The sequence below is a fragment of the Anabaenopsis tanganyikae CS-531 genome, from assembly GCF_029891675.1.
In the GTDB taxonomy this organism is placed as follows: Bacteria; Cyanobacteriota; Cyanobacteriia; order Cyanobacteriales; family Nostocaceae; genus Anabaenopsis; species Anabaenopsis arnoldii.
In genome coordinates this window covers 1-53,462 of sequence record NZ_JANQDF010000173.1, presented here as the reverse complement: position 1 = coordinate 53,462, position 53,462 = coordinate 1, and the positions used below count along the sequence as shown (strand labels likewise).

The window sequence follows — 53,462 nt, the reverse complement described above, 5'->3', positions numbered from 1 at the left end:
AAATCAAGCATAATTTGCTGTCTAATTATTTAATACAGCAACTCAAACGCCCAAGTATTCCTATGTGCTTGGTTTAATTGAAATTGTCCCGTGGCGCGGCTCCCTCCGCTCCCTATTTGTGCCAGTTGCGTAAGTCCTGATGACTATCGACGTTGCTTAGATCACATTGATGTGTTGAAATTTAGTGTTCGTGGATGAAGCCGGAATAAATTTATCAATGTCACGCTTGTTTGCCAGATCCGTAAATGGTGAACGCGCTGTTGGTAGTATTCCTGGAAACAAGGGTGGAAATGTGTCTTTGATTGGTGCTTTGAACCTCGATGGGCTGATTGCATCGATGACTGTACCAGGAAGTACAAATACTGATGTGTTTCTCACTTATGTTACCCAGGTCTTACTTCCTCAGTTGTGGAAAGGGGCAATTGTAGTCATGGATAATCTTAAGGTTCATCATGCCGAGCGTGTCAGAGTTGCTATCGAGTCCGTCGGTGCCAAAGTCAAGTTTTTGCCCCCTTATTCTCCTGATTTATCACCTATCGAACTTTGTTGGTCAAAACTGAAGCAATTTCTTCCGTCTTGTGAGGCTCGTACCCCGGAATCACTCGATAAAGCAATGGCTGAAGCTGTAAATTATGTTACCGAAGATCATGCCTTCGCTTGGTTCAACCACTGTGGTCTATTTAACTGAAAATCGCTGTAAATCTATCTAAAGATAGATGCAAAAGTTTTTAAAGTAAACATTATTGCCAGAATACAAAGATGTCAGTAAAATGTAAAATTTAAAATTATGACAAAAAAATCTCAGATAATTTCCGAAAATCATTCATATTCTTGGCAAAAAACTTACTTGTGTTATCACGGCTATTACTGGTATTATTAATACAACAGTATGATTTACTGATTTTTAAAGATCTTACTTTTGCCGTACTATCTGTTATTTCCTTTAGCTGTGCTAGTCTAGTAGAGCGTTGTGATGATGCGTGGGGTAAACTTGATTCTTTAAACCCTTTTTTCTTCAGCCGAATTAAAAACTCATAGTGGTTAACCTAGTTCGGTGTTCTAAATATTAACAGTTGGGCAATGTGGACAAATAATTTGGCAGGGATAAATTTATGCTTATGCACTCTACTAAATGTGTAATTCCTATTATCAAGTCTCCGAAAGATTATCAAACATATCGGATTAGTCCAGATGATTCTAATCGGTTGGCGATTATTTTTGATTCGATGAATGCTAATACTTCCCTCACTTGCTGCGTAGAAATTTTTGACGCGGGGGGTCAAACACCACCGAATCGTCATCAATGGGCGGTAGAAATGTTTTTTGTGCTCAAGGGGGAAGCCCTAGCAATATGTGATGGTAAGACTGTGGAAATTAAATCCGGGGATAGTTTGTTAGTACCGCCTACTGGAACTCATTTGATTAAGAACACAGGTAAGACTCGGTTGTATACTTTAACTGTGATGGTTCCCAATGAAGATTTTTCCGAATTAATTCGTAGTGGTATTCCCGTTGAGTTAGATGGGGAGGATATGGCGGTGTTAGGGAGAGTAGATGGGTTGATGGGTTATTAAAAAACTGTAGAGATGCTTTTGGGTGAATAAATTTTGCTACCCTTAAGAGTGAGAGAAGCTCAAAGAAGAACAGTTCTATTAGTCAAATCAATAGCAGCGAGTCAAGCAGCCTGTGGTGACAATTGGTTTACTATGGAATAAAGAGGAATAGAGATGGAAACTAAATCAACCGAACCATCTGTAGCACCGACAGAAATTCCCCCGGGGTATCTGAACATCATGGGTTATGTGGATGAGTCAGAGGTTAACGGTCCTGGTCGTCGTGCTGTTGTGTGGGTACAAGGTTGTCCCCGTGAATGCTCTGGTTGTTTTAATCCTGAGTCTTGGTCATTTGAGATTAATCAATTAATTGCTGTTGACACTCTGGCTGAAAACATCCTCAGCAAACCTCAGAATACAGGTGTGACATTTTCTGGTGGAGAACCATTTTGGCAAGCCACCGCATTAACTGCATTAGCCCGTAAGCTCAAAGCAGGGGGATTAAATATCATGTCTTTTACTGGGTTCACCCTTAAACAATTACAGTCGGAATCTGCTCCCCCAGATTCTCAGGCCTTATTAGCAGAACTAGATATCTTGATTGATGGGCCTTTTGTGGAGTCTCTAGCTATCAATTCTCCCACGTCTCTGGTTTCTTCTAGTAATCAAGGGGTTCATGTTTTTAACCCAGAGTTAGCAAACCAGATGACTTGGGCTAGCGACCAGATAGAAATACATATTCTCAAGGATGGTAGCCGGATTGTGACTGGTTATCAAGGCGGTTTGAGCAAATAATTATCATCAAGACGGAGACGTTCATGGGAACGTCTCCACAAGGAGTAGTTAATTTTGTATTAACCGGTAACTTGAGATTCTACAACACCGATGGGACAAGTAACATTTGTCCCCCCTAGACCACAATAACCATTGGGGTTTTTGGCGAGATACTGTTGATGATAGGCTTCTGCGTAGTAAAATTCAGGGGCATCTAAGATTTCTGTGGTAATCGTACCATAACCTGCTTTGTTGAGAGCTTGTTGATAAGCTTCCCTGGATGTTTCTGCTAGTTGCTTCTGCTGTGGGGAATAAACGTAAATTCCCGAACGGTATTGAGTACCAGTGTCGTTACCTTGGCGCATTCCTTGGGTGGGGTTATGGCTTTCCCAAAAGACTTTGAGTAATTGAGTGTAACTAATCACCTTGGGGTCAAAGACAACCAATACGACCTCGTTGTGACCAGTCATTCCTGTGCACACTTCATGATAAGTGGGGTTAGGGGTGCTACCCGCAGCATAACCCACGGCGGTTGTGTAGACTCCTGGAAGTTGCCAAAATTTGCGTTCTGCACCCCAAAAACAGCCTAAGCCAAAGATTGCTGTTTCCAATCCGGCGGGAAAAGGAGGTTTGAGGGGATTGTGATTCACATAATGTTCATTAGGTACTGGCATTAATGAGCTTCTTCCTGGTAAAGCTTCTTCTGGAGAGGGGATAGTTAGTTTTTTTCCAAATCCAAATAGTCCCATAGCTTTTAAGTTTGATTTGTCTTAAATTTATTTACGTTACTTAATATTGTGACATACTCCTACACTGACGTAGGGTGACCCGGAAAAAACTCATGGATGATTCGCATTTTGATCACTGCCATAACTTTTACCCAATAGAATGTACTAAATATAACATACGTCCTAATTGTTCTTGCCCATTTATAGCCAAGTCGCTGTGACATAAATAGAGTTGATCGCTGACTCGAGAGAGTAAATCTGCCAAAATATGCGGTAATCTTCTTTCTTCTAGCAGATTTTCATCTTCTGCTGTCCAAGGTTCCCCTAACCTCTGTTGTAAGAATAATTGTGACCCAAATAGCATAGACGCACCACCTTTTACCCATAACGGGGAACCAACATCTAACCAGAAATGCCAAGGGTGAAATGTTCTGCTAGAACGATATTGGAAAATAGTTGTGAGGGTAACAGCTTTGCTACCTGGTCCAATAGGACGCAAGGGGTAGGGATTGGCGGTAATAGTCCCACGTCGGAGTAGTTGTATAAATTCAGCAATGGTTGTGCTGGAATTCCCCTGCTGTAATCGGCTATGAATTTCCCAATAGTGTTGAGCAGTTTCTAGCAATTCGCGCAATGCTGCCATTTGGTCGTAGGGAAGATGAGAATTTGTCAATAAAAAGTCTTGAATCGCTAGGAATAAAACAGAAATGGGATTGGAAATTAAACGCATCTGTGATAGCGTAGCGCTGCTGCAAGGTGATCGCTGTTTTTCTAACCACTGTAAAATCTGATGATAAGCTGTAGTAGCGGCATAGCCGATGCGATCCCAGCGATCAAATGCGGTAACTGGTAGCAAGTGGGGATGGTCGGGATGAGGTACAAAACAGTAATCTGCAATCAATCCGGCGCGTACTGGGTCGATGCGGGGGGAAAATGAGGAAGAATGATCAACAACTGCTGTTTTTCTACTCAAGATAACTAACATTTCGGCTACCGCATCTCGATGTACTAGGCGACCTAGACCCGGATAGATTAGTGTTAGCATGGTCAGTAATGCACGAATCACAGATGAAGTAATCAGGGGTCGTTGGTGGTTGAGTGATTGGACTGGTATATTTTGCTTGGTGAGGATTTCTACTAAAGTATAACGAGCGATCGCATCTAGACCAGGGGCGATAATTGCTACTTCCTCTGGTTTAACTTGTCCAGTTTTGATAGCTTGAGTAATTTCCTTTGCTATATTTCTTAATAATTCAGCCCGAGAGGTGGTTTTAATTAGCCGTGCTGGTGGTGGTAAGCTAGATAACATCATCGAGGGGGTGATTAAGTCTAGCATGGGGGTCAAAAGTTTATCTGATAAACTTGGTAAAGGTGATGTAGTTAATGTCTGAATCTGACAACGCTGTGCTAAACCCTGCAAATAATCGGGGTCAGCCCCCAATCCCAGACGTGATGCACCATCTGGGTTATAGCTAAATGCACCCACTGCACCTTGATCCAACAAAAAATCAAACAGTTGTCGCGCTACTCCTGGGTAATCATCAACATCATCTGCCACTACAGCTTGATAGCGTTGATTTAAGTGCTGTTGGTAGTTGGGATGGCTGAATAATTTCTGACTATAAACTTCAGTAATTATCCCATAACTAAGCAATCCCCTTTCTAAACACCAGTTGCGCCAACCTAGCAATAAAGATGCCACAAAATCCGGATCTAAATCCATGGCATTTTCTTGTAAGCCTGTTTGCAAAATCTCACCAATATCTTCACAGCGCGTACCACTGTAAGCGGCTAATTGTAATAAATCGAGGAGGCGGCGTACTAAACGGTACTCGTTCACTCCTGCACGACGCACAGTAGCTGCATCCAACTGGGAACCCCACAATTTTGTAGCCAATTCTTGTTCAGTCTCGGGGCGTAATACTATGGGGAATTGTGCTTTGAGATTTAAAGATTCAATTAATAAAGGCCAAAATAAAATAACTTCATCTTGAAAAAAACCCATCATCGTTTTGACTCGAAGTGGATATTTTCCCTGAGTAGCTGTAGCGATTTGATCAGCCAAAGTACGACGATTATCACTATTTGCAGCTAAAACCAAAACCCCCGGATGTGTTTTTTGCAGATGTAAGAGTGGTTGTATGGACTGGGCTGGTTGCTTTCCTAGTTTATCGGTGTCAGATAATGGGGAATTATAATTTTCAGTTTGCAGCCAATTAGACAAATTCTCTACCAAGCGCGTCGTCTTACCACTGCGACTAGGACCCACAACCCAAATAGAATGAGAAATCACAAATACTCCCCTTGTAGATTTGCTATTATACTTCGTATTTCAACTTAATGATCATAATCAATCATCAATGATGAATAATTACTGACGATGAAAATACCGATTTTGAGCCAGAAAGTTTACCCGTTTTTATTGTCTGCCTACAGATGGTACTTACTCACGCCTGAGCGTTCACTGGATGCAGCTTATAAGGCAGCATTAGAGATTAAATTAGTAGAAAATGAGCATTTCGCTGGTAACAAAATAGAGATAAATTCAGACATCTACAGTAACAGTGTGATGGATTATTTTGAGTCAGTTTTAAAGCAACAATTAAAAATTGCTCGGATGCGACTGACAGAGTTTCGAGCCAGTCGTTGGTTTTCTAATGAATCTCATCACAGGGCTGCGAGGAAAACCGGTATAGAATATCCTACTCCGTCTGCCATTTTAGAGAAATTAAATTTCATTGATCAAGTTATCTGTAAGTATCATAACTTGGATTCTGAGGTCAATTACCCGGAGTTAGTAAATCCGCCTCAAATAGTCAAAGTTACTCCGCCTAACTCTCAACCATCTGCACCAAAACTACCAAGTCAAAATCAAGAACAGAATCAAAAAAAGCGCGGTAAATCTGACACAGTTGGAATATTACCCCGTTCGCTTTTAGGTACAATCAGTCGTCTGCAAGTTGAATTAGATCCCAATGCTGAAGAAGATGTTATTAAAAACTTTCGTCATAATCAAAGAAGAACCATAATAGCCATTAGATTGATTTTATTATTAATAATAGTTCCTCTCTTAACCCATCAAATATCTAAGGTATTAGTAGTAAGTCCGCTGGTTAATCATTTCAGAAGTGAGGAAACAGTACCAATATTTCTCAACTTGGAAATGGAGGAAGAAGCATTATTAGAAATGCAAAGATTTGAAGAAAAAATCAAGTTTAAAAATTTGATTAGTGGCGCACCGCGACTATCTGGGGAAGAGATGGAAATGGAGATGGAGGAAAAAGCCCATGAAATTGCCGAACAATTTCGTCGGGAAAGTGCTAACGCCATTAAAAATGTTTTTTCAGATATTTTTTCTGTTGGTGCTTTTATTTATTTGCTGCTGATTAGCAAGCCTTCGATTATGGTGTTAAAAGATTTCTTTGATAATATTGTTTATGGTTTAAGTGATAGTGCTAAGGCATTTATTATTATTTTATTTACTGATGTCTTTGTCGGTTTCCACTCTCCCCATGGCTGGGAAATAATTTTAGAGAGTGTATCACGTCATTGGGGCTTACCAGCTAACCGAGATTTTATTTTCTTATTTATTGCTACATTCCCGGTGATTTTGGATACCATCTTTAAGTACTGGATTTTCCGTTATTTAAACCGCATATCACCTTCTGCTGTGGCTACATATCGGAATATGAATGAGTAAAAAATCATCAATGTTGCGGTAATAAATTCGGGAAATCTAGATGCAAGAGCTAGGCTTTATACCGAGTCATTACCGCACCGGGGTGTTTCTCAGCTTTAACTCAAGTGGTGTACTCGGCGTTAATTTTTACATAGTCGTAACTCAAATCACACCCCCAAGCTTTACCAGAACCATGTCCATTACCAACCTTAACTGCAATAATGACCGGATTATCTATTCTTTGTCCTGGGAGATGGTCGTGATACACAGAAGAGTCAGCCGCAGTTTGTTTTAAATATGCACTGGCTGCTGCACGGTTAAATGATACTGGTTGACCATTTTCTAATAATAGGAAATCGCCTAATTTAATTTGTAAGTTGTCTTGCTCAAAGGGTACGCCAGCACGTCCGGCGGCGGCGGCGATACGTCCCCAGTTGGGATCACGTCCAAAGATGGCAGATTTAACCAGAGATGAACCTACAATGGTTTTAGCAATTTGACGGGCGGAAGCTTGATCATGAGCACCTGTGACTTGAACTTCAATTAAGCAGGTTGCACCTTCACCATCACGGGCGATCGCTTTTGCTAAATGCTGACAGACTGCTGTCAACATGGCCTGTAATTTTTCAGCTTCTGGACCGATTTCGGTAATTGCTGGTGTGCGAGATTGACCATTAGCCAAAGCAATTAAACTATCGTTGGTGCTGGTATCACCATCTACGGTAATGGAATTAAAACTTTGATCGGCAGCCCTACTTAACATTTGTTGCCACAAATGAGATGAAACGGCTGCATCACAAGTCACAAATGCTAACATAGTAGCCATGTTGGGATGAATCATCCCGGAACCTTTGGCAATACCACCAATTCGCACTGGGCGATCGCCGATAGTTGTTTCTAAAGCAATAGATTTTGTTACCAAGTCTGTAGTGACAATTGCCTTGGCTGCTGCATCCGAACCTGTTTGGGAGAGTGCTGCTACTAGCTGAGGAATACCACCACGTAGGGCATCCATTTTCATGCGTTGACCAATCACACCGGTGGAAGCTAGCAAAATCGATTCCGGGGGGATATTTAATTCCCGCGCTAATATTTCGGCACTTTCTACAGCATCATGCATACCTTGCATACCTGTGGAAGCATTGGCTTGACCAGCATTGCAGAGGATTGCACGGGCGCTATGTTTGGCTTGTAGGCGTTGGCGACAATAGTCTACACAGGCGGCTTTAACTTGGCTAGTGGTGAATACACCAGCTGCGATCGCCTCTACATCGGACCAGATTAAAGCTAAATCTGGCAATCCCGAAGGCTTTAGTCCCGCCGTGATCCCCGCAGCCTGATAACCTCTTGGAGCTGTAACACCGCCACTAATTTCCTGCCAATCTGCCATTTTTTTCTCCCGCCACTCTTAGCTGATTAACTGGCGATGATTATACCAATTCTTCACAACCACCAGATATTTGCCGGGTATGAAATAAGGAGAGCCGCATGGGCAGCTCTCCAGATCATCAGGGTGCATCCACATAGCACAGTATAGCATTTTAGATATGAGGTGTCATACACTTTATTTATCTTTTGTATCAATATTCTTGAACGGCGAAGGTATGTAGGTCTGAATATATGGCTAAAACTGCTTATTACCAGGTGATTGCAATTATTTTGTTAATATTTTCTTAAACGACATATAATTTTCTTAATTCCAGATTAGGAATAAACACCATCAAGTGGTAACGGTATTATTGGTTACTATTCATAAAGGAGAATATACAAATACAATTTTTTAACTAATGTTAATATACAATCATTTAACTCAGTATTTGATTTTGAATTATGACATTGGTAGTAAAACCCACAGTGAAAAGTATCAAGGAATATGCTTACCAGGCAATTCAACAACACCTGAAAAAAACTGTGAAATGGGAGACAGCAGTAAAAAAAGATGAGGATCCAGAAGGATTGCATCAAATGCGAGTCGGGATGCGTCGCCTACGTACTGCAATCAGTAGGTTGGATTTGGTACTGAATTTACCGGAGTCAGCTAGTGACAAAAAAATCAGTAAAATTGCCAGTAATTTAGGTAATCTCAGGGATATAGATGTACTTAAAGAAACTTTAGAAACCCTTTACCAACCATATTTACCTCCCAAGGAACAAAAAGTACTGGCAACAGCTTTAAATGTTTTAGGTAAACAACGCCAAAAGGCATTATCGCGGACGCGGAAAACATTACAAGGGGAAGCTTACAATTCTCTCAAACAAGGATTGTTACTTTGGTTAGATCAACCTATTTATAAACCTTTAGCATCTCTAAGCATTGAACAAGTGTTACCGGATTTACTTTTACCTGAAGTGAGTAGTTTTTTACTACATCCGGGGTGGCTAGTGGGGACTGATATTATAGATGCAGATGTAGAAGTTTGTACAAACTGGCCAGCAGAAAACATAGAACAGGAATTGACAACTAAAGGCGCGAGCATTCACAATTTACGTAAACAAGCCAAACGCCTGCGTTACCAAATGGAGTTATTTAGTGATTTATATGGTGAATCTTACGCAGGTTATGTTGCGGAAGTCAAAAGTATCCAAGACATATTAGGAAAGATGCAAGATAGTGTGGTGATGGGTGAGTGGCTGGAGGATGTATTCCAGTCACTTGATGCCCAACTACCGACCCTCACCAGTTTATTAAAAGAAAATCGTTATCAAATGTGGCAGCAATGGCAACCTTTGCAAGAGCGCTATTTGCAAACTCAACATCGCCACAGTTTTCATTTAACAGTACTCAACCTTATGGCTACACAAGATTGAGAATTTGCTTGCCCCATGACATGTACAATTGTATTTGCCCCCAGTGGAGGAAGCCCCCACTGATTGCTTGCTGGTAAGTCTAGTGAAGCTAACCAATTAATTTTTGCCAGGTCATTTGTCCAACAATACCATCGGTAAGTAAACCATTTTGTCTTTGATATGCCCTAATGGCTGTTCTTGTCTGGGGTCCATAGATACCATCCACACCAGCACCGACACGGTGTTGTAGATATCTGACAACTTCACCGCCAGCGTGGTTAGGTCTGACTATTCGTTTAGCTAAAATCAGATTAATCGCATTCCAGGTACTTGTGTCTGCAACTCCAGTGGGTGATAGTCCGACAATATTCTGAAAATTGACTGTTGCCGAGCTTGTGGCCTGTCCCATGATGTTATCTTCTACCAAAGGCCTACCATTACTATCGGTAATTTGTAATTGGTTTAAGGTTCTCTGCAGTCTGATAACTGTAGTGTCTATATTCAACTCTTCATCTGGCACCGGATTAACAGGGGTGCTAGGCAGTTCACCCGTCAAGCCTTTGACGATGGCATTAGCAGTTGCCTCCGATTCAAAGATATTCATATCTCTTGGTGAATCAATAAAGCAGCATTCTATAAGAATGGCAGGCATCCTAGTATTTTTCAGGACATATAAGTGAGACCCACTTTTAACCCCACGATTAAAAAATCCTAATTTGACAATTTCATTTAACACCGGTTGAGCAATTTTCCTTCCAGCATCACTAGTTGCAAATACTTCTGTACCATTAGCCCGACCATTAAAAGCGTTAAAATGTATTGAGACAAAAACTCCAACTTTGTTAGTATTGGCGGTATTAATTCTTTGGAACAGTGAATTCGAGACGGAAGTAGACCTATCTGGTTTACAGACTATGACTTCATGTCCCAAAGCCCTTAACTTTGAGATAACTCTATTCCCCACATCTGTATTTAAAACATCCTCAGATTTGATCCCAACAGCACCTGTGTCTGGAGGCGAATTATGACCAATATCAATGCCAAATTTCATGTGTTGAACCTCTAGTTTTGCTTCTAAGTTCTAATTTATTCTGGTTATACTAGGCCAATTATCAGGTTGTGAACTACCTACACTGACCTGACGCTACACTGTAGGCTTCTGGTTTGATTGACAGATACCCACAGCAAAGTCTTTCAATCCCAAATCAACACCCAGGATTTTATCTCCAAGGAGTTCACTAAAGTCACCCTCTACCTCACAGAAGATGGAAGCAAAATATTTATCTGTAGGGGTCTTGCTCAGGGTAACGGTTTTGAATTTACCCTCAATTGGTCTATGAAAGACTGCCTTAATCAAACCAATTTTGGGAACTTCTAAACAATCCCCTGCAATCTTAACATTTTGGCGATATTGAATTGATTGCTTATGCTGCTTTCATTGAAATCTGGGAAACTTAGCACACCCGTCAAAAAAGTTAGCCTGAGAGGATGTTTGTCAAGTCATGATTAGTGTATCAACTATTGTTTGACCCCCCCCTCACCTTTCCCTTTATAAGGGAAAGGTGACTGGATTTTATTGTTTTTTGTGTGTTCGGTGTGTTCCCCATTCCCTGTTCGGTGTGTTCGGTGTGTTCGGTGTTCCCTAAGATAAAAATTACCTGTTGAAAACTTATCAAACATCCTCTTAGCCTTGTTTAAACTGTCTCGGATTAACCTCTCAAGCAATACAACTTGTTTCCCCGCCACCCTAGAATCTGTCAAGATTTAGCTGCGGGTGATTAAAATTGCGCTAAATTTCCTGGTTTGCTACCATACTAGGCATAAATTTGAGTTAGCATAACCTTGGGTGTTTGGAGAAAGGCGATGAGGAAAAAAAAATTGAGTCAAGCTGGGAACTCCCAAGGTAGTTCAACTCTGGGAAGATTTGAGAGTAAAAGGATGCATTTGACAACGCCAGTTTTGGCTATAGCTGGATTTTTGGCGGTGATGATCCCCAATCCCAGTGTGGCTGTTTCTAACGCTAATGATTACCGTGTCTGTACAGCTCGACTGTTGGATTTGGGACTAACTGAACAAGCTGTATCACAAGGATGTGCAAAAGCACTGCGTCCGAGAGACTTATCGGCTTGCGTGGTGAGAATTAATCAGCAAACTCAAATTAGTGCCGTAGATGCTCTCTCTTCCTGTGAGCAATCCCGGCGACCCCAAGATTTATCTACTTGTGTTGTTGATGTCAGTATTAATACCGAAAAAACCGTAGACACAAGAGTTTTAAATTACTGTATGCGTAGTTTGTTACCTGAGCGTTTCGCTCAGTGTGTGGTGGGTTTACGTAGTGTGATGGATATTGCACCTACCCAAGCAATGGATACTTGTATTGATGCCAGTGACAGTGTGAGTGGCTTTTCACCTCCATCTGCACCGCCTAGAGTTCCCACAAAATTTAGTCCTTCTTTTGAGGTCACTCCCATTGTAGATTATTGAGTAATCGAATAAATTAGCTGTATGAAGTACCCCGCCCCATGGTGGATGGGGTTCCCCTCCCCATGAAGAAAGTCAGATAATGGCATCATACAAATGCCATGAGATCAGGGATCTGTCAGTAACAAACTATCTTAATTATATCAGACATTGGTGATAAATTCACTTACCTCTAGATTAGGCGCGGGTATGCTCCCTAGCACGGAGGACTAAAAGTTAAAAGCTCTTGCTTGTGAGTTTTTTAAGTGTTTTATCCCGGTTTGATCCCGCACTGCCAAGAGTTGATACTCTCCAGTCCCCAGAGGTGGAGATTCCTGGTTTCAGGGAAGCACTTAAAACTATTTGTTCTCCCCTAGATGCCATCGCCCCCTCTAGGTGCATAAAAGCGCAGTCACTTCAGCAGCGTTGCAGCGAAAGAGCAGCCCCTACCTTTAGAGTATAGTATTCATATTTACATCCCACTGTCATAGTAAAAGGTGTTAATGCTATAACACCTCGACTATCAGTCTTCTTTTCTCCCAAAAACCATCTGCAAAATCATAGGAATCCCACCGCTTTGGTGATATTTATCCCCCCAAGCACGAATGATTTCATCCAATTCTGCCATGGCCTGATCCCATTTTTCGGATGGTATATCAAGTTCTTCTAAGGCTCGCATGGTATTTGGCCGCTGTTCTGACCAATCTTTCATCATCCGGAAATACCGGGCTGTATCTTCCACCATGATGTATGTGCGCTCTTGATCGTCTACTGGCGCATAAAAAGGACGGGTAAGAGCGTAAAAGGGCATTCCCCAAGGAGAATCAATGCGCGTGACTGTACCCGAGTATAGTAGCCGACGCTTGATATGCTCTGCTAAGGCTTCGCTCAAGGGCATTTGATGCTCCGGTGGCAATACCTCTTGCGATCGCCTGTGTAGAAATTCAATCAGATCCAAAAACTCAAGAGATGTAGTCAATTGAGCATCAGGCAGATTACTCGGTAGTTTCTGCTCAATTTGTCTTTTTTCTTCACCGGTCAAACTCGTCCCAGGTACACGAGACATCCCTGGTTGCCAGGGAAACTTTTCCATCCAAACATAAGGCAATTGAATCAGATAGCGAGGTTCTTGAGAACCTAACATCTTTAATAATTTCCCTTCTGTTAGCGCTTGTCTGACTTCCTCCACAATGATTTTTACCCTTTTCGGCTCTAGATGATGCAAGTGACCGGTCATCCGCAGATTTTGTCCTTGCTCTAGATAGGTCATGTATATCGCACATTTAGCCGCCGTTGCTGCTGCATCTAAAAATGCTCCATGCCTATGCCCACTCGTCCGCATGGCACTAAAAGCCAGATAAAGCATGATCTGATCCATGGCACTAGGGCTAAGACGCTTAATCAGATCTATGTCGTTATTCATATTACAGACAGTTGAATAGCAAGTTTACAGATTTGTTAGTCACACAGTAATAACTATTATACATCCAATTGCCGCCAGTGTCTTCAGTTTCCAGCTAATTATCCTTATTATCCTTGAATTCCCAATTTTTCGGGAGTCGCACATGATAATCGAGTGGGTATATCTGACTACAATAACTCTCGCATGGATTCAATAAGCTTCCAGCATCCGTTGGTTGTTTACAGATTTCCATTCGTGGTTGGGACTTATTTAGCCATAAGGTGAACCTGATGCCATTAGGTTCACAGGCAGCTTTGCCAAGATGTTGTAACCCTGTTGGTTAAAACTTTCAGCATTTTTTGGGAGTATAGGCAGTTGCTCTAAGGTAAAGTTATCTACCTAAAATTTAGCAGATAATTCTCAGTTCAACATACATTTTATTTTCTTAGAATATGATATTCTTTTTTGGCTTGGTTTTGTATTAATTTTATATAAAGTAATTTATTTTCAATACCCACCTCAATAGCATTAAAATGCTTAATATGCAATTATTTGTCAAGCTTCCCTGATATTTACCCAAAGATGATCATTTATAGCCTCATTAGCTCTTCGGGCTGGACATGAGCCCGAATAAATCTCTGATTCTCAGAAAGTACTATGCTAAAAAACATAAGTAAATATTAATACATATACTATATAAGTAACATCAATATATTCACTGAAGAATTCATCTGAAAATGAAAAAAGGACGACACAAGTAAGCTACGTTGGGGCATCGGGGATGTAGGCTAAAGGAGTCGTGACAGCTAGTGTGGTTTTCCCCTGGTAGTCTTGTGTCAGGTCTGGACTTTGTGTCATTTTGCCAACTAGAAAAAGTTCTAAGGGGAGGGGAGCATTTTCTCCAAACTGTAAGCTGCTACGCCAATTGTTACAAATAACACTCCCATAACTTGCACAACTGCCAAGCTTTCCTCAAGTATTAAAGCAGCAAAAACTAAAGTTAAAATTGGCACACCCGCTCCAATAATCGCTGATCGTAAAGCACCTAATTTGCGAATACCAACATTGTTGAGGACATAACCTACTAGAGTTAGAACGCCCAAAATAAAAGCAATCAAAATAAGTTCCAGCAAATTAGAAGGCTCAACACTAATATTCAAGTTTCTTGGTAAAGGTAGCATCAAACAGATAAAGGTCAACAGGAACATGGTGCTAAAATTAACTAACGTAAAAGACACTGGATGCAGTTTACTAGCACATATCCTTGTCAAAATCACGTAGCATGCAAAAGCTAAACCAGCTAAAATACCCGTGGTGCTTCCCAGATTAAAAATACTCGTACCCATGGTACTAGAACCGCCTAAAACCATTAATTCACCGCATAAAATAGCAACCATAGCAGCAAATCGGAATCCATGAGGGCGATCGCCGAACAGTAACCATGAGAGAAATCCGCTGATCATGGGGTAGACAAAGAACAAAGCGATCGCCATTCCAGTAGCTACCTGACCAATAGCAAGGTAGATCAGCACCTGAGATACAAACAGAAAACAACCACTGGCGATCGACATCTGTAAAATTCTTTGTTTCTTCAGACTACGATTCGGAGTAGAGTTACCACCTAATGATTCCACCAGAGTTTGTATATCTTGCCATACTTGTGGATGCATCATGGGAGCCAAGAGCAACATTAGTGGCACAACTACCAGCAGACGTAGCATTAAAATTAAAAATATATTTCCCAGTGTTGGCGAAATAACTCCCTGTATCTCCAAAACTCCCAAATTGTCCTGAGGTTTAAAAAACATCCACTTGATGACTATGTTGTATAGCGATGATACGACTGTTGACAACACAACCAGCAAGAAACCGACCTGGACTGGCGAAAACCTGCGGGAGCTAAGTGACCGTCGTGATGGGGGTTTTACTTCTGGACTAGTTGCTGGTTCAGAACTAAGGGTTTTAGTCTTGGGTTCAGATAAAGTACTAGTTAATAAACTCGATTCCGTCACCTCTGGTGGTGATGGGGTTTCAGGTTCAGACACATCTCTATCGGGTAGAGAATTTGGTTTAGTCCCTAGAGATGATATTGTGTTCGACGATAAACCTAGTGTAGAAAGATCAATATTGTTACTTTCTGATAAATCTCCAGTAGAACTGGGGTCGCTGCTGCTAGTCTCGATTACTCCTGACTGTAAATGTGTCTGAGAAGAACGGGGTAGCTGTGACTCCGATGGGTGTAAAATGGCAGGAGGTGATGCTTTGACTGCTGATATAGAGATTTCCTCCATGGTTTTGACCAGTTCAGCACGCAGATGATTAATCAACTCCTGTGCCATCACTTCCCCTTGCTGCTGTTGGCTCTGCACTTGAGACAACTGTTGAGAAAGATGATTTTGATAACTTTTCAGATCCTGTTGTAAGGAGTTAAGGCTAATAATCAGGGTATCATTCAAAGTAGCAAGCATCTGTTCAACATTCTGACTGTTGTTCCCTGCTGACTGAATAGCAGGTGTTTCCTGAGAATCACCTTCTACTGATTTGCGAGCTAAACTGGCCAGTGATAATTGCAGTTGCGAAGATATATGTTTTGCTAAGGCTTCTGATAACTGACGGATTAACACTTGCTGTTCGGTGATTTGCCGTACCTTTTGTAAGTGTTCTTTTTCCTCTAATAACTGCTGAATTTCGTCAGATAAACGACTTTTATCCGCCTGAAGCCGTTTTATTTGTTCCTGTAAGGATCTGAGCACATTTTGCTGGAGACTTTCTAAGTCCTCCACTACAGCCCATAAAGCTGTCTCTGCTGCTCTGGATAGATCACCTCTAACTCGCTGGTTGTCTGGTCGCTTCTCAAATCGCCCCATTAGCTTCTCACCTCTAACACCTGGAAGATAAAGCTCCTTTTTGTCAACTGGCTTGGTACTCATACTCAGTTTCTGGATTTTGTCAGACTGGCTGAAAACTTTCGTAGAAACTGTAGACCTAAAGGTAATTTTGTCATGCTGAGTGCCCGGTTGGCAAAGTATCTAAATTTATTTATTTACATAACAGCCATACTATACTCTGTTATCTTCACTATCACAGAACTGCTTTTCATGACAGACTTATCTAAATTAACGGTTCTCTACGGAGAATTGATGACAGAAAAACATCATACCGCATATAAATACTGTTTTTTTAGCAGTAACAGTAATTCCTAACAACTTATGAGTAAGTATATTAAGACCACAGTATGAAAAAAGTTATGGGCTTGTATGTTAATTTTGTCTGAATGTATCTTGTGTGATAAGTCACATTATTAATATCTATTAAACTCGTAATCACCAGAAATTCCCAGTATAATTATCCTCTATAAACTATTTTAATCAATTAACTGTTATTCTGCAAAAACACATTCTGCTTTTGGCGTTGTAGCAACATGAGTTTGAGGTAGAAGGTAGATAAGTATCATTTGATGAACATAAATAAAGAATAATATATAGGACTCCTATTTGATTTTTGAACAAGACTCAGTACAAACGGCAATTCTTCTTACCTGTTACCTGTTCCCTATTCCCTGTTCCCTGTTCCCTACCTAGACAAATCAATTCAGAAATCAAAACGGATTTCTATTTTGATTTTTGAACAAGACTCAGTACAAACGGCAATTCTTCTTACCTGTTACCTGTTCCCTATTCCCTGTTCCCTGTTCCCTACCTAGACAAATCAATTCAGAAATCAAAACGGATTTCTATATATTATAGGAATACTATATATTATAGGAATACAATCCTGGCTGTACTAAAGATGACAGCGCTCAGGATTGCAGTCACTGGAATTGTAATTATCCATGCAACTGCGATATCTTGTAAAGTGCGAAATTTAATTGATTTGGTATTTTGCACCATTCCAATACCAATCACACCGCCAACAAGAGCATGGGAGGTGGATACAGGTAAGCCTAACCGAGAGGCTAGCAGGATGGTAGTAGCGGTTGCAAGTTCGGCACAAAATCCACTACTAGGTTGTAAAGAAATTATATTTTCGCCAATGGTAGCAATTACCTTTTCACCCCACACAGCTAAACCGGCGACAATACCAGCACCACCAAGGATTAGAATCCAGATGGGGATGGTGATGCCATTAATAGGTACGCTACCAGTGAGATTAATATACACGATAGTAGCTAAAGGAGCTATGGCATTACCCACATCATTAGAACCATGAGCAAAGGCGACAAAGCAAGCACTGAGAACTTGAAAGCGAGCGAATAGGCGTTCTACTTCTGCTCCCTGTGCTGCTAACTGTCGCCAACTAATCACCGTGAGTGCAACAGCTGCAACAGCACCTGTAAATAAGGGAATGTCATAACTGGGTAGGTTTAAACCTACTTGCTGATTTAAGTAGTTGGTCAGGGGTTCCGTTAAGGAAGGGAGAACAATTACACCGAATATACTGAGTATAATTACACTCAACCAGGGAATCCACTGTTTTAGCCGTGCTATTGAATTTGGTTGTTGTAAAATCCAGTGCTTAATTTGACTGTAGAATAAAGCCGCAATGGCACTACTAATAATTGGTGTGCAAATCCAGCCTATGCTGACTAAGCCAATGGATGACCAATTAATTGCACTTCCTCCCCCAGCTACCCAACTAAATCCGGCGATCGCACCGACCACTGCATGAGATGAAGCTACAGGTAGACCGCGAGAGGTAGCAATTTGCAGCCACAAACCACAGGTAATTAAGACTGTGACCATACCAGTTATGTAAATTTCTGGTGTAGCAGTGAATAAAGCAGGATGAGCAATTTTCGTGGCTAAGGTTTGGGATACTTCATGCCCAAATAATACAGCGCCCGTAAACTCTAAAATTCCAGCAATAATTATTGCTTGTTTTAGGGTGATAGCTTTGGATCCTACAGAGGTTCCCATGGAGTTGGCGACATCATTAGCGCCGAGATTCCAGGCGACGTAAAAGGCTAGTAGGGCGATGAAAATTAAGGTAATGGACATTTAGGTAGGGGGTAGATGGAAAGAACACAGCGATTGTGTGATCAATCAATAGCAAGGGACTATCCTCAAATCACGAGCAGCGCTATAAATATTTTCTGCTGTTATCTTGTTTGCCCGGATTACGGATAAATTAAAATTTTGTATGTTTCTGGTGTAGGTGCGATCGCTTGTGCTACGGCTGCTGATAAATCTTGTAATGGATAGCGATCGCTAATCAAGGCTTGGACATCGATACGCCGATTAAACACAATATCCGCTGATAAACCCTGAAGCCGATAGGATGAACTGTAACTACCCATCAAGTCAATTTCCCGACGGTAAAGAATATTCGGGTTAATGGGAATTTCTACTTGATCGGGAAATTCGGCGAAGAATAGGATTTTACCACCTTTGCGGGTACATTCCAAGGCTTGAAAGAAAGCCTTATCACTGGGAACCGCTAAGAGAGTCACATCAACGCCCATCCCCCCAGTCAAGGCGTGAATTTTCCCTGGTAAATCAGGATCCCGCGCATCAAAAGCCGCATCTGCACCCACATTCAGGGCTTTCTCAATTCTCGATGGTAATAAATCAGTGGCGATCGCTTTCGCCCCAAAATACTTAACCAACATGACAAACATTAACCCAATCGGTCCTGCACCTGTTACTAGAACAGTTTGTCCCGGAGCAATTTGGGCTTTTTTCACAGCTTTGAGACAGCAGTTAGTCGGTTCTACAAAACTCGCCTCTTCAAAGCTGATCTCATCGGGAATGGGAATTAACCCCCCATTTTGGACAATATGTCCTGGAACCTTGACATACTCAGCAAAACCGCCACCGCTAGGATTAAATCCGGCTGTGGTAGAGATATTTTTATAGACATCGCACATAGAGAAATTATCATTGAGGCAGTAGGAGCAACGCATACAGGGGATATGGTGCATCACCGCTACCCGTTGTCCTACTTGCCAAGATTGTACCTGAGAACCTACAGCGGCAATAGTTCCGGCTGTTTCATGACCAAATATCCGCGGTGGTGCATACAAAGGATAACGAATTTTTTTAATATCTGACTGACACAACCCCACAACTCTCACCTGTACCAGCACCTCATCCGGTTCTAGGTTCGGGACTGGGATTTCTTCGTATGATAGTTGATTGACACCTCTAAATACTTGTGCTTTCACCTTTGTTTTTTCCCACTCATCTTTATTAGATTTAACATTTAGTCGAGCTGAAATAATCAACTGTCATCCTCCCTTTTAAGATTAAATTTTCCCAATGAAATAAAATCATGAAAAATTGACCGAGGTGGAGTGATGGTTCATCAGACATATACAGCTGATGTCTTAGTTGTAGGCGGAGGAACTGGGGGAACTGCGGCGGCCATTCAAGCAGCAAGAAGGGGAGCAAAAACCATTTTAGTCAGTGAGTTTCCTTGGTTAGGGGGAATGCTCACATCCGCAGGGGTATCTGCACCCGATGGGAATGAGTTAATGGCTTTTCAAACTGGCTTATGGGGCGCATTTTTACAAGAATTACGGCGGCGACAGCCGGGGGGATTAGATAATAGTTGGGTGAGCTTTTTTAGCTATGATCCCGGCATTGGAGCCAAGATTTTTACTGATTGGGTGGAAGAATTAGAGAATCTGCATTGGATTTCTGGACAGGTACCAAAAGAAGTATTGCAGCTGGGGAATTGTATAACTGGTGCGCGGTTTGCCGACTTCACAGTTACTGCCAAGATAATTCTTGACGGTACAGAATTGGGGGATTTATTGGCTTTAGCAGAAATACCTCACCGTTGGGGCTGGGAATTACAATCTCAGTGGGGAGAAAGCAGCGCCCCAGCGGATTTTAATTATGTCACACAAAGGTATCCGGTGCAAGCCCCTACTTGGGTGGTAGTGATGCAAGATTTTGGTGAAAGTATTGCTCCGGAAATTATCCGATCCCCCAATTATGATCCGGCCTTGTTTGCCGGTGCTTGGGATAATTATGGGGCTGAGAAGTTCTTAAATTATGGACGTTTGCCGGGTGGTCGATTTATGATCAACTGGCCTATATGTGGTAATGACTATGGCGAAGGTGTAGGAAGATTAATCGAATCAGAAGCAGATAAAAAAGAATTTTTACAAGAATGTCGCTGGCATAGCCAAAATTTTGCTCATTTTATCCAAAAAAACTTGGGTAGGCGCTATGGTTTGGCTAAGTCAGTTTTTCCGGGTAACTGTGGTGCTTTTGCCTTGCATCCTTACTACCGGGAAAGTCGCCGCTTGGTGGGGGTAACTACTGTGGTAGAACAGGATATTTTACCCATGTCTGGGGGTAGGGTCGCCCCTTTGTGTGCCGATACCATTGCTGTGGGTAATTACGCTAACGACCATCATTATCCTGGATTCAATTTACCACTGCAACCTAAATCTATATGCTGGGGGGGGCGTTGGACTGGTACACCCTTTACTGTTCCCTATGGGTGCTTGATCCCCAGAATCACAGATGGTTTATTGGTTTGTGAAAAGAATATTTCTGTATCTCACATTGCCAATGGTGCTACTAGATTACAACCTGTGGTGATGGGTATTGGTCAAGCTGCGGGAATGGCTGCAGCTATGTGTGTGGAGTTGAATTGTCAGCCGAGGGATTTACCTGTGAGACAACTGCAAATTGCTCTGTTAACAGACTTGCAAGCGCCTGGGGCTATTGTACCTTTATTTAATTTAGATATATCAGCCCAAAATCCTGCATGGATAAATTGGCAATTGTATTATTTAAATCAACCTCAAGCCTATCCATTCAGTGGAAATTACCCTATTTACTTAGAGAGTAAACAAGTGTTAACACACAGTGTAAGTTGTTTTACAGGTATTTTTCAGGGGCGAAATCAGCAGGATTACCAATTTACCATGACAACACCAGATGACTATGATGGTCAAACTTGGCAGATTGTGACCTTGCGATCGCCCATAGAGGAAAAACTACAAAGGTTAATAGATGGGCAACCCCTAACTATTTGGGGTCACTTAAATCATGCTGGTTATTGGTTAATAGCTGAAGAAGTGGACATATCCTAAACTGATTTTTTTTTCAGTAAAGCTGACTACCTTTTGAGGATTTTTCCGGAAACTCTACCAGAAAAACAGTAGTATTAGTCAGAGAGTCCTAAAATAAACATCTATTATGGGAGCTACGATTTCACTTTTGGTTCCGAGTTTGGTTTTCAGTGTATTAGCTGTTAGCTACCAGGCAAAGGCAAATCTCTCATCTGAGATGTTGTTATTTTCTTCTAGTTCGCAACAGTTCTACTCAGATTCATCTGCATATCAAGCGCGAGCTAATGACCGAGAAAAACCCATACCACACCGGGGTAGTGGGCGTATCAATAGCATAGAAGAGCAGGGTATTGATGGTTGACCGAAGAGTGGCCTATCTGTTCGGTCAGAAGTGAAAAGCACCCGGATCAAATCCTCAACAAGCCTGCGGTAATTGTCTGGTAGGGGTAAATACTGAATGATGGGATGAAGCGCTGATATGTATGTATACGGAGTGACTCTGAAGTTCAGAGTCACTTTTAAGTATGTTACCAGATAATCTGGTTAAGGCTGGAGAACTTACTTTTTGGCTTCAGCAATGGGAACCCACTCAGTGTGGAATGTTCCTTCCTTGTCAAGACGCTTGTAAGTATGTGCGCCGAAGTAGTCCCGTTGCGCTTGAGTGAGATTTTGAGGTAGGCGATCGCGGCGATAGCTGTCAAAATAATCCAAGGATGCACTAAAAGCAGGTACTGGGATACCCACTTTTGCAGCTGTCATAATCACTTCCCGCCAAGCATCTTGTCTGTCGAGAATAGTTTGCTTAAATTCGGGAGCCAACAACAGATTAGGTAATGCAGGATTTTCGTTAAAAGCCTTCTTGATTTTATTTAAGAAGCCAGCACGAATAATACAGCCACCTTTCCAAATCCGAGCCATTTCACTCAGAGTCAAATCCCATTTATAAGTCTGGGAAGCTGTAGATAACAGCGCCATACCCTGAGCATAAGAACAGATTTTAGAACAATAAAGAGCATCACGCACCTTATTGACAAAATCCTTCACATCCCCATCAAACTTAGCACTAGGACCTGTGAGGCTCTGAGATGCTGCTACCCGTTCATCTTTAATAGAAGACATAATGCGGGCGTTAACTGCTGCGGTAATTGTGGGAATAGCCACACCCAATTCCAAAGCAGTTTGTACAGTCCAACGTCCAGTTCCCTTTTGACCAGCTGCGTCAACAATTAAATCTACCAAGGGTTTCTTGGTTTCGGGGTCAACGTAAGGGAAAATATTAGATGTGATCTCAATCAAAAAGGAATTAAGTTCATCGGTGGTGTTCCACTCAGTGAACACCTCATGTAACTGACTTGCACTTAACCCAGCCACATTTTTCAGCAGGTCGTAGGCTTCTGCAATTAACTGCATATCACCATACTCAATACCGTTGTGTACCATTTTGACATAATGGCCAGAACCACCAGGGCCAATATAGGTTACACAAGGGCCATCATCGACTTGGGCGGCAATCTTGTTTAAAATTGGGGAGAGATATTCATAGGAGCTGGGTGTACCACCAGGCATAAGTGAAGGGCCATTCAAAGCGCCTTCTTCACCGCCACTCACACCCATACCAATAAACCGCAGTCCCACAGGTTCTAATTCCTGAGTCCGGCGTTCTGTATCTTCAAACCAAGAGTTACCACCATCGATAATGATATCGCCTTCATCTAGTAAAGGTTTGAGTTGGGCAATTACTGCATCTACTGGCTTACCAGCTTGCACCATCACCAGGATTTTGCGGGGGCGTTCTAATGATGCAACAAATTCTTCTAGGGTAAAGGCGGCTTTGACGTTCCTTCCTGGTGCACGCTGCGCCATAAACGCGTCGGTTTTTTCTCTGGAGCGGTTATAAACTGCAATTGGGAAGCCATTACGCTCGACGTTAAGAGCTATATTTTCACCCATTACGGCTAATCCAATCACACCAAAGCTTTGTAGTGTCATAAATTATGTTTGGCTAACTCTTGCAGATCCTTTTATCTTTAGGGTAGACCGAGATTTTGGCTGATCTCCTAAAGAAGACCTTAAGACTTGAATAAACAGTGAGAATCTATAATTAACACAAGGAAATAGTTGTTGCAACTCTCAGTATTCCAGTCAATTTTGTATACTTGTTACTTAAGTACAAAATCAGGAAATGACAATGTTAACTAAACTCGGGGAATTCCCCATCAGCTGATGGGGCGGGGTAGTTGATTAAATCAATTTCTTTCATATAGAGGATGAGTTAACCCTCTCCATTGCTTTAGACATAGTAGAAGGTCAACAAATCAAAAACAGTCAGGACAGCCTATATGAATGAATCCTTACAGGCACTACCATTATTGGTGTTACTGGTGGGTATAGCAATTGCGATCGCCATTTTCATCAAGTCTGGTTTAGAAAGCATTGGTGTTCCTGCTTTGGTTGGCTATTTAGTAGTAGGATTTGTCCTGCGCCTGATTGATCATCAATGGCATATCCTTTCCCCAGAGGGAGAAGAAATTTTTGACTTCTTGGCAAAATTAGGCATCATTATCTTACTATTCCGAGTGGGATTAGAAAGTGACCTAGCCGGACTAATCCGCCAACTTTACCGTGCCAGCATCGTCTGGGCGGGTGATGTTTTAGTGAGTGGCTCACTTGCTTTTGTTGTCTGCTACTGGTGGCTGCAACTAAGTTTAATTTCCAGTTTGTTTGTCAGTACTGCCATGACCGCTACCAGTGTAGGGGTAGCCGTTGGGGTTTGGCAGGAACAGAAAGCGACAGACTCCCCCAACGGTCAGCTAATGCTAGATGTAGCCGAAATGGATGATATTTCCGGTGTGATTTTGATGGCATTGCTGTTTGCGATCGCACCTATGTTAGAAGAGAGTGCCAACGGTTCTATCTTACCCGTTATAGTTAAAACAGCAGGAGGTTTCTTGCTGAAATCTATATTATTTGCCACTATCTGTTATGTATTTTCCAGGTATTGTGAGGAGGCAGTTACAGTTTTTCTCAGGAGAATAGAAAAACCCCCAGATCCAATGTTGACTGTTGCCAGCATTGGATTCATGATTGCTGCGATCGCTGGTTTATTGGGATTTTCCGTTGCCATCGGCGCATTCTTTGCTGGACTCGTGTTTAGCCGCGACCCTGAAGCTGTCAAATTAGATACTTCATTCAGTACACTTTATGAATTTTTTGTGCCGTTTTTTTTTATTGGTATCGGTTTGCAAATTGAACCTAACGCCTTAATAACGGCTTTCGGTCTGGGTGGCGCTCTGTTAATTGTAGCCGTACTAGGTAAAATTATTGGTGCTACAGTACCTGCTGTATTTATGAGTGGATGGGTCGGAGCGACATTACTAGGTGTGAGTTTGGTTCCCAGAGCCGAAATTACCCTAATTATCATGCAACGAGGTCTATCATTAGGAAATTGGGTAATTTCTCCACAGGTATTTGCTGCTATGGTTGTTGTATGTGGTTTGACTAGTGTCGCCACGCCTCTGATTGTGCACCGAATGTTGGAGCAATGGCCACAAACACAAACAGGAGAATGATGACAAAAATGGGTTTAAAACCCCTGATGCAATAAGGAGTAACCAAAAATGCTGGCATATATTCTAGCTTTTGTGGTTGGACTAGGTAGTTTAGCCATTTATATAACAGCTTTCTTGTTTCCGGAAATCCACCGTAAAAATGATTTTATCTGGAGTGGTGTGGGACTTTTCTATGGTTTAGTGTTATGGGTGTTTGCTCCGCACATTTCTGGAGGCTTATTACTGGGTCATATAGCTAGCGTCGCTCTGTTAGTTTGGTTTGGGTGGCAAACTTTTTCATTACGTCGCCAAGTCACCCCCCAAACAGCACAAACCCCAGTCCCCAGTGCTGAAACCATAAAAACTGGGATTCAGGAGCAAATAACTAAGTTATCTCTCCCAGATAGGCTGGCTCAGGTACAACAAAGTATTAGTAAGATATTTAGCGGCGCACAAGACAAGGGACAAGAGGCGATCGCCCGGAAAACCCCTGAAACTCCTAAGATGGAGCCAACCAACTCTACACCACCCCAGAAACCTCTAGTAGAGATTATTGATAAAACTGCGGTGACACCAGACGCACCACCAGCAGAACAAGTTCCAACCCAGGAAGTCCCAGAACCAACTCCACCAAATCCCCCACCTGCGGAAATGGTAGCTGCAGCACAACCTGAGACGGAAGAAAAACCATCGCTTCCTGCTGAGGAAATTGCACCGGATGCAGCACTTGCGCCCCCTGCGGAAGCGCCAGTAGAACAAATACCACCTACTAATCAAGCTGGTTGACTTGGATTAAACCCAAAACATGAAAGCTTCTAAGCTTTCGTGTGCTGGGTTTTACTTCATTTGTTTAAATTTATTGCTACTGGTAACTATCGAGTTTTGTGAGAACTAAAAGCAAATAATATCATTAATTTACAGCAGATTTCATCTGAGTAGATACAAGGGCGGGCAAGATGCCCACCCCACAAGATTTATGATATTAAGATGTGTACTTTATTTAAGTGCTACTACCTCTAGTAATTTGGGTGTATTTTGATTCATTTTGGCTCATCTTCCTGTATAAAAAAATAGTTAGAGTAATTTCTTAATTCAAAACTCTGCTATACTATAGTACAGATGAATTACAAGCATTTAAAATAATTAAGCCAAATTAATAATTATCAGGTTAAATAATCATGTCTAGTACACACACAGGTATTGAGTGGACTGATAAAACTTGGAATCCCACAACTGGGTGCGATAAAGTTAGTCCAGGATGTTTACATTGCTACGCAGAGGCTTTGACTAAACGGTTTCCTAATAATTTTAGAAATGGATTTAATTTAACTTTACATCCCGACAGGTTGCTAGAACCTTTAAGGTGGAGAACCCCTAGCAGAATTTTTGTCAATTCCATGAGTGACCTTTTTCACGAAGAAGTACCTCTAGATTTTATACAAAAAGTATTCAAAGTTATTGAGGTTACACCTTGGCACATATATCAAATCTTAACAAAAAGACCTGAACGTTTAGTTGAGTTAGCACCTAATTTACAATTCCACAAAAATATATGGTTGGGTGTATCCGTAGAAAATCAAAATTATGTCCACCGCGTTGATTTGCTGCGTCAAGTTGCTGCAAATGTCAGGTTTCTTTCATGTGAACCACTTTTAGGTTCATTGAACCTGAACTTAAAAAATATTGATTGGGTTATAGTTGGGGGAGAGTCAGGACAAAAACATCGTCCTATGAAAATGGAGTGGGCTGAGGATATTCGTGACCAATGTCAAAAAGCTGAAGTAGCATTTTTCTTTAAGCAAGTTGGTGGAAGAACTTCTAAAGCTGGTGGTAAGTTACTAGATGGTAAAATCTGGGATGAAATGCCTAATGCTTGGCAAAAACACCATCAGCAATGGGGTGTATCTCCACAGAAATTAAGAGTTAAAAAAGAAAGTTTAGGGCTTACTGCTTAGGTGGAAAGGTAACTCTAACTCCATCTGCAAAGGTAACTTCCCCATTTTTTTTTTGTCTTTGATTAGCAGGTGGTTCTGCTGTGATTTTTCCTTGGGATTCAAGATTTTTCAGAGCGGCTTTGTAATTCTTTTCAATGTAGCGTTTACCTACATTATGCTGTAGATAAATTTTTTCCATGGTGATTGTTTTTCCTGCAAATTCATCTAGGAGCATTTGTTCTAATTCATCTAGAGGACGACTAAGTTCAAACAGCAATGGTTGCATAGAAGTAGCTGGGTTATATTCAAAAGATGGTACGCCTTGATTTTCTTCAGAACTCTCTTTAGCCATTATCTCTTTCATTATTTTATATCCCATGAATTCCTTACTGACGAAAATTAAATGATGGCTTGTACGATTTCCGGTTTCATTTTTAAAACAAAAGGGTAAAACATACTTACCACCCATTGCTTGCAGAGCTTCGCATATAGCCTCTAAGATTGTTAACTCCCTTTCTCCTGGCTTGAGTGCTTGTAGTTGTAAACGTAGTTTATCTGCTCTTGTTTTTCCAAATAGTGCATTTATATGCTCTTCAACTAATGGATTACCTAACCCCATGCTAATCCGATTGTAATTAAAAAAGAAAAGGCAATCACAGCCCCAGTTTCTGACGACTGAGTTGATAAGTTCTAATGACAATCCTTTGTATCCCCAAGGATCTACAAAGAATAATGTAGGAACTAAATTTAGCTGTTTAAATGTTTGAACAATATTTTCTCCTACTTCGTAATTGATGACGTTAGGTTGATATTTTAAGTTTTGAATACCAGGAATTGCATTGATAGCTGATTGCAGAGAATTAGTATGCTGAGAATTAGCATCATTAAATAATGTCTTCAGCATATTTCGCATATCTGGGTCAGCAATTGCGGTTTCTAAAACTTTGATTGGTGTTGATTTAGAACCATTTTCATATCTACCAGGTCCAGCAAAAAGGTCGATGTAGGCAATTTGAGAACCTCTTTTTTTTGCATGTGGTATAATTACTTTCGCCCAAGCCGGTAGATATTTTTCTACAATTCTGGCTTTAATTAAAGATTGCTCTGTCTGTTCATCAAAGAAGGAATCACCAGCCATACGTAATTACTCTATGTCAAACTAGTAAATATTATAATATATAAGTTATTAATAGATGTCTAAAAAATAATGCAGTTTATTATTGAATATGATATATAGCAATCCTAAATGATTCATGAACAATTTCTGTTCCCTGTTCCCTGTTCCCTGTTCCCTGTTCCCTGTTCCCTTTCCTCACTGATAATTTCTCAAGTCAAATAGGATGACTATAGTTTGACTTGTTGCCAAGGTTGCAACTAATATTTTAAGAAAAGTAGCAAGAAAGCTAGGTTTAGACCTCAGCCGAAGCAGTAGGGTGTCTTTGATAGCACCATTGAAGGGTTATTTGTGGAGTCTTGAAGAATTACCCGGCTTCTAGCCCAGGAGGGTATCAAACCCACCTAATTATACTGCTAGATAAACAATGCTGGAGAAACATTAAAAAATTCTCCTAAAGCTTTGGCTTGACCTTTACTAATTGCTCTTTTCCCATTGACAACTTCGCAAACAACTCCTTTCGAGCCAATAATTCCTACTAAGTCAGATTGTTTAATTCCCTGAACATCCATTAAGTGCTTCAGAATTGCACAAGGGGACGATGCTTCAATGGGATACTGCTTGTTTTCAAATTCTTCAATAAGAGTTACTAAAAGCTCTAGTATAGCAGTTTGCTCTGGCGTACGTTGTTTACAGGCCATTAATTGCTCAACTGTTTTTAAAGCGCGATCGCATTCTTTTTCTGTGGTGATAACTTGAGGTTGATACTCTAGCAGAAGTTGACTGTAAGTGATTCTGTTAAAAGAAGTCGTCATATTCCTTTGCGCCCGCTTGGCGGCGACCCAACATTAGGAGGATTTTCCCCCGTTATCGGCGGAGACCCGTATCATGGCTTACTTCAATCCACAAAAGTAAGTATGAAAGTTAACAGTTATCAATCTAATATATTATTATATAATAATTATATCTAGTTCTCAAAAGAAAGGGTCATTTTTCCATTTATCTTTACTATATTCAGCGTGGGTTAAAAAATATTTGTAATAAACTGTTTGAATTTCATAATCAATACTCACAATGAGGCGATAGGCATTACCTTTAATATTGAATACTGTAAAATTGCTGACCACATCTGCTGTGGGGTAAACTTGTGCCATGATGCAGATTTCACAACTTGATACCAAGAGTTAATAGGTTCTACTGCATCTGGGTATTTACTAGCATCAGCTCGTAAGTTGCGAATGCTGATTAGGTGCATTTTGCCGGTTTATATCAAACTAGATGTTTTTTGTCTCACTTAATTTAGGTTCTCATTTTGAGAACTAATTGTCAAGGTGATTTCTCGGTATCCATGCCCATCTTCTATAATTGATGGGATAACTTGCATATATAATCATAGGCATGAGACTGTGACAGAACCTGGAAGCTACAAAGATACGGTAAACTTACCCAAGACTCAATTTGAGATGCGGGCTAACGCGATGAAGCGGGAACCCGAAATTCAAAAATTCTGGGCAGAAAATCAGATTTACGATCGCCTGTCGCAGGAAAACCCCGGCGAATTATTTATACTCCATGATGGGCCTCCCTACGCCAATGGCTCATTGCATATTGGTCATGCCTTAAATAAAATTCTCAAAGATATTATTAACCGCTACCAATTACTGAGAGGACGTAAGGTTAGATACATTCCTGGATGGGATTGTCACGGTCTTCCTATTGAGTTGAAAGTTCTGCAAAACATGAAGTCAGCAGAACGGCAAAATTTAACGCCTTTGACACTGCGACAAAAGGCGAAAGAGTTTGCTTTAGCTACGGTAGATGACCAACGGGAATGTTTTAAACGGTACGGTGTGTGGGGTAACTGGGAACATCCCTATTTGACTCTGAAGCCGGAATATGAAGCGGCACAGATTGGGGTGTTCGGCGATATGGTGTTAAAAGGATACATCTATCGCGGTTTGAAGCCGGTTCACTGGAGCCCTAGTTCTAAAACTGCTCTAGCTGAGGCGGAGTTGGAATACCCAGAAGGTCATGTTTCCCGCAGTATCTATGCAGCTTTCCCGGTAACAGGTCTGTCTGAGGCGGCTAAACCTGTTTTGGGTGAATTTTTACCTCATTTGTCTGTGGCTGTTTGGACTACGACCCCTTGGACTATTCCGGGGAATTTGGCTGTGGCGGTAAATGGTGATTTGAGTTATGCTGTGGTGGAGGTTTCACCCACAGACCCACTGTCGCACAGAGAGTTTTTGATTGTAGCGGCTGATTTGGTAGAGCGTTTGTCTGCTATTTTGGCTGTGGATTTGGCTGTGAGAGCCACTTTTGATGGGCAGATTTTAGAACATACTACTTATCGTCATCCTTTGTTTGACCGGGAAAGTCCCGTGGTGGTGGGTGGTGATTATATTACCACTGAGTCCGGTACTGGGTTAGTACATACTGCCCCCGGTCATGGTCAAGAAGACTACATTGTGGGTCAGCGTTATGGTTTGCCAATCCTTGCTCCCGTGGATGATCATGGTAATTTTACTCAGGAGGCGGGTGGTTTTGCTGGGTTAAATGTTTTGGGTGAGGGAAATCAGGCGGTAATTGATGCTTTGACTGCTGCTGGTTCTTTGTTGAAAGAGGAACCCTACGCCCACAAGTATCCCTATGATTGGCGGACAAAAAAACCTACAATTTTTCGGGCGACTGAACAATGGTTCGCTTCGGTGGCTGGTTTTAGGGAAGCAGCTTTAAAGGCGATCGCTGGTGTAAAATGGATTCCAGCCCAAGGGGAAAATCGCATTACGCCCATGGTGGCGGAGCGTTCTGACTGGTGTATTTCCCGTCAACGGACTTGGGGTGTCCCTATCCCGGTGTTCTATGATCAAGGGACGGGGGAAGCACTGCTAAATGAGGAAACTATCAAGCACGTTCAAGGTATTATCGCTGCAAAAGGTTCTGATGCTTGGTGGGAAATGTCGGTGGAGGAGTTGTTACCGGAGTCTTACCGCCATAATGGTAAGTCTTACCGCAAGGGTACTGATACCATGGATGTATGGTTTGATTCTGGGTCTTCTTGGGCGGCGGTGGCTAAACAACGTCCAGAGTTAAGCTATCCTGCTGATATGTATTTGGAAGGTTCTGACCAACACCGGGGTTGGTTCCAGTCAAGTTTGTTGACTAGTGTAGCTGTAAATGGTGTTGCACCTTATAAAACTGTACTGACTCACGGCTTTGTTTTAGATGAACAGGGGCGAAAAATGAGTAAGTCTGTGGGGAATGTGGTTGACCCGCAAATTGTGATCAATGGCGGTAAAGACCAGAAGAAGGAACCTGCTTATGGTGCTGATGTGCTGCGTTTGTGGGTGTCTTCGGTTGACTATTCTGCTGATGTGCGTCTGGGTAGTAATATCATTAAGCAATTGGCTGATGTGAGGAACAAAATTCGCAATACAGCGCGGTTTTTGTTGGGTAGCTTAGATGATTTTGACCCGGAAACGGACGCAGTACCTCTGGATGATTTAGCAGAAATTGACCGCTATATGTTACACCGGATGACTGAGGTGTTTACAGAAGTTACCACAGCTTTTGAGAGTTTCCAATTCTTCCGCTTTTTCCAAACTGTCCAGAATTTCTGTGTGGTGGATTTATCCAATTTCTATTTAGATGTTGCTAAGGATAGGTTATACATCAGTGCGCCGAATTCTTTGCGCCGTCGCAGTTGTCAAACGGTGTTGCAAATTGCTTTGGAGAATTTAGCACGGGCGATCGCTCCGGTTTTATGTCACACTGCTGAGGATATCTGGCAATTTATCCCCTACCATACACCCTATAAGTCAGTGTTTGAATCTGGCTGGGTACAGGTAGATGAAAAATGGTTAAATCCTGATTTAGCGGAATTTTGGCAAGAATTGCGCCAAGTTCGCAATGATGTGAATAAGGTGTTAGAACAAGCTAGGGTAGAAAAAATGATTGGTTCCTCCCTGGAAGCAAAGGTTTTGCTGTACGTGAAGGATGATCAATTACGTTCCCTGGTGAAAAAACTGGATTCTGACAATGGTAATGGTATTGATGAACTGCGCTATCTGTTTATTACTTCCCAAGTGGAACTATTAGAGACTCCAGAAGCATTAGCAGATTTAAAATACAATTTGCAATCTGATAGCTGGGGAATTGGGGTAGTAGATGCGGAGGGGAAAAAATGCGATCGCTGTTGGAATTATTCTACCCATGTAGGAGAATCAGCAGAACACCCCCTACTGTGTGAGCGTTGTATCCCAGCTTTAGCAGGAGAGTTTTAATCAAATACAGAATCTCACCCCCCACCCTCAGAGGATGTCTGAGGGTGGGGTAAAACCCATGGAACCCCGTTACAACTTCTGTAATAATTCCTGAGTTAATTGATTAAATGCTTTGGAACCTGATGACTGAGGCGCATTTAAAACTACAGGTAGAAAACTATCCACAGCTTTGGCGACATTCATATCAACTGGTATTTGGGCTTTACAAATTTGTTCTACACCAAAGTCTTCAATGACGCGGTGCATTACTTGTCGATAATATCTAGCGTTGAGAAGATTAGAACTAGCCATTGTAAAGACAATTCCCAGCATTTTGATATCTATTTTGGCTTCTTGTTCGTGACTGTCCTTTAATTGACCAATACGTCGTTCTAATAGCTGGATACCAACCACAGATAAGGGTTCGGGTTTAGCGGGGAGAATGTAAAAGTCACTCGCTGCTAAAGCACTCCGGGTTAATAAATTATAGCCCGGCGCACAATCTAAAAGGATGAAATCATACTCATCACGCACTGGTTTTAAAATATTATTGATCAGGACTCTTTCAAAGCGATTCCATACAGTTTCAAAATCTTGTTCACCTAAAGCTATTGCTTGTTGGTGCAGCATTTCTGACACAACAAATTCATCATATAAGTCAATATCTCCGGGTAATAAATCTAGTCCAGGAAGATTACAAACCTGAGCTTGGATAATATCATGAATTGTCAGTTTTGCGTCTGGTTCAGGGTTGATAATTTGGTCTATTAAATATCTAAATGTTTTGCGGTGTTTGCGAAGTTTAGCAAACTCTAAAGGAGACATCATGCTAAGTGTAGCACTGATTTGGCTGTCTAAATCTAAGACAAGTACCCGCTTACCGTGATTTTGCGCTAAACAGGTGGCGATGTTGACTGTAAGGGTGGTTTTACCAACGCCGCCTTTCATATTTGCAGTAGCTATAATATATCCCATTGGTGAATTCCTCTGATGACGCGTTCCCATATTTAGGTAGGGTACACTGTTACTCAATAATTAAAACTTGTATAAAGTTAATATTTTTGGCATATTTTGGGAAACTTATTTTACAGCTTAAAATGAGGGTATGTAAATCTTTTGAGCATACAAGCTCTGTAGTCGCTGCATTTGCGCCCCTATCTGGTAAAGCAAATCACCTTTACCCAACAGGTAAGCAGCAGATGTTTCTGTCCCTCCCAGGACAATTTTTGAGTCAGCTTCGCTAGCAGTTCGCAGGGCGATTCTTCCCGGTAAGTTAGAACGGATAATGGGGGTAACAATACCCGCTTCTGGGCGCTGTGTGGCTATAATTAGATGTATACCTGCAGCTCTAGCCATTGCTCCCAAACGTTTTATACTTAATTCTAATACTTTACGGACTGCTTTTTCTGCCATAAAGTCGGCATATTCATCAAAGATGCAGACAATACGGGGTAAAGGGTGGGGGGAATTTTGATTATAGGTGATCAAATCAGGACATCTGGCGTTCTCCAATTTGTGGTAACGAGATTCCATTTCTGTAACTAATTCTTCCATGAGTTCTACAGCGCGATCGCTGTCTTTGACTACAGGAGAATATAACCAGGGGATTTGCTCAAATTCTGGGAATGTGACTCTTTTGGGGTCAACTAGTGCAATTTTCAGATGTTGGGGAGAATGATGATATAGTAAACTTAAGAGGAGCGATCGCAAAAACTCACTTTTACCGCTCCCAGTAGTACCACCTACCAAAAAGTGACAAGTATTCGCATCGGATAAATCAGCCTCTATCAAATCTCCTTCTATACTCACCCCCATAGCGATTTTTATCGGTACTGTGGGTGGTAAAAATTCCTGTTGAATATATGTTTCAAATCTAGCAACTTGACGCTGTGGACGTGGTAAATCAATGCTGACATAACCAGCTTGGGGAGCAATCAAAGGCGGTCGTTCTAAACCCAAGTGTACTTGTAAATCTGCTGATAATTTCATAATGGCATTGACTTTTACACCTAAATCAGGTTTAAGCTTCACCCTGATAAAAGCTGGACCAATCGCCGCACCCTGGTACTCCACGGGTACTTTAAAAGATTGCAGAGTATTAACTAAATCCTCCCCAATAGCATCAGCATTTACAGACTCTCCTCTATTATTTTCCCAAGTATGATCTTGAGTAACTTGATTGTCCCTGTTTTCAGGAACCACACTAAAAAAAGTCCCACACTTTTGCTGCTGGGGACAAATTTCACACAAATGAACCTGAGTTGTTACAGGTGGCCCATCGGGTTGGGGTGGTTCCCAACTCAACCATTGCTGCATCTGTAATAATTTGTAGGGAATCAGTTGATGTATTGTACTTTCTAGCTGTTCCCAAGAATATTGATATTCTTTAAACTCCGGTAAAACACAATAAACCGATGCATCCACAGCCACCTTTTTAGTTTGCCATAGCATATAACTATAAAGTGAAACCTGGGCTAATTGCGCCGATGGGTCTACAGGCTGATAGGTCTTAAATTCTACCACACACAAACGTTTTTTAGCCAAGTTAAAAACTAAGCAATCAAATTCCCCCCTCACCCGTTGCTGTCTGCCATCAGGTAAAGTAAAGTAATGCTCAAGGCTGGATTCTCCAGATATGAAAGTCTGACTAATTAAACTTTCTCCATCGCAATAACTACGATTAGCGATTAACAACTGTGCAAAGCGTTTAATCAGTCCCTGTAAGCCCTCCCAAACTTTTAATAAAATTACTACTGTATCAGGGTAGTTTTGGATTACTCTTTCTAAGTATGGGTAAAATATTAATTTATAAAATATTCCTTGCATTCTAGAGGCAACCTCCTCTATATTTAGCAAGTATGATTCTGGCTCAAATAAAGTCTGAAATTCAGGTTCTACTAAAGCTAGTTTGATCAACTCATCTGCTAATTTGTGAAAGTGGTTACCAATACCTCTAGGAGTATCAGGGGGTAAAAATATTGCTGAGTCGCCAAATTTATGATTTAAATAAAAAAGCCGCGGACATTCAAAAGCGATTCTCACCTTAGTAGGATTTAAGGAGGGGTGAGAAGGTCTTTCTTTTACCGGTTCTGAAATATTATTTTCCATATCTAATAAACTCCGATGTACAGCAGCTAAATACACTGTATCCATAGCTGCATATTGTAATTGCTTTTCGCTCAGGGGGCGTATTCCCCAGTCGCTTGCTCCTGATTCCGCATCTACATTGACAAAGTGACAAAGTTCTGATGCTAAGGTTTTCAGTTTTAAATTAGAAACTTGCAAACGTTCACGGGTAATTTTTCTGGCTATTTTTAGGGTACAGGTAACATTAGTTGCTAGTTCTCCCCCTAAATACCTCAGGTCAAAACTAGCATTGTGAAAAACCTTTTCAATACTAGAATTAACCATGATTTGATTAATAAACTTTGTGGCTAAATGATATTGATCTAATACATCCAGAATATAAGCAGATACCCCTGTTAAATCTTTAGAGTCAGCTAACACCTGAATTAGGGATAACCGGGTATTTTGAGTGTACCAATCTGCAATTTCTGTATCTACCCATAGGAGTTTTGTAGATGCTAACTCAGATATTACATATTTAATTTCGCCTGGGTCTGTGAGGTACTGCATTAACTTTAATTAAGTAAACAAATCACTTGTTCTTTCACTTCAGCATGGGGGTTAACAATTTTTACTTTCTTTTCCTGACATAATAAATCAATTAATAGGTGAGTTTCAGTTTCTTTGAGATTGGGAAACTGACTTGCTGCTTGGGAAATTAGAATAGGGACACCCAGAAAAGCTTGGGTTGTGATGACATTTAATAAAAACTCTTTGATTGGTCTGAAATCTTGTTTAGCATTTCTATTAAAGTTGCTATCATCATTAGGTTCAGGTTTGGTAATAATTCCTAAATCTTGCAGTAAAACACATTTGTGCAATACTTTACACTCACGGATAAAGCTTTGTAATGTCTGTAAATTAATGTTTTTCTTCCCTATAAATAATTCTTGGCAAAGTGCCGAATTAACTAAAGAATGGTAAGTAGCTAAGTGATGCACTGATTGAATAGTCGGTTTAATGTGAATATGTTGAGTATTGTTAAAAATCTGGCTATAGATCTCATAAGATTTCAGTTGTGGTTTTCCTACATTACTAATTCTAATTAGGACAAGTTTCTGACATAGATTTTGCTGAACTGCTTTATCACAGGCGTTCATTACATGGAAGAAATTCATCATGTTAGAATCTTCTGTCCATACAACACCTATTTTTTGTCTACTACCACGATGTTGATAACTCAAGGAATAGCTCGCATATTTACCTGCAATCATTTTAGATTTTACGGACTGCAATTGTAATGCTTCTAATGCTTCTTGCAGCATCCGCACTAACTCAGGAGATGACAATAAGGAAATTTTACTCAATTTCCCTTGATACTTTTTATATTCTTGTTGCCATAATAATTGAAATTCCGCCCGATCTTTCTCCTCAGAATCGAAGCTCCCAGAAAAATCATTCTTTCTGACTTTAAAATTTATGGGCTGTTTTTGTGGCTGTTGTGGTAGGTCAATTAATATAGTTTGTCCAATATTCAAAAGGGAAACTTTATATTTTTGGTACTCTGACCTTCCCAACATTAACGCATTTCGGGGATTAGTTTTACCACCGGGGAAATTTTTCTCTAATAATTGAATATTTAAGGGAAAAATAGGTGATTCCGGCTGGGGTTGGGCTTGTTGATATATTGTTTGTAACTGGTAGTACCACAGTGCTTCTGCTTGTTTGAGGTCAATCTGTTTTAGGAATATTTCTCTATCGATTCTCGCTCGGTCAGATTCGGGAATATGATCCCGCGTTTGCTTCCAAGGATCTAACACTAAGGTAATTATTATGAGAAAATTGTAGATATTTTCATTATGAATAGTAGTGTTTACCCTAAATATGGATTGCGGATTAGATAAGAAATTGGGTATACTTTCTACCTGATCAAAACATAAAACAATGGGCTGAGTAGCGGTGGATATTTTACCAAAGTTAGCCAAAATCTGCTTGGCTGCATCTTCTGTGTCAATACATTGCTTAACTCTTAAAGTCTGCATTGATTCTTCACTTAAGTCATCACCTCTCAACCACTCGCAAGCGAGGGGATAAAGTTCTGGATCTGTGAGGTCATGTAGAACTCCAAAATAATGATCTGGGTTGTAAATACCAGCAGTTTGATACTTTCTTTTCAGTTGTTTAATAAATTTTTGACGATCATTTAGCAATAATTGCCAAATACTATCATTAAATGGTTTATTTTTTAAGTTTCCTTGAGTGAAGGCTGATAAATTTTTCAGCCACAGAATTAGTTGAGATTCTTGCTGTCCATCTGGTACCTGAATTAAACTGTCAACGGTAGCTCGTAAGATATGACGCCAAATATAATTATCATCTACCCAGGGAGTTATATAAGCAAAAAAAGCCTTTGGGTTGAGTTGACGCTTGACTCTACCTAAAAGATAGCTTTTACCGGAACCAGAATCACCTATAAGTAAAATTGTCCGACTACTATTATCTTTAACTACTAAATTCAGCAGGTTTTCAGTTTCTGTGATTACCTCTTGATGGATTGACTCAACCATAGAGTTTAACTCTTGACTTTGACCCCAAAAATTACCCGTCCTCAAGTTTACTAAGTCAAAGGGGTTAACTTCGCGTTTAATAATGTCGTTAATAGATGCCATAATTGATTCAGGTGAGGGAGCGAACTTGATTGATAAACTAATGTATCTATTGGTCGTTCACAATTATAAAGAACAAGGAACCACCGACGTTTTGCGGAATACCTGCATTAATTTCTTGTGTGGTGTACCGTGTAGGATCTAACAATGAACTCAATTCAATTTTGTCAGTTTTTTGCAACCGATACAGCGCCTGGTCTAGTTCATCTCGTGACAGTGGCGGTTGTAACTTCTGACGTAAGTGAAAAATGGGTAAGTAATTCCTTGTACCTAGTTCTTTATCTAACTGTTGAATAATCTGTAAAATATCTTCATCACTAAAATTAAGAGTTGTTTTTGCAGTAGTAATTTCCGCTACAGCTACATTACCGCGTAAATGCTTGCGCAAAAACCGGAGGTAATTATTGAGTAAGTCTAGGCTAATATTTGCCGTTCCTGTGGGGGTGTATTCATCCCGTAAGAACTCCATTCCTCTTTCAGTTAGCCACACTTGAGATTTTGTTGTTTTGATTTTGAGTTCAATTGCAATCAAACCCCGGTCATTCAGGGTTTGTAGTACGGTGTCTCGTTCAGCAGCTTTGAGTGAGGTGATTTTACTGGGGGTGATTTTACCGGATGTTTTAGCAATCTTCTGTAGTACTTTGAGTTCTTTGGCTGGAATGGGAACTTGAGTTAAATCAAGTTTGAGCAGTGCTTGACCAGGGGGGAGAATTTTAACGCTAGCAATCTCACGAGAATAGTCTACCAGCTCGCGATCGCCTAAACTCTGGCAAGTTCGTTTACTACCTTTAAAAGCACTACTAGTCAGGCTGGCTCGATAATTTATACATCCGAGCAATTTTAACAGAAACTTTAACTCATTAGTATCCATACCTGTCAGCCTGATTTGCTATTTCCTAGAAAAATTGACAGTACATATTATAACATTCAGTCTCAGTTATCTGGGAGTATAGGTAAAAAATACTTCTGAGCCTTTGATATCAAGTCCGCCTTGTGTATTCTGGGTCTGGAGGGATTAGTTATGAAAAATTAAACTAATTTAACAGTGTGCTATCAGTAAGAGCATGGTTGGTAATTAGACATATATGTAAACCCATAACCAAAGGTAGAAGTCAATGATCGTAAACAAGTTTAAAGTTTGAATAGTATGGAAGCACATCGCTACACCTGAATAATCGCCAGTAGAAAACCTTCAATATACAATTTACAAATATTGTAAGATTATATTTACCAAACTTCTGAGAACCCTATTTTGTGTTACCTTAAAGAAATAGTATAGCAGTCAAATATACGTACGTACATATTCAAGGAACCTATGGACAATAGTTGCTGCTTATTCAAAGTTAGTTTCATGATTGAGGAGCTTGAAAACTGGCGTAGTTTATCCTGGTATTCTGCTAGGAGACCTTTTTTTGCTCAATCTCTGCAAGTAAGTAACGAGAATTTAAGGTGAATATAGAACAATTTATTCAAAGTGCAGAAGCATTACATAGCCGTTTAGCAGATTTGTACCAAACAGCTAACGTATTACCTTGGATTCCGCCTGAACTGCTACCCCAAGCTATGAAAGAACTTTATAGTAGCTCCAAAATGGTGCGGTCAGCAGCAGAGGAACTTTATCAGCAAAATGAGGAGATGATTCAAACAAGCAATTGGCTAGAAGCTGAACGCCAACGCTACCAGAATTTATTCGACTTTGCACCAGAAGCTTATTTAGTGACTAATACCGCGGGAATCATCGAACAAGCGAATCTGTCCGCAGCTAAATTACTCAACATTTCCAGACCATTACTAGTAGGTCAAGCAATAGTTAATTTTCTCCCTCTGGAAGAAAGACAGCCCTTTCGAGGTGAACTCAGCCAGCTATACCACTCGGACAGAGTCACAAGATTAAGAGTCCGCTTACAACAAAATGAATGTGAGTATTTTGACGCAGCTTTAAAAGTGTCCGCAGTCCGTAACCCAGAGGGTAAAGTAAACTTTCTCTGTTGGCTGTTGCGTAATATCAATGAAGGTGAGAAACAGAAAACAGAAGCGATCAATTATGAGAGTGATTTGATTCATGATCGACCTGTATATAAACACCTGAAAGGAGAAAGCATTCCCCTCAATCCTTTAGTTGTTTGGTATGTACGCCAGGGCTTAGTGAAGCTCAATACTTTTTGCGAAACTGGGGAAGAAATATTCATAGGATTAGCTACCAAAGACATGATTTTTGGCTCTCACATGACCTCTCTACCCATTTATCAAGCCGTAGCCCTGTGTGATGTTGAATTAAGCTCAATTTATGTAGCAGAAATAGCAGCTAACCCAATGCTCAGTCATATGCTGTTACCAAAAATTAATCAACGCTTACAACAGACGGAATCTTTTTTAGTTATTACAGGTAAGCGTCGGGTGGAAGAAAGACTATATCATCTGTTGCAACTTTTGAAACAGGAAATAGGTGAGCCTGTACCACAAGGGACTCGCTTAAGTGTGCGATTAACTCATGAAGATATGGCTAGTGCTTGTTGTACTACTAGAGTAACAATTACCCGATTGATGGGAAAATTACAACAACAGGGTTTGATTAGTTTTGACCCCAAAAAATATATTATTTTAGGGGATTAATTATCCCTTTAGGGACAATTGATGAATTGTCCCTAAGAGGATGTTTGATAAGTTCTCCACAGGTAATTTTTATTTTAGGGAACAGGGAACAGGGAACAGGGAACAGGGAACACCGAAGGATTGGGGAACACACAAAAAACAATAAAATCCAGTCCCCTCCCCTTACAAGGGGAGGGTTAGGGTGGGGTCAAATAATATTCGATACACTAATCATGACTTGACAAACATCCTCTAAGAGGATGTCGGAGATTTCTAAATGGGGAAAAAAATAACTATTTGCCCTTTCATCTCCCTCTACTACCCGCTAGCATCAACTTTGAATCCCAAGTGTAAACGCCAATTTTGTCGGGTACTCTAGAGAATCGCCCTATGCGATAACCTCGTGATAGTTCATTAAGAACTTTACTCTTGACTTCTCGCACTTGCTGATCATCTAGTTCACCATAAAGACCATTAATGATTTGCGCCACACTGAAAACCCTCCCTGAATGTTTTTCCAAGAAATCCGAAAGAGCATCGATCAAAAATCGACCTTCAAATTCTTTAACCATGGGTATGGCATTTGTCTGGGGGATAATCTGCGGTTTCTTCGGTTTATATTTCCCGGTAGGAGAGTAACTTTTAGTTTTGTTGGACTTAACTAAACTTAACTTGAGAGTGTAGCAACCAGGTTCGTCAGGAACGACTGACCAGGCGCCCCTTTCTTTCCCCTGTGTCAGGGAGGATTGCACTCTGGCTTTAACAACTCTAAAGATGGGTGATGCTAAATCTCCATAAAGCGATCGCACAATAAAGTCTATATGACAGACAGTACCAATATGTTCTTCTAGAAGACTTTTAATAGCTTCCATGCGACTTTGAGATTGATACTCAGGTACCATGGGGATATCTGGGACTTTAATTGATTGATCTTGACTTTCTAGAGATGTTGCTGGTGCGCGAGGCTCTGTAATCTCTGTATTTTTCCCATTTAAATTCTCTGACTCTTGAAGTTCAGACCTGGCGGACTTAAGAGTCTTATCAGGTATGGATAACAACGAGTCTGTTTCAGGTGGGTAGGAAACTTCTGGAAGCATTTCAAGTTTTCCCACATCCTGAGCATCTGACCCAGAAGACCAATGAGATAACAAAGAATCTACATGATGCAGCTGCGATCGCGCCTGTGTGTATAAGGTTTCATACTCTTTAACCAGACGAGCATAGTAGTCTCGTAATTCCAACAACGGCGAGATAAAAACTTCAGGGGGTGCTGATGGTAGTCGATTATTCATAAAACTTCAAATTATCCTAAATTGACATCACTTTTATAAGTCATTGCTCTGGGTTTTGCTTTTTTAGATGACTCATGGGATTTTCTTGGTGCTTGTGGTGGCCGGCATTGTTCGCAATACAATGGACGAGGCCCAAAGGTCTCGCGTTGTGTAGTTTGGTCGCATTGCTTACAGACGAAGTGGAAAACACGAGTATGAATCTGTCTTTTATGCGCCCGAACAGTATACTCTCTAACATCAATGAACTTACTAGGCATAATCCAGAACGGTGAGTTTTATTCCTATTAATATAACTATTCAAGCAAAGGAAATGTGATCAGTGTATCTTCAATTGTAAGTTTTATTCAAGTCATTGATTGGAATCAAGTTAACTTGGGAGGAACCAATAGGTTATCTTTTTGAGATACATATAGTTAATTATCACCATTGATCTGTAGATAATTTCTATGTCTTTGGGTTACTAAATATAGAAATTAGACATATTTTGAGCAATATTTCTGACAAATCATCTGAATTGTTCAGCTTGCACTTAAGGTTATGGCTTTTGATGCTACGTGTAAAAATCTCATCCAAAACTGTCTGACAATAGCAACAAACCCTTATCTGATTCCACCTATTTTTTCATACCCAAATAGTTAGTAGCCTTAGAGAAAAACATCTCTTGAACTAGGTTTCTCAGTTTTTACCCCGACTGCGTGAACTACAAATACAGCATATTTCATCTGAGTGAGGTACACAAGGGAGGTTATGGACTCTTGTTAATTAAAGTAAATCTCAAAATCCTTCTAGCTTTGATTTTGCAGTTTCATCACCAATCTTTGTAGTTTCGTTCACAAGGAAAGGCAATAAAGCACCACCAACAATCACCGCACTATCCACAAAACTAATGGAGGTAATCTTTAAAAGGTTCCTTAATGGTGGCATAGCTAAAGCCAACAGTTGTATAATAAGAGAACCTATAATAGCAGTATTTAAGTAGGTATTATTAGGTAATCTATCTTGACTAAATATGCTGTGGTTTTCCGAACGGCAGCTAATGGTATGTAGTAGTTGTGCGGTTGTTAGGGTCATACAGGCCACAGTACTAGACCGGGATCCTGTACCATATCTGAGGATAGCATAAATGTATGCTGCTAAAGTACTCACAGATATTGTTCCCGACTCAAAGACAATTCTACCCAAGTCAGAATTTTTAATAATTGGTTCATGAGGATTTCGCGGCGGCTGACTCAATACGTCAGGTTCTGGTGCTTCCATAGCTAGGGACAAACCAGGGAAAATATCACTGATTAAATTGAGCCACAGCAGTTGAATAGCATTTAAGGGTTCACCTAAACCAGCAGCTGTAGCGGTGGTCATGACCATGATTTCGCTGAGATTGGTAGAGAGGAGGAAATGCACTGATTTTCTAATGTTGTTATAAATAGTCCGCCCCCGACTGACAGCAATGATCATAGTTTCTAGTCTGTCATCTTCTAGGACAATATCTGCCACTTCACGCGCCACATCAGTTCCTCCCTTACCCATTGCCACACCGACTTGCGCCGCCTTCAGTGCTGGCGCATCATTAATACCATCCCCGGTCATGGCCACCACTTTTCCCGCTGCTTGCAAAGCTTGGACAATTTGCAGTTTATTGCTAGGACTGATACGGGCAAAAACGTTAACTTTATCGCTGACTGCTGTCAGTTCATCGGGAGTCAGACTTTCAAGGTGGGTAGCATCCAGAATCTCTAATTGGGAATCTTGACTTAATTCTAATTCCTGAGCGATCGCATAAGCAGTGGAACTTTGATCACCAGTAACCATCACCGTCTCAATTCCAGCTTGATGAAAATCCCCAATTAATTGTTTCACACCCATTCTAATCGGGTCTGTCATCCCCACCAAACCCAGCCAAATCAGGTTGGTTTCATAATTATCAGAATTGCCATGATCAACATAGCTATAAGCTACCCCCAACACTCGCAGAGCCTTTGCAGCCAAGCGATGGTTTTCCATTTCAATTACCCGCCTGTCTTCTGCTGTTAAAGGCACAACTTGGCCATTTTTCATCCACCATTGACATAAGTTAATCATTTCGCCGGGGTTACCTTTAACTGCAATCAACTTGTGATCATTGTCAATGCGATGAATTGTACTCATAAGATTACGGTTTTCACTGCGCAGATTAGTTTCTAACAGTTCATACTTTTGTCTGAGTGCGATGACATCCACCCCAGCACTAATTGCCAAGTAAATCAAAGCATTTTCCGTGGGCGAACCTGTAACCGCATACTCACCATTATCCTGTAGAGTGACTTCACTTTCGTTGCACAGAACGGATATATGAATCAGCTTTAACAGTTCATCATTGCTGTAGGGGTTAAGATTTTCTTCCTCCACAGTAATTTGTTGAGTGGTTGTACGTATTTCCACTACCAACATTTTATTTTCTGTAATTGTCCCGGTTTTATCCAAGCAAATTGTTTGTACAGAACCCAAAGCCTCCACAGCCCTAAGACTGCGAACCAGGACATTATTCTTCCTCATCTCACGGATACCTAAAGCCAGGGTTGTGGTAGCAATTGTGGGCAAACCTTCAGGAACAGCCGCTACCGCGAGGGATATAGATGATTGCATCATTGTTAATAAACCATATCCCCGCAGCACTCCCAAACCAAAGACAAAACTACAAATTCCCATACCCAATAAAACCAGTTGATTTCCCACCTGGTCTAGTTGTCTTTCTAGCGGGGTATCTGTAGCTGTGGACTGATTCACCAGTTGTTGGATTTTGCCCATTTCTGTAAATCTACCTGTGGCCACAACCACAGCCAATCCTTGACCGCCAGTGACAAAAGTTCCTTGATAGACCATGTTCAAGCGGTCTGCTAAAGGTATATTTTCACCAGACACAGGCGCAGTAGTTTTAGTAATGGGGATGCTTTCCCCAGTCAGGGGAGATTCATCAACAATCAAGTTATCAGCTTCCATGAGTCTGGCATCTGCGGCGATATAACTACCAGATTTGAGCAATAAAATGTCTCCTATAACCACGTTCTCTGTAGGTATTTCCACCTGCTGACTATCTCGAATTACCCAAGTTAATATTTGCTCTTGACTTTGGAGAGATTGAATGATTTTTGCTGATTGGCTTTCTGTGGTGTATCCAATGAAGGCATTCAGACCCACAACACCCATAATTACCACAGCATCTATTATCCCCCCGGTAATCATGGCAATTCCGGCCGCTCCCACTAGTAAAGCTACTGGCAGAGATTTAAACTGGTCAATTAAAATATTGCTAGGGGAACGGGTCGGAATTGCAGTTAAAACATTTCGCCCATATTTACTGAGGTTTGCTATGGCAGACTCACTAGATAAACCTGATATTTTCGCAGAATTTAACCTATCTATGACTCTATCTGCTGTCATTAAATGCCAATTATCGGTGTTTTCTTGGTTGGCATCATTAATAACTAATCTCTGATTATTTAACCAACTTTCGGTTGGAGTCAAACTAGATTTTTCTTGAAATTTTCTTAAAGTTGTCTCAAGAAGTAAACCTATAGTCTGAAAGCTATGTTTATTTGTGAAAATAACCAGAATATTACTAGTTAACGAATTAGCAGAAACATAAATTATTTCTGGGTTATTACCAAGCGATCGCTCTAAATATCTTTCTAGTAATAGCGAACCATAAAGTTGATTAACCTTGTATCTAGCTCTCCCTTTAACTTTAGTGTGTATAGCCTTAATCACAGCAAAATTTGCTCCTGTAACGCCGCTAATAGCTGAGAATATTATAATTTATCTAGCAGTTTTGCATCTCCCTATCAAGTAACAATCCCCTGCATTTTCTGCCAGGGGAGTGTCAACCTGTGAATAATTTAGTTTTTTTCCTTTAGTTGAGCAGTACCTTGGCCATGAGAATTTTCTATATGTTGGTTTAAACTTTCAGCCATCTCAATGGCGACAATAATTAATTGCTCTTCCATAGCCCCATTACCGCCCTCATCACTAACTTTTGGGTAAATATGAGGGTTAGATAGCATAGCGGCCAGCAGTTGAGATGCAGTTTGTTGGAGTTGATTAAGTTGTGACACCCTTATTCCGTCCAGCCCAATGGTGGTTCAATCATGGTTTGGTCTGACTTACCCACAGCAGCGCCGGGCTTATCGAAAATCTTCACGGTGCTGGCTTGGGGGCCTTCTTCGCCCATTTCTTCGGCAAAATGGACTGCGGTACCAATTTCTAAACGTTCAAATTCGTGATGTAACACACTATTGCGGTGAAAGTAAATTTCTCGGCCTTCTAAAGTTCTTAAGAAGCCATAGCCCCTATCTTTAAAGAGTTTGGTAACTAGTCCCGTTGCTTCCTGAAATTGTTCCTGATTATGACCTCGTAGCTTACCACCTTGGCCGTTACGCTCATATTGCAGTTGGTTGAGTTTAACTAGTTGCTGACGAGCGGCGTTAAAAGTATCGCGGATGACTGCATCTAATGGGTCATACTGAATACCCTCTCCCGGATTTCTTTCTGCCACAAGTTCGTGACCGGGGGGTACGGTGATATCAATGCGCACGCGATATGGTGAACCACTGCGGGGGCGGTCATGTATTTTTTCAATGGCAATATGGCAGCTACTGATGTGATCGCAAACACTCTCTAATTTAGCGATTTTCTCATGAATTAGGGTATCAATTGCATTGGTTTTCTCAACATTGCGATAAGTAATTTCTGGTGGTACTTTCATATGTTTGTCACGCTTGGGGTAAACCTAGGTACCAATAGATAGTGGTTGATAGCTAGTTTCAGCTTGGAAAAGCAAATCGCGGACTTGCTCATCTGTAGTTTGGGGAAAGTCTTCGTACCATAGACCAACACTATAAAAGGGGTCAGGTGTGGCAAGGCAGATGATCTCGTTGACGGCGGTTTGTAACTCTTTGCAAGTGGCGGCAGCACCAACGGGTACAGCAATAACTATTTTGGCAGGGTGCTGTCGCCGCACGGATGCTACCGCAGCCCACATAGTGGCACCTGTAGCTAACCCATCATCTACCAAGATGACTATGCGTCCTTCTAAATCAGGGTCAGGGCGATGGCCTCTATACAGTAGTTCTCGACGTTCTAATTCTCGTTCTTCTTGCGCCGCAACTCTAGCAATTGTTTCTTCGGATATCTTCACCAAATTGATAATATATTCGTTAATAATCCGCACGCCACCAGATGCGATCGCCCCCATTGCTAGTTCTTCTTGTTCAGGCACACCCAATTTACGCACCACCAGCACATCTAAGGGAGCATTTAACCCTTGAGCAACTTCAAAACCTACGGGTACACCGCCTCTGGGCAGAGCTAACACCATGACATCTGTAGTGTTAGCATAGTCTGCTAATTCTCGGGCCAACATTTGACCTGCTATTGTGCGATTTTTGAATAGCATGGTATTACTCTCCTGATATTTGCCTCAGAATTGAGGTTTTACTGGACTTTTCCCCTCAAAGAAAAGTCGAAATTCTGACTGATCAACAGCTGGCATTTTTCCTCCCGATTTGGTTGAGTCTTTCAGTGGTAATGGTGACCACTAACAGTCATCAAGTCTTGCTAGTGTTTCTGAACTGATCATAGAAAGCTAGACCTGGCATGACCTCTGACTAACGACGCGACATCAACAATCTACTGATCTATCTAATGGAGGAGAAAAAAATAGAACCTCACCCCCAATTCCTTTCCTTAGTAGGGAAAGGGAGACTTTGAGACAAGTCAAAGGTGGGGTGAGGCCAAAAACCAGATTACTGTGTTACTTAATTCATATTCCGGCGCTAATGTCGGCCATCGGGAGAGTATTAAACATTAGCTTACGGACGCTCTTCAATCACACGGTCAATTAAGCCATATTCTTTAGCTTCAGCAGCAGACATGAAAAAGTCCCGATCCATGTCTTTTTCAATCTTGGCTAAAGGTTGACCAGTATTCTGAGCATAGATATTATTTAGCTGGCTACGAATCCGCAGAATTTCTCTGGCTTCGATTTCGATATCACTGGCTTGGCCACGGGTTCCGCCGGAGGGCTGGTGAATCATAATCCGAGAATGAGGTAATGCCATGCGCTTACCCTTGGTTCCGGCTGCGAGCAGGAATGATCCCATGGAGGCTGCTAGACCTACACAAATTGTCACCACATCTGATTTGATGTGTTGCATGGTGTCAAAAATGGCCATGCCAGAGGTTACCATACCACCAGGGGAATTGATGTATAAATAAATATCCTTACCTGGATCGTCTGAATCCAGATATAGCATTACCGCAATAATTTGGTTAGCAATTTCATCATCAACATCTCGGCCTAGGAAAATAATCCGCTCCCGGTAAAGGCGATCGTAGATGCTAATCCAGTCTGTATATTGTCCTCCGGGCATCCGGTAAGGAACTTTAGGAACACCTATAGGCATATTCGTTACTCCGCTTGTAATTAGTCATTGGTTATGAGTGATTTACCAAGGTAAATCACTACCTGTGTTACTTAGAGAACACTGGCAGGTAATGGGGGATTGGCGAGTTCCTCTTTTTCAAAAACTCGGTCAATTAAACCATACTCCTTAGCTTCATAGGGAGTCATGTAGAATAGCCGATCCATGTCTTTGGTAATTTTTGCTGGTGCCTGTCCGGTGGTGTGGGATAGAATATCTACCATTGCCGCTTTGTTGACCAAAACTTCTTTTGCCCGAATTTGAATATCCGTTGCTTGACCTTGGGCGTAGCTCTTAGGTTGGTGTAGGATAATGGACGAGTGGGGCAAACTGGCGCGACAGCCTTTTGTACCAGCGCTGAGTAACATTGCCGCCATACCCATTGCCGAACCAATACAAATGGTGTGGATGGGGGGCTTGATGTATTTCATCGTGTCATAGATGGCGAAGGCTTCGGTTTCAAAGCCAATGGGTTCGCCACTGTAACCGGAGGTTCCTGTGGAGTTGATATAGATTTTTATCGGCTTCTCTGGGTCGTCTGACTGCAAATACAGCAATTCAGCAATAATCAATTCTGTTACCGCTGGCACCAATGGCATTCCCAGATAGACAATTCTTTCCTTCATCAATAAGGAAGGTAAGTCTGGCGGGGGTGTCCGGTAAAAGTTATCACCGTAATAAGGGGCTTGCACAGCCTTGATGGGGGAATTGTCCATAGCAACTGATCGCCTGAAACTATGCCGTTAACTGTAATACATCCTAACGCGATGTTAGCTGACTTCAAGTGTGGATTTCTCGCTAATTAGTGATTGACCCTGCTTGTTTGCCACTGTTTGATTTTTCCGCAGTGCCGATGTGGCGTTTTGAAGTTATTTTATAGAGATATCCTAACTAAAAATTTTGGGTTATGAAGGTCAATTTACAGCCTATCTTGAATGATGGTAGTTTGGACGCATATCAACCGAGCAGTCAACGTCAGTTGTCTATATCGGTTTCGGCTGTGGCTGAAGCTCAAGACAGTGATATACCACTGAATTTATGCTTAATTCTCGACCATAGTGGCTCAATGTACGGCCGACCTTTAGAAACTGTGAAGCAGGCGGCTAGTAATCTAGTCGATAAACTCAAACCAGGCGATCGCCTGAGTGTTGTTGCTTTTGATCACCGTGCGACTGTGTTGGTATCTAATCAAATGATTACTGACCCACAGCAGATTAAAAACCAGATTCAGAGTTTATCTGCTGGTGGTGGTACGGCTATTGATGAAGGTTTGCGTTTGGGGATTCAGGAGTTAGCTAAGGGAAAGAAAGAAACTGTTTCTCAAGCCTTTTTATTAACCGATGGTGAAAATGAACACGGCGATAATCAACGTTGTTTAAAATTGGCTCAATTAGCCACTAGCTATAATTTAACTTTAAACACCTTAGGATTTGGTGACAAATGGAATCAAGATATTTTAGAAAAAATCGCCGATGCTGGCTTGGGTAGTTTGTCCCACATTCAACGACCCGAACAAGCAGCAGATGAGTTTAACCGCCTGTTTAGGCGTGTGCAAGGGGTGGGATTGACTAATGCTTATTTGCTGATCTCCCTGATGGGTCATACTCGCCTAGCAGAACTTAAACCCATTGCTCAAGTTGCGCCAGAAACCATTGAGTTACCAGTGATCCAAGAAGCAGATGGGCGCTTGGCTGTGCGCTTGGGAGATTTAATGAAGGATGCACAAAGGGTAATTTTGGCTAATATCTACCTGGGACAATTACCACAAGGTCAACAGGCGATCGCTAATCTCCAAGTCCGCTATGATAACCCGGCTCAAAATCAAATGGGTTTATTGACTCCTTTAGTCCCGGTTTATATCCAGGTAACGGGGATGTATCAACCAAAAACTGATGCACGTGTGCACCAGTCTATTTTGGCATTGGCTAAGTACCGACAAACCCAGTTAGCTGAGGCGAAATTACAACAGGGCGATCGCGCCGGTGCTGCTACTATGCTGCAAACTGCGGCGAAAACGGCTCTGCAAATGGGTGATCAAGGGGCGGCAACGGTGTTACAAACTTCTGCTACCAGATTACAATCTGGGGAAGAATTATCCCAGAGCGATCGCAAGAAAACCAGAATTGTCTCTAAAACGGTCTTGCAAGATACTCCTAGCCAATAAAGGTTAAACTACTCTGTAATAAAAATGCCTTTTATTACAGGTAATGCTCAAATTACATACGTATCATTGAAATAGTAAAACTATTGCTGTGGCAGTATCTTTGCCCCATCTTCCACCTGAAACTGATAACCTTGGCTGTATCTTTCTAAACAAAATCGGTGCAGTGGGACTACACCGATAAGGCAATTTAACTTTAGTTCGCCGTGAGATTTCATGCCAAAGCTGAAGCCTGAGGTTTAGCAAAAATCATGCGTCCGGCGGAGGTTTGCAAAGCACTAGTAACCACTACCCGCACCTCACCACCGACATAACTTCTCCCCTCTTCCACCACAACCATTGTGCCATCATCGAGGTAGCCCACTCCTTGAGTGGGTTCTTTACCTTCTTTGAGAATCTTTAGGTCAAGATTATCACCAGGTAAATAAGTAGAACGCACAGCATTTACTAAGTCATTCACGTTCAGAACCGGCACTTTCTGCACGCTGGCTACTTTGGATAAGTTGTAATCATTGGTGAGGAGTGTACCGTTGATTTCTTGGGCAAAGCGGACTAATTTAGCATCGACTGTGGCAGTTTCTTCATAGTCCACAGGGTTAATCAATATCCGATCTGGGTAATCTTTCTTAATGCGGTTGAGAATCTCTAATCCCCGCCTTCCCCGGACTCGCTTTTGGTCTTTGCTAGCATCAGCTACTTGTTGCAACTCCTGCAATACAAACTGTGGTACTAAAATTTGTCCCTCGAGAAATCCGGTTTCTAGGAGAGCTTCAATGCGACCGTCAATAATGCAACTAGTGTCTAAAACTTTGGTACTGGCAGGTTTGAGTGTGCCTTCCACTACCATTGTTTCTACAGTGTTGGGATTAATGAACCGCAATAACCCGCGTCCGTGGGTATCGGCTAAATTCATCCCGGTCACAGCCAGTAAAATACTGCCGACAACGGCTACTAGTGGCTTAATAAAGCCAAAATCCTGGGGAATTGGTAGTAAAAATAATGGCGCTAGCATTAAGTTAGCTAGTAATAGCCCAATAACTAGGCCAATGGCGCGAGTTAAGATCATTTCCAAGGGCATTTCTCGGACTTGTACCTCTAAGCGCCGATATGATGTTTGGAAACGTAGACCCACTGCACCGCCAAGAATAGCGGCAAATACGGCAAAAACCAGGCGTAAAGCGTCTAGGTTTGTGACCCCATCAAGGGAACCGTCGGGTAGTAGTTCAATGCTGTAGAAGCCGATTCCCGCTGCTGCTAGGATGAATGAGAGAATAATAATGGCGTCAATCATAGTTGTCTTGTTTTCCCGCGATTGTGTGACCCAATAAACTCAAGTATTTTTCATCGGTGGGAGAGATTAATCAATATTGACTTACATTAGGGTTTTTAGCAGGTAATATCTGCAAATATTATAACTAAACTGTTTTTTGGGAATATTTTTCATACTTTTGTTGTAAAACGATAAGAAATTGTAAGAAAAACTATTTATTTTCACTGTTTGTCATACTCACTGGGGTTGATTAGTTCTTACTGACAATGAATCAAAAACTTAATGTTCCTGAAATGGCGAGTGCTGCATATGTACACATTCCCTTTTGCAGACGGCGGTGCTTTTATTGTGATTTTCCTGTGTCTGTGGTGGGCGATCGCCTGCGGGGCGAAACATCTGGTACTATATCCCAGTATGTGGAGGCTCTATGTCGGGAAATTGCCATGACTCCCACTGGTCAACCTCTGAAGACAATTTTTTTTGGTGGTGGTACTCCTTCTTTACTATCAACAAAGCAGTTACAACAGATATTAGCAACGCTGGAAAAACATTTGGGAATTGCTGCTGGTGCAGAAATTTCTATGGAAGTAGACCCAGGAACCTTTGATTTAGCACATATATCTGGCTATAGCAGCGTTGGTGTAAATCGGGTTAGTTTGGGTGTACAAGCCTTTCAAGCCGAATTATTGCAGTTTGCGGGGCGATCGCATTCTGTTGTAGATATTTTTACATCTGTGGAATTAATTCATCAAGTCGAAATTTCCGAATTTAGCTTAGACCTCATCTCAGGTTTGCCGCATCAGTCTTTAGAACAATGGCAGGATTCCCTAGATCAAGCAGTGGCAATGATGCCTACTCATATATCTATATATGACCTTACCATAGAGCCAGGTACGGCCTTTGGTCGTTACTACAAACCTGGTGACCAGCCATTACCAACCGATGAAACCACAGTCAAAATGTACCAAATGGGGCAAAAAGTTCTCACTGATGCAGGTTATGAACATTACGAGATTTCCAATTATGCCCGACCCGGTCATCAATGTCAGCATAATCGGGTATATTGGGAAAACCGCCCTTATTATGGTTTTGGTATGGGTGCGGCGAGTTATATAGATGGAAAGCGCTTTACCCGCCCCCGTAAGACCAAGGAATATTACCGATGGTTAGATTCTGGGGGTATAATTGATTGTGAAGTGACTCCCCCAGAAGAAGTATTGTTAGAAACCTTAATGTTAGGGTTGCGTTTGGCTGAGGGTGTAAGTTTGGGTATGTTGGTTGGGAAGTTTGGGGAAGATCAAGTCAAAGAAATTTACAAATGTTTACAGCCTTATTTAGATAAGGGTTGGGTAGAAGTTATTGGGGAGAGGTTGCGCTTGTCTGACCCCCAAGGGTTTTTATTTTCTAATGTGGTGTTAGCTGATTTGTTTGAACAGTTGGGTTGAAACCAATAAGGTCCACGACGTGTAACTAATTGTAACTGATTTGCTTAAAACAAGCAAATCTCATTAACTCACGCTACACTAAAAGTAGTTGATTTAATGAAGTCTTGATGCAACATATCACTCCCAAGGAAGCAGCTAAAATCCTTGGTGTCCATGTCTCCAGTCTCAGGAGATGGGAAAACGAAGGTAAGCTTAAAGCAATCCGTACACCAGGCGGTCAAAGGCGGTTCATCCTCGAAGAAGTC

At 41.3% G+C, this 53,462-nt stretch carries 40 protein-coding genes and 1 pseudogene; 16 read left to right on the top strand and 25 right to left on the bottom strand.

Translation table 11 applies throughout. The features are described 5' to 3' along the window. Nucleotides 1-184: 184 nt before the first annotated feature. The 3 genes from NWP22_RS16950 to NWP22_RS16940 all read left to right on the top strand — a co-directional run bounded on the left by NWP22_RS16950 (nucleotide 185) and on the right by NWP22_RS16940 (nucleotide 2,348). The gene (locus tag NWP22_RS16950) at nucleotides 185-688 is read left to right on the top strand and encodes a transposase (RefSeq protein ID WP_342393886.1); all 504 of its coding nucleotides are present in this window, start codon (nucleotides 185-187) and stop codon (nucleotides 686-688) included. A gap of 430 nt (nucleotides 689-1,118) precedes the next feature. After that, complete coding sequence (locus NWP22_RS16945; protein WP_280802140.1) at nucleotides 1,119-1,574, top strand: cupin domain-containing protein; 456 nt, start codon at nucleotides 1,119-1,121, stop codon at nucleotides 1,572-1,574. Nucleotides 1,575-1,727: 153 nt separating this feature from the next. Next, on the top strand, nucleotides 1,728-2,348 hold the full coding sequence (locus tag NWP22_RS16940) for a 4Fe-4S single cluster domain-containing protein (protein ID WP_280802139.1): 621 nt from the start codon (nucleotides 1,728-1,730) through the stop codon (nucleotides 2,346-2,348). A gap of 59 nt (nucleotides 2,349-2,407) precedes the next feature. Here NWP22_RS16940 and msrA read toward each other — a convergent pair whose 3' ends face one another. Beyond that, the gene (gene msrA / locus NWP22_RS16935; protein WP_271734566.1) at nucleotides 2,408-3,076 is read right to left on the bottom strand and encodes a peptide-methionine (S)-S-oxide reductase MsrA; all 669 of its coding nucleotides are present in this window, start codon (nucleotides 3,074-3,076) and stop codon (nucleotides 2,408-2,410) included. A 127-nt stretch (nucleotides 3,077-3,203) separates the two neighbouring features. Continuing rightward, nucleotides 3,204-5,348, bottom strand: a complete 2,145-nt coding sequence (locus NWP22_RS16930) for a recombinase family protein (RefSeq protein ID WP_280802138.1) — start codon at nucleotides 5,346-5,348, stop codon at nucleotides 3,204-3,206. A gap of 87 nt (nucleotides 5,349-5,435) precedes the next feature. Between NWP22_RS16930 and NWP22_RS16925 the strand changes: the two genes are divergently transcribed. Further along, entirely contained in the window at nucleotides 5,436-6,755 is a 1,320-nt protein-coding gene (locus tag NWP22_RS16925) for a proton extrusion protein PcxA (protein WP_271734568.1), read from the top strand. Between the two features lie 100 nt (nucleotides 6,756-6,855). Here the strand turns inward: NWP22_RS16925 and argJ are convergent, their stop codons facing one another. After that, on the bottom strand, nucleotides 6,856-8,124 hold the full coding sequence (argJ, locus tag NWP22_RS16920; RefSeq protein ID WP_271734570.1) for a bifunctional ornithine acetyltransferase/N-acetylglutamate synthase: 1,269 nt from the start codon (nucleotides 8,122-8,124) through the stop codon (nucleotides 6,856-6,858). Between the two features lie 440 nt (nucleotides 8,125-8,564). On the opposite strand from argJ, the gene NWP22_RS16915 reads away from it, so the two are divergent. Further along, nucleotides 8,565-9,542, top strand: coding sequence for a CHAD domain-containing protein (locus tag NWP22_RS16915; RefSeq protein WP_271734571.1), 978 nt, complete (start codon nucleotides 8,565-8,567; stop codon nucleotides 9,540-9,542). Between the two features lie 88 nt (nucleotides 9,543-9,630). Here NWP22_RS16915 and NWP22_RS16910 read toward each other — a convergent pair whose 3' ends face one another. After that, on the bottom strand, nucleotides 9,631-10,572 hold the full coding sequence (locus NWP22_RS16910) for an N-acetylmuramoyl-L-alanine amidase (protein ID WP_271734572.1): 942 nt from the start codon (nucleotides 10,570-10,572) through the stop codon (nucleotides 9,631-9,633). A gap of 812 nt (nucleotides 10,573-11,384) precedes the next feature. Between NWP22_RS16910 and NWP22_RS16905 the strand changes: the two genes are divergently transcribed. Beyond that, nucleotides 11,385-12,005: a hypothetical protein gene (locus NWP22_RS16905; protein WP_271734573.1), complete on the top strand. Its 621-nt coding sequence runs from the start codon at nucleotides 11,385-11,387 to the stop codon at nucleotides 12,003-12,005. A gap of 499 nt (nucleotides 12,006-12,504) precedes the next feature. Here NWP22_RS16905 and hetR read toward each other — a convergent pair whose 3' ends face one another. The 4 genes from hetR to NWP22_RS16885 all read right to left on the bottom strand — a co-directional run bounded on the left by hetR (nucleotide 12,505) and on the right by NWP22_RS16885 (nucleotide 19,546). Beyond that, a complete protein-coding gene (gene hetR, locus NWP22_RS16900; RefSeq protein ID WP_271734578.1) occupies nucleotides 12,505-13,404 on the bottom strand; it encodes a heterocyst differentiation master regulator HetR in 900 nt (299 codons plus the stop codon). Nucleotides 13,405-14,261: 857 nt separating this feature from the next. Further along, nucleotides 14,262-16,313, bottom strand: a complete 2,052-nt coding sequence (locus NWP22_RS16895; RefSeq protein WP_342393885.1) for an EamA family transporter — start codon at nucleotides 16,311-16,313, stop codon at nucleotides 14,262-14,264. A gap of 828 nt (nucleotides 16,314-17,141) precedes the next feature. Next, nucleotides 17,142-18,380 (bottom strand): inorganic phosphate transporter, encoded by a 1,239-nt coding sequence (locus NWP22_RS16890; protein WP_280802137.1) that lies wholly within the window; start codon nucleotides 18,378-18,380, stop codon nucleotides 17,142-17,144. A gap of 119 nt (nucleotides 18,381-18,499) precedes the next feature. After that, a complete protein-coding gene (locus NWP22_RS16885; protein ID WP_271734612.1) occupies nucleotides 18,500-19,546 on the bottom strand; it encodes a zinc-dependent dehydrogenase in 1,047 nt (348 codons plus the stop codon). A 132-nt stretch (nucleotides 19,547-19,678) separates the two neighbouring features. Between NWP22_RS16885 and NWP22_RS16880 the strand changes: the two genes are divergently transcribed. Further along, nucleotides 19,679-21,433, top strand: coding sequence for an FAD-dependent oxidoreductase (locus tag NWP22_RS16880; RefSeq protein WP_271734580.1), 1,755 nt, complete (start codon nucleotides 19,679-19,681; stop codon nucleotides 21,431-21,433). Between the two features lie 106 nt (nucleotides 21,434-21,539). Next, nucleotides 21,540-21,773, top strand: coding sequence for a heterocyst-inhibiting protein PatX (patX, locus tag NWP22_RS16875; protein ID WP_271734583.1), 234 nt, complete (start codon nucleotides 21,540-21,542; stop codon nucleotides 21,771-21,773). Between the two features lie 197 nt (nucleotides 21,774-21,970). Here the strand turns inward: patX and gndA are convergent, their stop codons facing one another. Further along, nucleotides 21,971-23,401, bottom strand: a complete 1,431-nt coding sequence (gene gndA, locus NWP22_RS16870; RefSeq protein WP_200987492.1) for an NADP-dependent phosphogluconate dehydrogenase — start codon at nucleotides 23,399-23,401, stop codon at nucleotides 21,971-21,973. A 350-nt stretch (nucleotides 23,402-23,751) separates the two neighbouring features. Here gndA and NWP22_RS16865 point away from each other — a divergent pair, with 350 nt between their 5' ends. From NWP22_RS16865 to NWP22_RS16855, 3 genes are all read left to right on the top strand, one after another. Then, complete coding sequence (locus NWP22_RS16865) at nucleotides 23,752-24,981, top strand: cation:proton antiporter (protein ID WP_271734585.1); 1,230 nt, start codon at nucleotides 23,752-23,754, stop codon at nucleotides 24,979-24,981. A 48-nt stretch (nucleotides 24,982-25,029) separates the two neighbouring features. Next, nucleotides 25,030-25,746 carry a Ycf66 family protein gene (locus NWP22_RS16860; RefSeq protein ID WP_280802136.1) on the top strand — a complete coding sequence of 239 codons (717 nt, stop codon included), beginning with the start codon at nucleotides 25,030-25,032 and terminating at the stop codon, nucleotides 25,744-25,746. A gap of 392 nt (nucleotides 25,747-26,138) precedes the next feature. After that, on the top strand, nucleotides 26,139-26,915 hold the full coding sequence (locus tag NWP22_RS16855; protein WP_280802135.1) for a DUF5131 family protein: 777 nt from the start codon (nucleotides 26,139-26,141) through the stop codon (nucleotides 26,913-26,915). On the opposite strand, the gene NWP22_RS16850 is transcribed toward NWP22_RS16855, so the two are convergent. From NWP22_RS16850 to NWP22_RS16840, 3 genes and pseudogenes are all read right to left on the bottom strand, one after another. Further along, nucleotides 26,905-28,032 (bottom strand): three-Cys-motif partner protein TcmP, encoded by a 1,128-nt coding sequence (locus tag NWP22_RS16850; RefSeq protein WP_280802134.1) that lies wholly within the window; start codon nucleotides 28,030-28,032, stop codon nucleotides 26,905-26,907. The genes NWP22_RS16855 and NWP22_RS16850 overlap by 11 nt on opposite strands. Nucleotides 28,033-28,424: 392 nt before the next feature. Then, the gene (locus tag NWP22_RS16845; protein ID WP_271734590.1) at nucleotides 28,425-28,823 is read right to left on the bottom strand and encodes a helix-turn-helix domain-containing protein; all 399 of its coding nucleotides are present in this window, start codon (nucleotides 28,821-28,823) and stop codon (nucleotides 28,425-28,427) included. A gap of 159 nt (nucleotides 28,824-28,982) precedes the next feature. Beyond that, nucleotides 28,983-29,263, bottom strand: a pseudogene (locus tag NWP22_RS16840) (type II toxin-antitoxin system HigB family toxin). 151 nt (nucleotides 29,264-29,414) lie between these two features. Here NWP22_RS16840 and ileS point away from each other — a divergent pair. After that, nucleotides 29,415-32,291: an isoleucine--tRNA ligase gene (ileS, locus tag NWP22_RS16835; RefSeq protein WP_280802133.1), complete on the top strand. Its 2,877-nt coding sequence runs from the start codon at nucleotides 29,415-29,417 to the stop codon at nucleotides 32,289-32,291. A 69-nt stretch (nucleotides 32,292-32,360) separates the two neighbouring features. On the opposite strand, the gene NWP22_RS16830 is transcribed toward ileS, so the two are convergent. The 4 genes from NWP22_RS16830 to NWP22_RS16815 form a co-directional block, all read right to left on the bottom strand. Further along, a complete protein-coding gene (locus tag NWP22_RS16830) occupies nucleotides 32,361-33,245 on the bottom strand; it encodes a ParA family protein (protein WP_271734593.1) in 885 nt (294 codons plus the stop codon). Nucleotides 33,246-33,362: 117 nt separating this feature from the next. Further along, entirely contained in the window at nucleotides 33,363-35,906 is a 2,544-nt protein-coding gene (locus tag NWP22_RS16825; RefSeq protein ID WP_280802132.1) for a DNA translocase FtsK, read from the bottom strand. Nucleotides 35,907-35,911: 5 nt separating this feature from the next. Then, a complete protein-coding gene (locus tag NWP22_RS16820; protein ID WP_271734597.1) occupies nucleotides 35,912-38,005 on the bottom strand; it encodes an ATP-binding protein in 2,094 nt (697 codons plus the stop codon). Between the two features lie 46 nt (nucleotides 38,006-38,051). Beyond that, on the bottom strand, nucleotides 38,052-38,873 hold the full coding sequence (locus NWP22_RS16815) for a transcription factor RcaD (RefSeq protein ID WP_271734599.1): 822 nt from the start codon (nucleotides 38,871-38,873) through the stop codon (nucleotides 38,052-38,054). Between the two features lie 578 nt (nucleotides 38,874-39,451). Here NWP22_RS16815 and NWP22_RS16810 point away from each other — a divergent pair. After that, nucleotides 39,452-40,615, top strand: coding sequence for a helix-turn-helix domain-containing protein (locus tag NWP22_RS16810; protein ID WP_271734601.1), 1,164 nt, complete (start codon nucleotides 39,452-39,454; stop codon nucleotides 40,613-40,615). A 284-nt stretch (nucleotides 40,616-40,899) separates the two neighbouring features. Here NWP22_RS16810 and NWP22_RS16805 read toward each other — a convergent pair whose 3' ends face one another. From NWP22_RS16805 to NWP22_RS16770, 8 genes are all read right to left on the bottom strand, one after another. Then, on the bottom strand, nucleotides 40,900-41,886 hold the full coding sequence (locus tag NWP22_RS16805; RefSeq protein WP_271734604.1) for a hypothetical protein: 987 nt from the start codon (nucleotides 41,884-41,886) through the stop codon (nucleotides 40,900-40,902). 11 nt (nucleotides 41,887-41,897) lie between these two features. Next, a complete protein-coding gene (locus NWP22_RS16800; RefSeq protein ID WP_271734605.1) occupies nucleotides 41,898-42,143 on the bottom strand; it encodes a hypothetical protein in 246 nt (81 codons plus the stop codon). A gap of 517 nt (nucleotides 42,144-42,660) precedes the next feature. After that, complete coding sequence (locus tag NWP22_RS16795; RefSeq protein WP_271734607.1) at nucleotides 42,661-45,630, bottom strand: cation-translocating P-type ATPase; 2,970 nt, start codon at nucleotides 45,628-45,630, stop codon at nucleotides 42,661-42,663. A 128-nt stretch (nucleotides 45,631-45,758) separates the two neighbouring features. Beyond that, entirely contained in the window at nucleotides 45,759-45,974 is a 216-nt protein-coding gene (locus NWP22_RS16790; RefSeq protein ID WP_271734613.1) for a hypothetical protein, read from the bottom strand. A gap of 2 nt (nucleotides 45,975-45,976) precedes the next feature. After that, entirely contained in the window at nucleotides 45,977-46,624 is a 648-nt protein-coding gene (locus NWP22_RS16785) for an HPF/RaiA family ribosome-associated protein (protein ID WP_280802131.1), read from the bottom strand. A 24-nt stretch (nucleotides 46,625-46,648) separates the two neighbouring features. Next, the gene (locus tag NWP22_RS16780; protein ID WP_271732084.1) at nucleotides 46,649-47,314 is read right to left on the bottom strand and encodes a phosphoribosyltransferase; all 666 of its coding nucleotides are present in this window, start codon (nucleotides 47,312-47,314) and stop codon (nucleotides 46,649-46,651) included. A gap of 415 nt (nucleotides 47,315-47,729) precedes the next feature. After that, a complete protein-coding gene (locus NWP22_RS16775) occupies nucleotides 47,730-48,323 on the bottom strand; it encodes an ATP-dependent Clp protease proteolytic subunit (protein WP_271732085.1) in 594 nt (197 codons plus the stop codon). Nucleotides 48,324-48,394: 71 nt separating this feature from the next. Then, nucleotides 48,395-49,057: an ATP-dependent Clp protease proteolytic subunit gene (locus NWP22_RS16770; RefSeq protein WP_271732086.1), complete on the bottom strand. Its 663-nt coding sequence runs from the start codon at nucleotides 49,055-49,057 to the stop codon at nucleotides 48,395-48,397. A 191-nt stretch (nucleotides 49,058-49,248) separates the two neighbouring features. Here NWP22_RS16770 and NWP22_RS16765 point away from each other — a divergent pair, with 191 nt between their 5' ends. Next, nucleotides 49,249-50,505: a vWA domain-containing protein gene (locus tag NWP22_RS16765; protein WP_271732087.1), complete on the top strand. Its 1,257-nt coding sequence runs from the start codon at nucleotides 49,249-49,251 to the stop codon at nucleotides 50,503-50,505. A gap of 211 nt (nucleotides 50,506-50,716) precedes the next feature. On the opposite strand, the gene NWP22_RS16760 is transcribed toward NWP22_RS16765, so the two are convergent. Then, nucleotides 50,717-51,793: a PIN/TRAM domain-containing protein gene (locus NWP22_RS16760; protein WP_271732088.1), complete on the bottom strand. Its 1,077-nt coding sequence runs from the start codon at nucleotides 51,791-51,793 to the stop codon at nucleotides 50,717-50,719. A 245-nt stretch (nucleotides 51,794-52,038) separates the two neighbouring features. On the opposite strand from NWP22_RS16760, the gene hemW reads away from it, so the two are divergent. Then, nucleotides 52,039-53,217: a radical SAM family heme chaperone HemW gene (hemW, locus tag NWP22_RS16755; RefSeq protein ID WP_280802130.1), complete on the top strand. Its 1,179-nt coding sequence runs from the start codon at nucleotides 52,039-52,041 to the stop codon at nucleotides 53,215-53,217. Nucleotides 53,218-53,324: 107 nt separating this feature from the next. Next, on the top strand, nucleotides 53,325-53,462 hold a 138-nt coding region (locus NWP22_RS16750), incomplete at its 3' end, for a MerR family DNA-binding transcriptional regulator (protein ID WP_280801784.1).

What these genes read in the sequence shown, in the direction of transcription:
- NWP22_RS16945 (WP_280802140.1), top strand. Translation starts at nt 1,119, where the DNA reads ATGCACTCTACTAAATGTGTAATTCCTATTATCAAGTCTCCGAAAGAT.
- NWP22_RS16765 (WP_271732087.1), top strand. Translation starts at nt 49,249, where the DNA reads ATGAAGGTCAATTTACAGCCTATCTTGAATGATGGTAGTTTGGACGCA.
- msrA (WP_271734566.1), bottom strand. Translation starts at nt 3,076, where the DNA reads ATGGGACTATTTGGATTTGGAAAAAAACTAACTATCCCCTCTCCAGAA.
- NWP22_RS16815 (WP_271734599.1), bottom strand. Translation starts at nt 38,873, where the DNA reads ATGGATACTAATGAGTTAAAGTTTCTGTTAAAATTGCTCGGATGTATA.
- NWP22_RS16850 (WP_280802134.1), bottom strand. Translation starts at nt 28,032, where the DNA reads ATGGCTGGTGATTCCTTCTTTGATGAACAGACAGAGCAATCTTTAATT.
- NWP22_RS16890 (WP_280802137.1), bottom strand. Translation starts at nt 18,380, where the DNA reads ATGTCCATTACCTTAATTTTCATCGCCCTACTAGCCTTTTACGTCGCC.
- NWP22_RS16860 (WP_280802136.1), top strand. Translation starts at nt 25,030, where the DNA reads ATGCTGGCATATATTCTAGCTTTTGTGGTTGGACTAGGTAGTTTAGCC.
- NWP22_RS16785 (WP_280802131.1), bottom strand. Translation starts at nt 46,624, where the DNA reads ATGAAAGTACCACCAGAAATTACTTATCGCAATGTTGAGAAAACCAAT.
- NWP22_RS16760 (WP_271732088.1), bottom strand. Translation starts at nt 51,793, where the DNA reads ATGATTGACGCCATTATTATTCTCTCATTCATCCTAGCAGCAGCGGGA.
- NWP22_RS16895 (WP_342393885.1), bottom strand. Translation starts at nt 16,313, where the DNA reads ATGAGTACCAAGCCAGTTGACAAAAAGGAGCTTTATCTTCCAGGTGTT.
- NWP22_RS16805 (WP_271734604.1), bottom strand. Translation starts at nt 41,886, where the DNA reads ATGAATAATCGACTACCATCAGCACCCCCTGAAGTTTTTATCTCGCCG.
- NWP22_RS16880 (WP_271734580.1), top strand. Translation starts at nt 19,679, where the DNA reads ATGGTTCATCAGACATATACAGCTGATGTCTTAGTTGTAGGCGGAGGA.
- NWP22_RS16775 (WP_271732085.1), bottom strand. Translation starts at nt 48,323, where the DNA reads ATGCCTATAGGTGTTCCTAAAGTTCCTTACCGGATGCCCGGAGGACAA.
- NWP22_RS16940 (WP_280802139.1), top strand. Translation starts at nt 1,728, where the DNA reads ATGGAAACTAAATCAACCGAACCATCTGTAGCACCGACAGAAATTCCC.
- hemW (WP_280802130.1), top strand. Translation starts at nt 52,039, where the DNA reads ATGAATCAAAAACTTAATGTTCCTGAAATGGCGAGTGCTGCATATGTA.
- NWP22_RS16855 (WP_280802135.1), top strand. Translation starts at nt 26,139, where the DNA reads ATGTCTAGTACACACACAGGTATTGAGTGGACTGATAAAACTTGGAAT.
- argJ (WP_271734570.1), bottom strand. Translation starts at nt 8,124, where the DNA reads ATGGCAGATTGGCAGGAAATTAGTGGCGGTGTTACAGCTCCAAGAGGT.
- NWP22_RS16770 (WP_271732086.1), bottom strand. Translation starts at nt 49,057, where the DNA reads ATGGACAATTCCCCCATCAAGGCTGTGCAAGCCCCTTATTACGGTGAT.
- NWP22_RS16865 (WP_271734585.1), top strand. Translation starts at nt 23,752, where the DNA reads ATGAATGAATCCTTACAGGCACTACCATTATTGGTGTTACTGGTGGGT.
- NWP22_RS16780 (WP_271732084.1), bottom strand. Translation starts at nt 47,314, where the DNA reads ATGCTATTCAAAAATCGCACAATAGCAGGTCAAATGTTGGCCCGAGAA.
- patX (WP_271734583.1), top strand. Translation starts at nt 21,540, where the DNA reads ATGGGAGCTACGATTTCACTTTTGGTTCCGAGTTTGGTTTTCAGTGTA.
- NWP22_RS16925 (WP_271734568.1), top strand. Translation starts at nt 5,436, where the DNA reads ATGAAAATACCGATTTTGAGCCAGAAAGTTTACCCGTTTTTATTGTCT.
- NWP22_RS16825 (WP_280802132.1), bottom strand. Translation starts at nt 35,906, where the DNA reads ATGCAGTACCTCACAGACCCAGGCGAAATTAAATATGTAATATCTGAG.
- gndA (WP_200987492.1), bottom strand. Translation starts at nt 23,401, where the DNA reads ATGACACTACAAAGCTTTGGTGTGATTGGATTAGCCGTAATGGGTGAA.
- hetR (WP_271734578.1), bottom strand. Translation starts at nt 13,404, where the DNA reads ATGAATAACGACATAGATCTGATTAAGCGTCTTAGCCCTAGTGCCATG.
- NWP22_RS16915 (WP_271734571.1), top strand. Translation starts at nt 8,565, where the DNA reads ATGACATTGGTAGTAAAACCCACAGTGAAAAGTATCAAGGAATATGCT.
- NWP22_RS16800 (WP_271734605.1), bottom strand. Translation starts at nt 42,143, where the DNA reads ATGCCTAGTAAGTTCATTGATGTTAGAGAGTATACTGTTCGGGCGCAT.
- NWP22_RS16905 (WP_271734573.1), top strand. Translation starts at nt 11,385, where the DNA reads ATGAGGAAAAAAAAATTGAGTCAAGCTGGGAACTCCCAAGGTAGTTCA.
- NWP22_RS16830 (WP_271734593.1), bottom strand. Translation starts at nt 33,245, where the DNA reads ATGGGATATATTATAGCTACTGCAAATATGAAAGGCGGCGTTGGTAAA.
- NWP22_RS16845 (WP_271734590.1), bottom strand. Translation starts at nt 28,823, where the DNA reads ATGACGACTTCTTTTAACAGAATCACTTACAGTCAACTTCTGCTAGAG.
- NWP22_RS16820 (WP_271734597.1), bottom strand. Translation starts at nt 38,005, where the DNA reads ATGGCATCTATTAACGACATTATTAAACGCGAAGTTAACCCCTTTGAC.
- NWP22_RS16910 (WP_271734572.1), bottom strand. Translation starts at nt 10,572, where the DNA reads ATGAAATTTGGCATTGATATTGGTCATAATTCGCCTCCAGACACAGGT.